Origin of the sequence: Anaeromyxobacter oryzisoli, from assembly GCF_022690765.1 — a bacterium.
Taxonomy (GTDB): Bacteria; Myxococcota; Myxococcia; order Myxococcales; family Anaeromyxobacteraceae; genus Anaeromyxobacter; species Anaeromyxobacter oryzisoli.
In genome coordinates, this window is sequence record NZ_JALCZA010000032.1 from 1 (window position 1) to 54,027 (window position 54,027).

The 54,027-nt window shown below is 73.8% G+C and carries 41 protein-coding genes and 1 pseudogene; 22 read left to right on the plus strand and 20 right to left on the minus strand.

Annotated features, from left to right (window positions below; genetic code table 11):
- A pseudogene (locus tag MNZ27_RS11820) lies at window positions 1–244 on the minus strand (DNA-binding response regulator); the annotation flags it as partial.
- A 209-nt stretch (window positions 245–453) separates the two neighbouring features.
- On the opposite strand from MNZ27_RS11820, the gene MNZ27_RS11825 reads away from it, so the two are divergent.
- Both MNZ27_RS11825 and MNZ27_RS11830 read left to right on the plus strand, forming a co-directional pair.
- Window positions 454–1,362: a S1C family serine protease gene (locus tag MNZ27_RS11825; protein ID WP_242394278.1), complete on the plus strand. Its 909-nt coding sequence runs from the start codon at window positions 454–456 to the stop codon at window positions 1,360–1,362.
- Window positions 1,359–2,261 carry a S1C family serine protease gene (locus MNZ27_RS11830; protein ID WP_242394279.1) on the plus strand — a complete coding sequence of 301 codons (903 nt, stop codon included), beginning with the start codon at window positions 1,359–1,361 and terminating at the stop codon, window positions 2,259–2,261. The genes MNZ27_RS11825 and MNZ27_RS11830 overlap by 4 nt, the downstream gene beginning before the upstream one ends.
- A gap of 120 nt (window positions 2,262–2,381) precedes the next feature.
- Here the strand turns inward: MNZ27_RS11830 and MNZ27_RS11835 are convergent, their stop codons facing one another.
- On the minus strand, window positions 2,382–3,056 hold the full coding sequence (locus MNZ27_RS11835) for a DUF4142 domain-containing protein (protein ID WP_242394280.1): 675 nt from the start codon (window positions 3,054–3,056) through the stop codon (window positions 2,382–2,384).
- A gap of 307 nt (window positions 3,057–3,363) precedes the next feature.
- Here MNZ27_RS11835 and MNZ27_RS11840 point away from each other — a divergent pair, with 307 nt between their 5' ends.
- Window positions 3,364–3,756, plus strand: coding sequence for an FHA domain-containing protein (locus tag MNZ27_RS11840; protein ID WP_242394281.1), 393 nt, complete (start codon window positions 3,364–3,366; stop codon window positions 3,754–3,756).
- On the opposite strand, the gene sufT is transcribed toward MNZ27_RS11840, so the two are convergent.
- From sufT to MNZ27_RS11880, 8 genes are all read right to left on the minus strand, one after another.
- Entirely contained in the window at window positions 3,753–4,310 is a 558-nt protein-coding gene (gene sufT / locus MNZ27_RS11845) for a putative Fe-S cluster assembly protein SufT (RefSeq protein WP_242394282.1), read from the minus strand. The two genes, MNZ27_RS11840 and sufT, sit on opposite strands and share 4 nt — an antisense overlap.
- 7 nt (window positions 4,311–4,317) lie before the next feature.
- Window positions 4,318–4,770: a Fe-S cluster assembly sulfur transfer protein SufU gene (gene sufU, locus MNZ27_RS11850; RefSeq protein ID WP_242394283.1), complete on the minus strand. Its 453-nt coding sequence runs from the start codon at window positions 4,768–4,770 to the stop codon at window positions 4,318–4,320.
- A 57-nt stretch (window positions 4,771–4,827) separates the two neighbouring features.
- Window positions 4,828–6,123, minus strand: coding sequence for a cysteine desulfurase (locus MNZ27_RS11855; RefSeq protein WP_242394284.1), 1,296 nt, complete (start codon window positions 6,121–6,123; stop codon window positions 4,828–4,830).
- Window positions 6,120–7,424, minus strand: coding sequence for a Fe-S cluster assembly protein SufD (gene sufD, locus MNZ27_RS11860; protein WP_242394285.1), 1,305 nt, complete (start codon window positions 7,422–7,424; stop codon window positions 6,120–6,122). Before sufD ends, MNZ27_RS11855 begins: the two co-directional genes overlap by 4 nt.
- Window positions 7,421–8,230, minus strand: a complete 810-nt coding sequence (sufC, locus tag MNZ27_RS11865) for a Fe-S cluster assembly ATPase SufC (RefSeq protein WP_242394286.1) — start codon at window positions 8,228–8,230, stop codon at window positions 7,421–7,423. Before sufC ends, sufD begins: the two co-directional genes overlap by 4 nt.
- Window positions 8,227–9,672, minus strand: coding sequence for a Fe-S cluster assembly protein SufB (gene sufB / locus MNZ27_RS11870; protein ID WP_242394287.1), 1,446 nt, complete (start codon window positions 9,670–9,672; stop codon window positions 8,227–8,229). The genes sufC and sufB overlap by 4 nt, the downstream gene beginning before the upstream one ends.
- Window positions 9,669–10,127, minus strand: a complete 459-nt coding sequence (locus MNZ27_RS11875) for an SUF system Fe-S cluster assembly regulator (protein WP_242394288.1) — start codon at window positions 10,125–10,127, stop codon at window positions 9,669–9,671. The genes sufB and MNZ27_RS11875 overlap by 4 nt, the downstream gene beginning before the upstream one ends.
- Window positions 10,128–10,284: 157 nt before the next feature.
- Window positions 10,285–10,848 carry a YaeQ family protein gene (locus MNZ27_RS11880; protein ID WP_242394289.1) on the minus strand — a complete coding sequence of 188 codons (564 nt, stop codon included), beginning with the start codon at window positions 10,846–10,848 and terminating at the stop codon, window positions 10,285–10,287.
- Window positions 10,849–11,021: 173 nt separating this feature from the next.
- Here MNZ27_RS11880 and MNZ27_RS11885 point away from each other — a divergent pair, with 173 nt between their 5' ends.
- Entirely contained in the window at window positions 11,022–11,615 is a 594-nt protein-coding gene (locus MNZ27_RS11885) for a hypothetical protein (protein WP_242394290.1), read from the plus strand.
- Between the two features lie 11 nt (window positions 11,616–11,626).
- Window positions 11,627–12,208 (plus strand): lipoprotein, encoded by a 582-nt coding sequence (locus tag MNZ27_RS11890; protein WP_242394291.1) that lies wholly within the window; start codon window positions 11,627–11,629, stop codon window positions 12,206–12,208.
- Window positions 12,209–12,283: 75 nt separating this feature from the next.
- Here the strand turns inward: MNZ27_RS11890 and MNZ27_RS11895 are convergent, their stop codons facing one another.
- From MNZ27_RS11895 to MNZ27_RS11910, 4 genes are all read right to left on the minus strand, one after another.
- Window positions 12,284–14,044, minus strand: coding sequence for a RecQ family ATP-dependent DNA helicase (locus MNZ27_RS11895; RefSeq protein WP_242394292.1), 1,761 nt, complete (start codon window positions 14,042–14,044; stop codon window positions 12,284–12,286).
- A 134-nt stretch (window positions 14,045–14,178) separates the two neighbouring features.
- A complete protein-coding gene (locus MNZ27_RS11900) occupies window positions 14,179–14,946 on the minus strand; it encodes an OB-fold nucleic acid binding domain-containing protein (RefSeq protein WP_242394293.1) in 768 nt (255 codons plus the stop codon).
- A 190-nt stretch (window positions 14,947–15,136) separates the two neighbouring features.
- On the minus strand, window positions 15,137–15,898 hold the full coding sequence (locus MNZ27_RS11905; RefSeq protein ID WP_242394294.1) for an ABC transporter permease: 762 nt from the start codon (window positions 15,896–15,898) through the stop codon (window positions 15,137–15,139).
- Window positions 15,895–16,875: an ABC transporter ATP-binding protein gene (locus MNZ27_RS11910; RefSeq protein ID WP_242394295.1), complete on the minus strand. Its 981-nt coding sequence runs from the start codon at window positions 16,873–16,875 to the stop codon at window positions 15,895–15,897. The genes MNZ27_RS11905 and MNZ27_RS11910 overlap by 4 nt, the downstream gene beginning before the upstream one ends.
- A gap of 244 nt (window positions 16,876–17,119) precedes the next feature.
- Between MNZ27_RS11910 and MNZ27_RS11915 the strand changes: the two genes are divergently transcribed.
- From MNZ27_RS11915 to MNZ27_RS11940, 6 genes are all read left to right on the plus strand, one after another.
- Complete coding sequence (locus MNZ27_RS11915; RefSeq protein WP_242394296.1) at window positions 17,120–18,424, plus strand: TolC family protein; 1,305 nt, start codon at window positions 17,120–17,122, stop codon at window positions 18,422–18,424.
- A 59-nt stretch (window positions 18,425–18,483) separates the two neighbouring features.
- Complete coding sequence (locus MNZ27_RS11920) at window positions 18,484–19,809, plus strand: sensor histidine kinase (RefSeq protein ID WP_242394297.1); 1,326 nt, start codon at window positions 18,484–18,486, stop codon at window positions 19,807–19,809.
- Window positions 19,809–21,182, plus strand: coding sequence for a sigma-54-dependent transcriptional regulator (locus MNZ27_RS11925; protein ID WP_242394298.1), 1,374 nt, complete (start codon window positions 19,809–19,811; stop codon window positions 21,180–21,182). The genes MNZ27_RS11920 and MNZ27_RS11925 overlap by 1 nt, the downstream gene beginning before the upstream one ends.
- Window positions 21,183–21,278: 96 nt before the next feature.
- Complete coding sequence (locus MNZ27_RS11930; protein WP_242394299.1) at window positions 21,279–21,884, plus strand: hypothetical protein; 606 nt, start codon at window positions 21,279–21,281, stop codon at window positions 21,882–21,884.
- 176 nt (window positions 21,885–22,060) lie between these two features.
- Window positions 22,061–22,627: an outer membrane beta-barrel protein gene (locus MNZ27_RS11935; protein ID WP_242394300.1), complete on the plus strand. Its 567-nt coding sequence runs from the start codon at window positions 22,061–22,063 to the stop codon at window positions 22,625–22,627.
- 208 nt (window positions 22,628–22,835) lie between these two features.
- A complete protein-coding gene (locus MNZ27_RS11940) occupies window positions 22,836–24,860 on the plus strand; it encodes an ABC-F family ATP-binding cassette domain-containing protein (protein WP_242394301.1) in 2,025 nt (674 codons plus the stop codon).
- Between the two features lie 330 nt (window positions 24,861–25,190).
- Here MNZ27_RS11940 and MNZ27_RS11945 read toward each other — a convergent pair whose 3' ends face one another.
- The 4 genes from MNZ27_RS11945 to MNZ27_RS11960 all read right to left on the minus strand — a co-directional run bounded on the left by MNZ27_RS11945 (window position 25,191) and on the right by MNZ27_RS11960 (window position 30,858).
- Window positions 25,191–26,294 carry an HNH endonuclease gene (locus MNZ27_RS11945; RefSeq protein WP_242394302.1) on the minus strand — a complete coding sequence of 368 codons (1,104 nt, stop codon included), beginning with the start codon at window positions 26,292–26,294 and terminating at the stop codon, window positions 25,191–25,193.
- A 767-nt stretch (window positions 26,295–27,061) separates the two neighbouring features.
- Complete coding sequence (locus MNZ27_RS11950) at window positions 27,062–27,670, minus strand: hypothetical protein (RefSeq protein ID WP_242394303.1); 609 nt, start codon at window positions 27,668–27,670, stop codon at window positions 27,062–27,064.
- Window positions 27,671–27,837: 167 nt separating this feature from the next.
- Entirely contained in the window at window positions 27,838–28,338 is a 501-nt protein-coding gene (tpx, locus tag MNZ27_RS11955) for a thiol peroxidase (protein ID WP_242394304.1), read from the minus strand.
- Between the two features lie 402 nt (window positions 28,339–28,740).
- Window positions 28,741–30,858 carry an ATP-binding domain-containing protein gene (locus MNZ27_RS11960; protein WP_242394305.1) on the minus strand — a complete coding sequence of 706 codons (2,118 nt, stop codon included), beginning with the start codon at window positions 30,856–30,858 and terminating at the stop codon, window positions 28,741–28,743.
- A gap of 173 nt (window positions 30,859–31,031) precedes the next feature.
- Between MNZ27_RS11960 and fdhD the strand changes: the two genes are divergently transcribed.
- From fdhD to MNZ27_RS11990, 6 genes are all read left to right on the plus strand, one after another.
- On the plus strand, window positions 31,032–31,910 hold the full coding sequence (gene fdhD / locus MNZ27_RS11965; protein ID WP_242394306.1) for a formate dehydrogenase accessory sulfurtransferase FdhD: 879 nt from the start codon (window positions 31,032–31,034) through the stop codon (window positions 31,908–31,910).
- A 212-nt stretch (window positions 31,911–32,122) separates the two neighbouring features.
- The gene (gene fdh, locus MNZ27_RS11970) at window positions 32,123–35,404 is read left to right on the plus strand and encodes a formate dehydrogenase (RefSeq protein ID WP_242394307.1); all 3,282 of its coding nucleotides are present in this window, start codon (window positions 32,123–32,125) and stop codon (window positions 35,402–35,404) included.
- Window positions 35,405–35,407: 3 nt separating this feature from the next.
- On the plus strand, window positions 35,408–36,337 hold the full coding sequence (locus MNZ27_RS11975; protein WP_242394308.1) for a 4Fe-4S dicluster domain-containing protein: 930 nt from the start codon (window positions 35,408–35,410) through the stop codon (window positions 36,335–36,337).
- 2 nt (window positions 36,338–36,339) lie between these two features.
- The gene (nrfD, locus tag MNZ27_RS11980; RefSeq protein ID WP_242394309.1) at window positions 36,340–37,530 is read left to right on the plus strand and encodes an NrfD/PsrC family molybdoenzyme membrane anchor subunit; all 1,191 of its coding nucleotides are present in this window, start codon (window positions 36,340–36,342) and stop codon (window positions 37,528–37,530) included.
- Window positions 37,514–38,530, plus strand: coding sequence for a GTP 3',8-cyclase MoaA (moaA, locus tag MNZ27_RS11985; protein ID WP_242394310.1), 1,017 nt, complete (start codon window positions 37,514–37,516; stop codon window positions 38,528–38,530). Before nrfD ends, moaA begins: the two co-directional genes overlap by 17 nt.
- Window positions 38,531–38,563: 33 nt before the next feature.
- A complete protein-coding gene (locus MNZ27_RS11990) occupies window positions 38,564–39,901 on the plus strand; it encodes an OFA family MFS transporter (protein ID WP_242394311.1) in 1,338 nt (445 codons plus the stop codon).
- 60 nt (window positions 39,902–39,961) lie between these two features.
- Here MNZ27_RS11990 and MNZ27_RS11995 read toward each other — a convergent pair whose 3' ends face one another.
- Both MNZ27_RS11995 and gltB read right to left on the minus strand, forming a co-directional pair.
- Window positions 39,962–41,449 carry a glutamate synthase subunit beta gene (locus MNZ27_RS11995; protein ID WP_242394312.1) on the minus strand — a complete coding sequence of 496 codons (1,488 nt, stop codon included), beginning with the start codon at window positions 41,447–41,449 and terminating at the stop codon, window positions 39,962–39,964.
- 51 nt (window positions 41,450–41,500) lie between these two features.
- Window positions 41,501–46,111 carry a glutamate synthase large subunit gene (gene gltB, locus MNZ27_RS12000; protein WP_242394313.1) on the minus strand — a complete coding sequence of 1,537 codons (4,611 nt, stop codon included), beginning with the start codon at window positions 46,109–46,111 and terminating at the stop codon, window positions 41,501–41,503.
- Window positions 46,112–46,432: 321 nt separating this feature from the next.
- On the opposite strand from gltB, the gene MNZ27_RS12005 reads away from it, so the two are divergent.
- The 5 genes from MNZ27_RS12005 (at window position 46,433) to MNZ27_RS24025 (ending at window position 53,827) form a co-directional block, all read left to right on the plus strand.
- A complete protein-coding gene (locus MNZ27_RS12005) occupies window positions 46,433–47,482 on the plus strand; it encodes an ATP-dependent DNA ligase (protein WP_242394314.1) in 1,050 nt (349 codons plus the stop codon).
- A 476-nt stretch (window positions 47,483–47,958) separates the two neighbouring features.
- On the plus strand, window positions 47,959–49,263 hold the full coding sequence (locus MNZ27_RS12010) for a cytochrome c biogenesis protein ResB (protein WP_242394315.1): 1,305 nt from the start codon (window positions 47,959–47,961) through the stop codon (window positions 49,261–49,263).
- A 12-nt stretch (window positions 49,264–49,275) separates the two neighbouring features.
- Window positions 49,276–50,136: a c-type cytochrome biogenesis protein CcsB gene (gene ccsB, locus MNZ27_RS12015; RefSeq protein ID WP_242394316.1), complete on the plus strand. Its 861-nt coding sequence runs from the start codon at window positions 49,276–49,278 to the stop codon at window positions 50,134–50,136.
- A gap of 401 nt (window positions 50,137–50,537) precedes the next feature.
- Complete coding sequence (locus MNZ27_RS12020; protein ID WP_242394317.1) at window positions 50,538–52,214, plus strand: methyl-accepting chemotaxis protein; 1,677 nt, start codon at window positions 50,538–50,540, stop codon at window positions 52,212–52,214.
- A gap of 242 nt (window positions 52,215–52,456) precedes the next feature.
- Window positions 52,457–53,827 (plus strand): response regulator, encoded by a 1,371-nt coding sequence (locus MNZ27_RS24025; protein WP_242394318.1) that lies wholly within the window; start codon window positions 52,457–52,459, stop codon window positions 53,825–53,827.
- Window positions 53,828–54,027 lie beyond the last annotated feature (200 nt).

The window sequence follows — 54,027 nt, forward strand, 5'->3', positions numbered from 1 at the left end:
GCGCCTCGTCGGCGGCGAGGGCCAGCCCCGGCGCGGCGACGACGGTGGCGAGCCCCGCCGCGCCACCCGGCCCGCCGAGGTCCCAGAGCACCACCGCGGCCGCCGTCTCCGCCACGCGCCGCCCCGCGTCGCGGGGCTCCGCCTCGCCCGCGAGCGCGAGCTCCTCGCGCGAGGCGACGCGCGCCGCGAGGCCGTCGCGGGCGAGCGGATCGGCGGACACGACGAGGACCCGCGGCGGCTCCATGGGAAGTGCATCTAACCGCCCGGCCGCGGGTCGGCCCGGGCCGCGATCGCCGCCCGCCTGCGCGCCCGGCTCGGGGCTCCGCCGCCCCCCCCCCCGCCCTCCCCGTCCGACCAGGTCCCCTGCTGGCCCTCCAGCCGATGTCCGCGCCGCGCGTCCTTCGTAGGCTTCCTCCCGTGCGGCGCCCCGCCGCCGGAAGGAAGCCTGGAGCCATGGAAGCCGACGTCCTCACGCAGCTCTCCACCCGGCTCGCCGACCTCGCCGCGCGGGGGGCCGCCCACGTCGTCCGCGTCGGCGGTCGGCGCGCCCCCTCCTCCGGCGTCGTCTGGTCGGCCGACGGCATCGTCGTCACTACCCACCACACGCTCGATCGCGCCGAAGGGGTCGTCCTCGGGCTCCCCTCCGGCGCGGAGGTGGAGGCGGAGCTGGTCGGGCGCGATCCCACCACCGATCTCGCCGTCCTTCGCGCCGCCGCGGGCGGGCTCGAGCCCGCCGCCTGGGCGGACGAGGCGGCGCTCCGGCCCGGCCAGCTCGTCCTCGGGATCTCGCGCCCCGGCCGCACCCCGCGCGCCGAGCTCGCCACCCTCGTCCGCGCCGGCGGGCCGTTCCGCGCCCCGGGCGGCGGGAAGATCGGCCGCTTCCTCGAGACCACCGTGGAGCGCCACCCGGGCGTCTCCGGCGCGCTCGTCCTCGGGGCCGACGGCGCCGGGATCGGCCTCGCCACCGCGGGGCTCCACCGCGGCGCGGTGCTCGCGGTCCCGCCCTCGACGCTCTCGCGCGTGGTGAAGGCCCTCCTCACCCACGGCGAGATCCGCCGCGGGTACCTCGGCATCGCCACCACCCCGGTGGCGCTCCCCGACGAGGTCCGCGCCGCGACCGGCGAGGAGCTCGGGCTCCTCGTCTCGCGCGTCGAGCCGGAGAGCCCGGCGGCGCGGGCGGGACTCCTCCTCGGCGACGCGATCCTCTCGGTCGGCGGCGAGCGGCTCCAGGATCCCTCCGAGCTCCTCGCGCTCCTCGCCGAGGACCGGATCGGCGACACCGTGACGGTGAAGGTGCTCCGGGCCGGCGAGGTGCGCGACGTGGCGATCACCGTCGGCGCCCGCGGTGGGGGGACGTCGTGACCGCGCTCCAGGGCTTCTCGCGCGACGTCGCGGACCTCGTCGCGCGGGCGGCGCCGGCGGTCGTCGGCGTCGAGCACGGCGGCGGACAGGGCTCGGGGGTGGTCCTCGCCGGCGACGGATACGTGCTCACCAACGCCCACGTCGCGCGGGGCGGCGGACCGCTCCGCGTCCGGATCTCCGGCTCCAGGGTGGTGACCGGGGCGCGAATCGGCATGGACGAGCGGACGGATCTGGCGGTCGTCCGGGCCGAGGCCCGGGACCTGCCGGTCCTGGCGCTCTCGGAGCGCCGGCTCGACGTCGGCGAGCTCGTCGTCGCGATCGGGAACCCGCTCGGGTTCGAGCGGTCGGTGACGGTGGGCGTGGTCTCCGCGCTCCACCGGAACCTGCCCGCCCCGCAGGGCGGGATCCTCGAGGGGCTCGTGCAGACCGACGCGTCGATCAACCCCGGCAACTCCGGCGGCCCGCTCCTCGACGCGCAGGGCGCGGTGGTCGGGATCGCCACCGCGACGCTGCCCTGGGCGCGCGGCATCGGCTTCGCGGTCCCGGCCCACACCGCGAGCTGGGTCGCGGCGGTGCTGATCCGGGAGGGCGAGGTGCGACGACCGCTCCTCGGCATCGCCGCGCGCGGCGAGGATCTCGAGCCGGCGGTGGCGGCGGAGGCCGGCGGTCTCCGCGCGATCCGCGTCCTCGAGGTCGTCGAGGGCTCCCCCGCCCAGGCGGCCGGGCTGCGCCCGGACGACCTGCTCTTGTCGGCGAGCGGGAACACCGTCCGCACGCTCGACGATCTGCAGCGGGTGCTGGTGCTCTCGCAGCGGCCGGCGATCCCGCTCGAGGTGCTCCGCGGCGGCCGTCGTCGGGCGCTCACGATCCGGCCTCGGCCGGCGCTGCGCGCCGCGTGAGCACGGGGGGTAGGTGCCGCGCCAACGCGCGGATCCTGACCGCGCCCCTGCGCAGCCCGAAACGGCGCGCGGGACGGCCAGCGCCGCCCCGCGCAGATCCTCGCACCCGGTCGAGGGGCGCTATTTGCCCATCTCGTGTCCCGCGCCGGTCCCGGTCTCCGGGGCGCCCGACGGCGTGCGCCCCTGCCGCTGCATGCTCTTCTTCTCGGCCTTCGCGATCTTCTCCACGCGCTTCGCCTCCTGGAGGTGCGTCTGCATCCCGGCGTGCGTCTGCTCCAGGAAGGCGGCGAGGTCGGCCTGCTTCTCCTTGCGCGCCTCCTTCGCGAGCTTGTTCACGTCCTTCACGTCCTTCTCGTGGTCCTTCACCATCTGGTTCATGTACGCCTTGTCGAACTCGGCGCCGGTCTTGGTGTGGACCTTCTGCATCGTCTTCTGCGAGTCCTTCTGCGCGTCCTGGAAGGCCTTGCCGTTCAGGTCCACGCCGAGGCCCTGCGCGAGCTCGGTGAGCTTGGCGTCGTTCTTCTGGTGATCGTCCACCATCCGCTGCGCGAACGACTTCACCTGCTCGTCGGTCGCCGAGCTCTGGCCCGCCTGGCCCATCTGGATCTCGGCCTGGTTCGCGGCGTGCAGCCGCTCGAGGCCGTCGCTCAGGGTCTTCTTCACCGCTCCGCCGGCCTTCGCGGCGGTCGGCGCACCGGAGGTGCCGCCCGTGCTGTCCTGCGCGCGGGCGTTCCCGGCGAACGAGATGGCGGCAGCGAGCGCCGCCGCGAGACCCCAACATTGGCTCCTGATCATCTCTCTCCCTCCCTGTCCGAGTGCCGTCCGGCCCTCCGGCGGTAAAGGTGGGGAGGGGACGGACCCACGGCACGTGGCGCGCGGGCGATCGCCCCGCATCGGCGCGGCCCGCCGAGGGGACGCCCGGCGAGCGGCTGGCCGCCGGCTGGCCGGCGCGGATCGCCCACCGCCCGGCGCCCTCGGCGCGGCCTCGATCCGGGCGAGCGCCGGGCGTCGAGCATCCCGCCGGGCGCGGAGACGCGGCGGCGGTCCCGGTCGGCCACGCCGCCCCCTTCACTCACCGGTTGGGGCGTGCTAACGCCATGGCATGGCGAACCTCGACGAGACGCGGGTGAGCGGCGCCCCGCAGGACACCGGCCGGACCGCGACGCCGCCGGCCTCGCTCGTGACGGTGCACTCCGCGGACGCCCACGAGGAGGGCCGTCGCCTGCCGCTCGGCGACGCGGACGTGACGCTCGGGCGCGAGGCGGACAACACGGTGGTGATCGGCTCGGACCAGGCGTCCCGCCGCCACGCGCGGATCTTCGTGTCCGGCGGCGCGCACGTGCTCGTCGATCTCGACTCGACGAACGGGACCTACCTGAACTCGAAGCTCGTGAAGGAGCAGACGCTCCGCGACGGCGACGTGATCCGGATCGCCACGACGGTGCTGAAGTACGCTTGCCCGGACCGGGCGAAGACCTCTCCCGGCCGAGGCTAGAACCCGAGCTGCAGCCTGGCCGCCTCGCTCATCCGCGACGGATCCCACGGCGGGTCGAACACGAGCTCCACCGCGACGTCCTCGACGCCGGGCACGCCGAGCACCTTCTGCCGGACGTCCTCGACGAGGATTGGTCCTATCCCGCAGCCGGGGGCGGTGAGCGTCATGTTCACGAGGACCCGGTGCCCGCCGCCCTCCATCGGCTCCGAGGCGACGAGGTACACGAGCCCGAGCTCGACGATGCTCGCGGGGATCTCCGGGTCGTAGACCGTCCCGAGGGCATCCCAGACCTTCTGCTCGTCGAACGGCCCCTCGGCCGCGGCGGCCCGGGCGGCGGCGGCCCGGGCGACCTCGGCGACGATCTCCGGCCCGAGCGCGTCCGCGTCCTTCCCGTCCACGCGCACCAGCCCGCCGCGCGCGGTCATGGCGGTGATCTGGCCGCCGAGCGTCTGCTGCACCACGAGCCGCGTCCCGGCGGGCAGCGTCATCCGGTTGCCCAGCGGGATCTGCAGCGCCTCGACGTCGCGAACGGTGGTCACGGGGGTGTGTGGCATGGGATCCCTACTCCGTGGAGACCGGCGCCGCGGCGCCCTTGAGCGCCTGGCGAAGCGCGTGCCAGGCGAGGCTCGCGCACTTCACCCGGGTCGGGTAGTCGTGCACGCCGCCGAAGACGGCGAGCTTCCCGAGCGCGTCGTCGTCGCCCAGGCGCGGCCCCTCGGTGACGAGCGCGTGGAAGCGCTCGAACAGCGCGTCGATCTCCGCGGGCGTCTTCCCCTTCACGACCCCGGTCATCACCGAGGCGGACGCCTTCGAGATCGCGCAGCCGCTCCCCTCGAACCGGGCCGCGGCGACGCGGCCGCCGTCCAGTCGCACGTGCACGGTGATCCGGTCGCCGCAGAGCGGGTTCAGCCCCTCGGCGTGGTGGGTCTCGCCCTCCAGCGGCCCGAAGTTGCGCGGCCGCTTGCTGTGGTCGAGGACGACCTCCTGGTACAGGTCGGCGAGCTCATCGGACATGGCAGGCCGCCCCGCGGCAGGTGCGCGCCGCGGCGCGTCCACTGTAAGGAAATGGGTTCACGCGAAGATCTCCCGGACCGCGTGCAGCGCGCGCACGAGCTGCTCGATCTCGCGGGGCGTGCTGTAGGCGGCGAAGGACGCGCGCAGCGTCGCCGAGAGCCCGAGGCGGGCGAGGAGCGGCTGCGCGCAGTGATGACCGGCGCGGACGGCGACGCCGTGCCGGTCGAGGATCGTCCCCGCGTCGTGCGGGTGGACGTCCCCGAGCAGGAAGGAGATCGCGCCCGCCCGCTCGCGCGGCGCCCCGATGATCCGGAGCTCCGGCACCTCGGCGAGCGCGGCGGCGGCGGTGTCGAGGATCGCCCGCTCGTGCGCCGCGATCGCCTCGAGCCCCACCTCCCCCACCCAGTCGAGCGCGGCGCCGAGGCCGACGGCGCCGGCGATGTGTGGCGTCCCCGCCTCGAACTTGTACGGGAGGGCGTTGAAGGTGGTCTTCTCGAAGGAGACCGACAGGATCATGTCGCCGCCGCCCTGCCAGGGCGGCATCTCCTCGAGCAGCGCCCGGCGGCCCCAGAGGACCCCGATGCCGGTCGGTCCGTAGATCTTGTGGCCGCTGAACGCGTAGAAGTCCGCTCCCGCCCGGCCGACGTCGAAGCCGAGGTGCGGCGCCCCCTGCGCGCCGTCCACGAGCACCGGGACGCCCCTCGCGTGGGCGCGCTCGATGATCTCCGCGATGGGCGTCACCGTGCCGAGCGCGTTCGAGACCTGCGTGACCGCGAGGAGGCGGGTGCGGGGCCCGAGCAGCCGGTCGAGGGCGTCGAGCTCGAGGTCGCCCGCGTCGCTGATGGGGACGACCTTCAGCGCCGCGCCCTTCTCCTGGCACAGGAGCTGCCAGGGGACGATGTTCGAGTGGTGCTCGAGGCACGTGACGAGGATCTCGTCGCCGGGCCCGACGCGCTGGCGCCCGAAGGTCTGCGCGACGAGGTTCACCGCCTCGGTGGTCCCCCGCACGAAGATCACCTCGTGCGGATCGTCGGTCCCGAGGAAGCGCGCCACCTTCACGCGCGCCGCCTCCTGGGCGCGCGTCGCGCGCTCGGAGAGGAGGTGGACGCCGCGGTGGACGTTCGCGTTGTCCTCCTCGTAGTACCGCCGGATCGCGTCGATCACCGCCCGCGGCTTCTGCGACGTCGCGGCGTTGTCGAGGTAGGCGAGGGGCTTGCCGCGCACCGGCCGCGCGAGGATCGGGAACTGGGCCCGGATCGCCTCCACGTCGTAGCCGGCCCGGGCCGGCGCCGTGTCGCGCCGCGCGATCGGCCGCGCCGCCGTCTCGCGCTCGTCGAGGGCTCGCGAGGTCATGCCGCCTCCACGATCCGCCCCGCCGCGGGGAGCCGGGCCATCACGAGCGCCTTCCCCCGCGCCCGCAGCGCGGCGGGGCCGATCCGGTCCACCATCTCCGCCGCGAACGCCCAGATGAGGAGGCTGCGCGCCTCCGCCTCCGGGACGCCGCGCGAGCGCAGGTAGAAGAGCGCCGCCTCGTCGAGCTGACCGACCGTCCCGCCGTGGCCGCACTTCACGTCGTCGGCGAAGATCTCGAGCTGCGGCTTCGTGTCCACGACCGCGTCCCGGGAGAGGAGGAGGTTCGAGCTCGTCTGACGCGCGTTGGTCTTCTGCGCGCCGGGGAGGACGCGGATCCGGCCGGCGAACACGCCGCGCGATCGGCCGTCCAGGATCCCCTTGTAGGTCTCGGTGGTGGTGCACCTCGGGACCGCGTGCTCGACCCACGAGAACGCGTCCTGGACCCGCGCGCCGTCGGCCATGAACAGGCCGGAGACCGCGAGCTCCCCGCCCTCGCCCGCGAGGCGGACTCGCACCTCGGTGCGGCCGATCTGCCCGCCGAGGGAGAGGCCGTGCGCGACGAGGCGCGAGGCGGCCGCTTGCTCGGCGAACAGCGTGCTCACGTGGAAGGCGCGCGGGCCGTCGTCCTGGAGCTTCACGTGCTCGACCTGCGCGCCCTCGCCGAGGACGAGCTCGGTCACCGCGTTCACGAGGTAGACGTCCCCGGTGCCGAGGTAGATCTCGGCGAGCGTCGCGCGCGCCCCGGCCCCGGCGACCACCAGCACCCGCGGGCTCGCCGCCACCGGGTGCTCCGCCCCGCCCGCGAAGACGAGCTCGATCGGCGCCTCGACCTCGGCGCCGGGCGGCAGCAGGAGGAACGCGCCGTCCTCGAGCAGCGCGGCGTTCGCGGCGACGAAGGGGAGCGCGGCGGGGGCGGCGAGCCGGCCGAGGTGCGGGCGGATCGCCTCGGGGGCGTGGTGGAGCACGTCGGCGAGGCTCGCGAGGACCGCCCCGGCGGGGAGCCGCGCGCCGGTGGAGAGGTCGCGCCGGAAGCGGCCGTTCTCGAAGACGAGCCGGGCCCCGGCCGGCGCCGGAGCGCCGGCGAGGAGCCGCGCGGCGGGGCCCTCCGCCTCCGGCGGGGCGGTGAAGGTCACCTCCGCGAGCGCGGCGAGGTTGGTGAAGCGCCAGTCCTCGTCCCGGGTGGTGGGCAGCCCCGCGGACCGGAAGCGCGCGACGGCGGCCTGCCGGGCCTCGGCGAGCCAGGCGGGCTCGGCGTGCGCGCGGTGCAGCGCCGAGAGGCTCCGGGCGGCGGCGGAGGTCACGAGACCGCCTCCGCGGCGCGCGCCACCTCCGGTCCCATCCCGTCCGCCCACGCGTAGCCGGTCCGCTCGAGCTCGTCAGCGAGCTCCGGCCCGCCCGAGCGCACGATCCGACCGCCGGCCATGACGTGCACCCGGTCCGGCCGGACGTACTCGAGGAGCCGCTTGTAGTGCGTGACGAGGACGACCGCGCGATCCGGCCGGCGGAGCGCGTTCACGCCGCCCGCGACGACCCGCAGGGCGTCGATGTCCAGCCCGGAGTCGATCTCGTCGAGGACCGCGAGCCGCGGCTCGAGGACCGCCATCTGGAAGATCTCGTTCCGCTTCCGCTCGCCGCCGGAGAAGCCCTCGTTCACCGAGCGGCTCCCGAACGAGGGATCGAGCGCGACGAGCTTCATCTTCTCCTTCGCGAAGGAGAGGAAGTCCATCGCGTCGAGCTCCTCCTCGCCGCGCGCGCGCCGGATCGCGTTCAGGGCGGTGCGGAGGAAGTAGAGGTTGGCCACCCCGGGGATCTCCACCGGGTACTGGAACCCGAGGAACACGCCGGCCGCGGCGCGCGCCTCCGGCACGAGCGCGAGGAGGTCCTGTCCGAGGTAGGTGACCTGACCGCCGGTCACCTCGTAGGCGTCGCGCCCGGCCAGCACGCCGGCGAAGGTGGACTTCCCGGAGCCGTTCGGCCCCATGATCGCGTGCACCTCGCCGGCCCCGATCCGCAGATCGACGCCCTTGAGGATCTCGCGATCCGCGACCTTCGCGCGGAGCCCCGCGACGTCCAGGATGGTCTCCGCGTCCGCCTTCACCTCGGTCATCCCACGCTCCCTTCGAGGCTCATGCCGAGCAGCTTCTGGGCCTCCACCGCGAACTCCATCGGCAGCTCCTTCAAGACCTGCTTCGCGAACCCGTTCACGATCATCGAGACCGCGTCCTCCGGCGAGATGCCGCGCTGCCGGCAGTAGAAGAGCTGCTCCTCGTCGATCTTCGAGGTGGTCGCCTCGTGCTCCACCGTCGCGCTCGGGTTCCGCACCTCGATGTACGGGAACGTGTGGGCGCCGCACCGGTCGCCGATGAGGAGCGAGTCGCACTGCGAGTAGTTGCGAGCGCCCTCGGCCCCCTTCAACACCTTCACCAGGCCGCGGTAGGTGTTCTGCCCCTTCCCCGCGCTGATCCCCTTCGAGATGATCGTCGAGCGGGTGTTCCGGCCGACGTGGATCATCTTCGTGCCGGTGTCCGCCTGCTGGAGGTGGTTCGTGAGGGCGACGGAGTAGAACTCGCCCACCGCGTCGTCGCCCTGGAGGATGCAGGACGGGTACTTCCAGGTGATCGCGGACCCCGTCTCGACCTGGGTCCAGCTGATCTTCGCGCGGCTCATCGCCTTTCCGCGCTTGGTGACGAAGTTGTAGATGCCGCCCTTCCCCTCGGCGTCGCCGGGGTACCAGTTCTGGACGGTGGAGTACTTGACGTGGGCGCCGTCGAGGGCGACGAGCTCGACCACCGCGGCGTGGAGCTGGTTCTCGTCGCGCATCGGCGCGGTGCAGCCCTCGAGGTACGAGACGGACGCGCCCTCGTCGGCGACGATCAGCGTCCGCTCGAACTGGCCGGTGTCCTTCGCGTTGATCCGGAAGTAGGTCGAGAGCTCCATCGGGCAGCGGACGCCCTTCGGGACGTACACGAAGCTGCCGTCGGAGAAGACCGCGCTGTTGAGCGCCGCGAAGAAGTTGTCGGTCGCCGGGACCACCGAGCCGAGGTACCGCTCGACCAGGGCCGGGTGCTGGCGGACCGCCTCGGAGAAAGAGCAGAAGACGATCCCGAGCTCGGCGAGCTTCTTCTTGTAGGTCGTCGCCACCGAGACCGAGTCGAAGACCGCGTCCACCGCGACCCCCGCGAGCCGCATCTGCTCCTCGAGCGGGATGCCGAGCTTCTGGAACGCGCGCTTGACCTCGGGGTCCACCTCGTCCATCGACCCGGGCGCCTTCCTCGGCCGCGGGGCGGAGTAATAGACGATGTCCTGGTAGTCGATCCGCGGGTAGCGGACGTTCGCCCAGGTCGGCTCCTCCATCTCGATCCAGCGCCGGTAGGCCTGGAGCCGCCACTCGAGCATGAAGCGCGGCTCGTCCTTCTTCGCGGAGATGAGGCGAATGACGTCCTCGGACAGGCCCTTCGGGACCTTGTCCTCGTCGACGTCCGTGACGAAGCCGTACCGGTACTTCTGCTCGGTCAGCTCCTTCAGCTGCAGCCGCTCCGCCGTGCTCATGACGCGTGGACTCCGATCGTGATGGGGGCGCTCCCTGCGGCCTCGGCCGGCCCCGCCGGCACCCGGTCCGGCGCGATCGCCGAGAGCGGGAGGTTCTGCAGCGCGCCGTGGATGGCCCGGGACACGGGATCCCAGCTCGACTTCGCGAGGCACGTCGCCTCGATGTCACAGCTCTGGAGCCCGGGCTGCACGCACTGGGTGAGCGCGATCGGACCCTCGAGCGCCTCGACGATCTGCGCGACCGAGATCTGCTCCGCCGGGCGGGCGAGCCCGTACCCTCCGCGCCGCCCGCGGTGCGAGACCACGATCCCCGCCTTCGAGAGCTCCTTGCAGAGCTTCGAGACGGTCGGGAGGGGGACCTTCGAGCGCGCGGCGAGCTCCTGCGCCGTCAGCGTGTGACCGGTCCGCGCGAGGTGCGCGAGGAGCACGATCGCGTAGTCGGTCAGCTTCGACATCCTGATCATCGGCCACCTCCGAGCCCTGCGGCCTCGGCGAGCTCACGCACGCGGCGGCGCCCTGGCGGGGGCGGCGCGAAGCGTCTTGGACTCAACCGGTCCAGTTATAACCAGGCTTGCGCGCTTGTCATGCCGAAGCGCACCCGGTGAGAGCACTTCAGGGTGCAGACGCTTCGTACTCTCGGCGGTGGAGCGGCCCCTCGATAGTACTCCCGTCACGCTCGATGTAGAGATGATCCGCCACCAGCGTCACGGTGGCGCGAATTCTCCTGTCATCACGCGCCGCGAGCGAAGCGAGGAGCGCCGGGTCCGGCGCGGCCAGCTCCACGCTTTCCAGGCGATCCAGCGAGGCCTCCCTCGCCTCCTCGAGGAAGCCGTCCATCTTCCGCGGCGACTCGAAGAGGACCGCCACCCGGGCGCCCGCGTTCCGGGCGACGTCCCGGGCGACGCGCGCCGGCTCCGGCCTCCCGACCCGGACGAGGAGCGACGGGGTGCCGTCGAGCCGGGCGGCCACCACGTCGGCGGCGTCCGGCACGCAGAGCCCAGGGCCGAACTCGATGTGCTCCTCCCACTGCCACAGCAGGGCGAGCACCCGGAGCCAGAGCCGCTCCATCGTCTCGGACGGGTGGCGGGCCACCTTGAGGGTGAGCGCCCGATCGATCCCGCGATCGACGTGCGAGAGCTGGAGGTCGAGGTGGTACAGCGTCGAGGGCAGCGCCATGGCGCAGAGATCGCCGAAATCCCGGGACAAAGCCAGCGCCGCCCCGTCGTCCGCCTGCCGCTCGCGCACTTCTCTCGGTCGGGCCCGAGTGCGCTGCCGCGTCACACGGCCCCCCGATGGCACTCCCTCCGGGCGAGCGGGTATCCTCCTTGTCGCACCCTGTTGGAGGTTCGATGCGCCCGCTGGTCCTCGTCGTCCTGCTCGCCGCCTCGCCGCTCGCCCGTGCCGAGGAGCCGACCGCCGCTGCACCCGCCCCGTCATCCTCGACCGGCTCGCGCTTCGGGCTCCAGCTCGAGGGGGGCCTCCCGGAGGGGCTCGCGGTGGCGCTCACCTTCCGCCCCGTCACCGCGGTGCGGCTCTTCGCGGGGCCGGCGTGGAACTACGTGTCCTTCGGCGGGCAGATCGGCGCGACGGTCGTGCCGTTTCGCTGGGCGATCACCCCCACCCTCTCCGCGGAGGTCGGGCACTACTTCCACGCCGACCTCGCCCGGTTCGTGAACGCGGGATCGGGAGCGCCGGCGGAGGTCGAGCCGCTCCTGAAGGACGTCTCGTACGACTACGCGGCGGCGCACCTCGGGCTCGAGGTCGGCTCGCAGCGCGGCCTCGCCTTCTTCGCCCGCGCCGGGCTCGCCTACGTCCGCATGGTCGCCCACGGCCGGACCGATCCCACCAGCGCCGGCGGCTCGGGCGCCCAGGTCACCTTCGCCGATCCCCGCCTGACCGCGACGATCCCGTCCGTGAAGCTCGGGCTGCAGTACGCGTTCTAGGGGCCGTCGCCATGCGCAAGCACCTCCTCGCCGCGGTCCTCCTCGCCCTGCTCGCCGGCTGCGGCGGCCCGCTCCTGTTCGCCGACCTGACCATCCCGGAGCTCGCGGTCACGCTCCCGCAGCAGGCCTTCCCCGGCATGGCCGCGGACCCGAGCCGGTGGTGCGCGGGCCAGCCGGACTGCGTCACGACGGACCTCACCTACGACCTCGGCGAGCAGGTGAGCGTCCTCACGCGCCCCGACGTGCAGTACGAGCTCCGGCTCACCACCCTCGCCATCGCGCTCGACGCGGCGAGCGCCGGCACCGATCTGCGCGGGGTGAAGTCCGCGTCCGTCGAGGTGTTCCCGCCCGACGGGTCGGCGCCGGTCGTGGTGGCGAGCTACACCCGCGCCGCGTCGGACACGGCGACGCCGACGTCGCTCGCGGTCTCGGGCGACTCGACCCTCGACCTCTCGCCCTTCGTCCAGGCGGGCCAGCTCCACGCCCGCGTCTCGGTGAGCTACGACGCGCCCACGCCCCCCTTCACCGCGGACGTCCGCGCCACCTTCTACCTGAAGGTGAAGCTCGACTACGGGAAGACGCTCGGGCTGTAGGCGCGGCTCCGCCCCCCGGCGCCCGGTCGCGACGCCGATCGCCCGCGGCGCGGCCCTCGCGGGGATCGCGCTCGTTCACGCTGCGTCGCGCACCAGCTTGAGCAGCTCGGCGCCGTACGCGTCCGCCTTCTTCGGGCCGACGCCCTTCACCTCGAGCAGCGCGTCCTCGCTCGCCGGCCGAACGCGCGCGATCTCGGCGAGGGTCGCGTCGGAGAACACCACGTACGCCGGGACGCCGCGCGACCGCGCCTCGCCCGCGCGCCAGGCGCGGAGCGCCTCGAAGAGCGCCAGATCGGCCTCCGCCGCCTCGGACCCGCCGTCGTCGCCGCGGCGGTCCGGCCGGGCGCGCCGCCGCCGCCCGCCCCCCGCCGCGCGCGCGGCCGCCAGCGCCGTCGCGAGCACGTCCTCCCCCGTGCAGAGATCGCAGGCGTCGCCGCACGGGTCCACCACCTCGCCGAAGTGGCCGACCAGCCGCTCGTGGCGGCACCCGCCGTCGTCGGCGAACCGGTACATCGCCCGGACCTGCCGGCGCTGCGCCTCCGCCACGGCGGCGTCGGCGTCGTCGAGCATCCGCTCCCAGCTCATCACGTCCGCCCACGAGTACAGGAGCACGCAGGTGCTCGGATTGCCGTCGCGGCCGGCGCGGCCGATCTCCTGGTAGTAGGCCTCGACCGAGCGCGGCAGGTCGCGGTGGATCACGAACCGGATGTCCGGCTTGTCGATGCCCATCCCGAAGGCGACCGTCGCCACGACCACGTCGATCGTCCCGGCCTGGAACGCGTCCTGGACCCGCGCGCGGACCTCGGGCTCGAGCCCGGCGTGGTACGCCTCCGCGCGGATCCCGTGCGACGCGAGCAGCTCCGCGGTCTCCTCCACCGACTTCCGGGAGAGGGCGTACACGATGCCCGCCTGGCCCTGGCGCGCGCGGACGAGCCCGAGCAGCGCGTCGCGGGTCCGCACCCCCTCGCCCTTCTTCACCGCGTGGATGTGGAGGTTCTTGCGGAGGAACGAGCCGCGGACGACCAGGGGATCGGCCATCCCGAGCTGCCGGGCGATGTCGCGGGTCACCTCGGGCGTCGCGGTCGCCGTGAGCGCGAGCACCGGCGCGTGGAAGCGGGCCTTGAGCCCGGCGAGGTTCCGGTAGGCGGGGCGGAAGTCGTGGCCCCAGTGGCTGATGCAGTGGGCCTCGTCCACCGCGATGAGGGAGAGCCGGATCCCCTCGAGCGCCTCCCCGACGGAGGCCTCGAGCCCCTCGGGCGCGGCGTAGAGCAGCTCGATCTCCCCGCGGCGCAGCGCGCGGACCCGCTCCCGGCGCTCCTCGGGGGAGACGCTCGAGTTGAGGAACGTCGCGCGGAGCCCCACCCGCGCCATCGCGTCCACCTGGTCCTTCATGAGCGCGATGAGCGGGGAGACGACGAGCGTCGTCCCGCCCAGGACCCGGGCCGGGATCTGGTAGGTGAGCGACTTGCCCGCGCCGGTGGGCATCACCCCGAGGCAGTCGCGGCCGGAGAGGACCGCCGAGACGATCTCCCCCTGCCCTGGCCGGAACCCAGCGTGGCCGAAGACCTCGCGGAGGACGCGCCGGGCCTCGCCGATGGCGGGCGGCGCCGGCCGGGAGAGCGCGTCGGCGACGACGCGGAGCCGCTCGACCACCGCCGGTCCGAAGAGGCTCGGCGCCTCGCGCCAGCGCGCCCGGAGCGCGTCGAGCCGCGCGAGGCAGGTGGTGCGGAGCGCGGCGTCCGCGGGATCGCCGGCGCGCCACGCGGCGGCGAGGTCCTGCACCTCGGCCTCGACGGCGCGCGACGCGGGATCCAGGGTGGCGGGGCGGGGCGGCACGGCGCGGCGCACTGTAGCACCGCCGGCCGTCGCCGAGACGCGCGGCCCCGCGCCCCCGCGACGACGAAAAAAGAAAGGCGGGGCGACCGTCTCCGGCCGCCCCGCCTCCGAGACCTACGCTCGACGGGACCGCGTCACTTCTTCGAGAGCTTCGCGTCCTCGACGATGACCGGGTACTTGTAGCCCGCGCCGAAGTCCTTCTCCGTGCGGACGGTGCCCTTGGCGACCACCACGTCACCGACCGCGACGGTGTCCGAGGTCGTGATCGTGAGGTCGTTGTCCTTCGCGTCGGCGTTGCCGCTGCCGTCGCGCAGGTGCACCCAGTTCTTGCCCATGATCTCGGCGTTGAACTTCACGACCTTGCCGCGGATCGTGACCGGCTTCTCCTTGAGCGCGCCGGCCTGGGCGTAGACCTCGGCGACGGTGCGGGCGTCCGCGCCGCTCGCCTTGTCCACCTTCACGTCGCCCACCTCGGCGGGACCGGCGGCGGCGGCGGCGTGCTGCGCGGCCATGTTCACGGGCGCGCCGTTCCCGGCGCCCATCATCCCCATCCCCGCGGCCTCGGCGGCGCCGCCGAGCGTGCCGAAGTAGACGAGGTCGAACTTGCGGTTCAGGGTCTTCGACTCGAAGTTGGGCATCGGGGTCGGGCCCTTGACGGCGACCTCCGCCCCGTTGGCGACGTCGGTCTTCTCGACGGCGGCCCAGACTTCACCCTTGTCGGTGCTGAGCTTCAGGTAGCTGTAGGGCGGCGCATCGATCCGCTCGAGCACCTTCCCCTTGATGGCGGGCGAGGCCGCCGGGGACCCCGTATCCTGCTGCGCCGGCTGCTGCGGAGCGGACTCGGGCTTCTTGCAGCCCGCCACGGCCAGCGAAACGAGCAGGACGACGGACAGACGACGCATGTGGACTGACCTCCGTGGAGCGCGGGTATCGCGTGACCCTCTGACCCGAGGGTGACGCAGCATAAACCGTTGCCGGACCGATTTCGATGCCGAAAAACACGCGGGTCGAGCGGTGCCGCGCCGCGGCATCGGGCGCTCGCCCGGACGGCCACCGCGCCGACGCGGTGGGTCGCGGGCGCGCCGGGGCCCGTCAACCGCGCAGCCGGTACCCGGACCGGAGCATCGCGTAGGCGGATCCGACCGCGATCGCGGCCAGCCCCGCCACGAGGGTGGGGCCCGCCCACGGCGACGCGTCCGAGATCCCGAGCAGCCCGAAGCGCACACCGTCCACCATGTAGAAGACGGGGTTCAGCAGCGTGAGCCGCCGCAGGGCCGGGGGCAGCATCGAGATCGAGTAGAAGACGCCGCCCAGGAACGTGAGCGGCGTGATGAAGAATGTGGGGAAAAAGTTCACCTGCTCGAAGCTCGACGCCCAGATCGCGGTCATGAGCCCGAGCGCCGCGAAGGCCACGGCCACCAGGGCGAGCAGCGCGACGGCGAGCAGCGGGTGCGCCAGGGTGAACCCGCCGAACGCCCCGGCGACGAGCCACATGATCGAGCCGACCAGGAGGCCGCGGAGCGCCGCCGCGCCGAGGAAGCCCGCCAGGATCTCGCCGTAGGACAGCGGCGACACGAGCAGGTCCACCACCGTACCCTGGAGCTTCATCACGAACAGCGAGGAGGCGCTGTTGAGGTAGGAGTTCGTCACGACCCCGAGCGTCACGAGCCCCGGGACGATGAACTTCGCGTACGGGATCCCCTCGATCTCGCGCAGGCGCGCGCCGAGCGAGTACCCGAAGACCACGAAGTAGAGCGTGGTCGTGACGAGCGGGGAGAGCAGCGTCTGCCCCGGCACGCGCAGGAAGCGCCGGACCTCCTTCGAGAGGAGCGTGCGCAGCCCGAGGCTGATCACGGCCGCCCCCCGGCGCCCGGGCCGCCGGCCGCCGCCCGCGCGGCCGCCCCGGCGCCCGCCGGCGCGTGCCCCTCGGCGAGGAGTTGCACGAACACGTCCTCGAGCGTCGTCCGCCGGGTCTCCACGTCCTTCGGCGGGAGCCCCGCGGCGGCGGCCGCGGCGAGGACCGCGCCGAAGGTCGCGTCCCCGGTCGCCTCGACCACGATCGCGCCGCCCCCCTCGTCGAGGCGCGCGCCGAGCCGCACCAGCTCCGGGGGGAGCGCCGCGACGGGGCCGGACAGGACCAGGCGGAGCAGCTTGGCCCCGTGCCGCCGCAGGAGCGCCTCCTTCTCCTCGACGACGAGGAGCCGCCCGCGGTCGATCACGCCGATCCGGTCGGCCAGCTCCTCCGCCTCCTCGAGGTAGTGCGTGGTGAGGACGATGGTCGTGCCGCGATCCCGGAGCGTCCGAACGTAGCTCCACAGCGAGCGGCGGAGCTCGACGTCCACCCCGGCGGTCGGCTCGTCGAGGAACAGGACCTTGGGCTCGTGCACCAGGGCCTTGCCGATGAGGAGGCGCCGCTTCATCCCGCCCGAGAGGGCGCGGCTGCCGGTGTGGCGCTTGTCGAGGAGATCGAGCGCGGTGAGGAGCTCGAGGAGCCGCTCCTCCGCGAGGCGCACCCCGAAGTACCCGGCCTGGAACCGCAGCGCCTCCTCCACCGAGAAGAAGGGGTCGAAGTTGATCTCCTGCGGCACGAGGCCGATGGCGCGCCGGGTGTCCCGGTAGTCGCGCACCACGTCCTTGCCGAGCACGCGCACGGTGCCGGTGGTGGCCCGGAGGAGCCCGGCCACGATCGAGATGAGCGTGGTCTTCCCGGCGCCGTTCGGGCCGAGCAGCGCGAAGATCTCCCCGGCGCGGATCTCGAGATCGACCGGGCCGAGCGCGGCGAAGGTGCCGAAGGTCTTGGAGACCCGGTGGATCTCGACGACGGAGGCCATGGGCCCCCGGAATCTACCCCGTAACCGCGCCGCGCGCGCCTGGCGCGCGGCGTCCTGGCCGTCTCCCGGCCGGGGTCCGCCGGCGAGACGCCCGTAAGGAGATCCGACGGGTGCGCCGAGCGTCCGAACGCGCCGCGCGAGCGCCCCAAGGCCGATCGCGAGGTTCCGGCGAAGATCCGCTTCGGCACCGCTCTTGCTCCCGGGAGCCCCGCGCGGCGTGCGTCCGCGCGGAGGAGTACGGATCGTGAATGCCCTGCTCGGCGCCGCCCTCGCACTCGCCCTCGGCCAGGCCGCGCCTCCGCCCCCGGCGCCGCCCTCCGCGCCGCCGGAGCTCACCCTCGACGCGGCGCTCGCCGAGCTCGATCGGCAGAGCCTCACCCTCGCCCAGGCGCGCAGCCGGGCGGACGAGGCGCGCGGGGTCGCCCGGCAGGCGTCGTCCGCCCTCCTGCCGACGCTCACCGCCCAGGGCTCCTACGTCCTGAACAACGCCGCGGCGGAGGTCTCCCCGCCGGGGATGGGCCCGATCGTCATCCAGCCGAAGCACGCCCTCACCGCGACGGGCACCGCCCGCGTCCCGCTCGTCGTGCCGAACGCCTGGTACGACGTCGCGCAGGCGCGCGACTCGGCCCGCGCGGCCGAGGCGAGCGTGGCGGCGACGCGGCTCGCGGTCCGGACGGGGTTCACCCAGTCGGCCCACGGCGCGGCGGCCGCCGAGGAGGTGGTGGCCGCGTCCGAGCGGGCGGTCGAGAGCGCGGCGGAGCTCGCGCGGAGCGCCGAGCGGCGCGTCGCCGCGGGCACGGCGGCGCCGCTCGACGTGCTGAGGGCGCGGACCGAGCTCGTGCGGCGCCAGAGCGACCTCGCCCGCGCCCGCGCCGATCTCGACGGCGCGCGGCTCGCCCTCGGCGTCCTCCTCGGCCGCGAGGGGCCGGTGCGGGTGCGCGTCCCCGAGGTCGGGCCGGAGCCGATCCCGGAGCAGGCAGCCCCGCGCGGCGCCCTCGCCGCCCAGGCCCTCGAGCGCCGGCCCGAGCTCTCGGCCGAGCGCGCCCGGGCGGAGGCGGCGGAGCAGGGCGTGCGGTCGGCGTGGGCGCGCCTCGCGCCGCAGCTCTCCGCCTCCGGGTCGGCCTTCGCGTCCGACGCGCCCTACCCGACCGGCGAGAAGCAGGGCTGGCGCGCCACCCTGGACCTCACCTGGACGCTGTACGACGGCGGCTATCGCTACGGGAAGCGCGACCAGGCCGAGGCGCAGGCCGCCGGCGCGCGCGCGGCGGAGGAGGCGCAGCGGCTCGCCATCCTGCAGGAGGTCCAGGACGGGCTCCGCGAGGTGGAGGTCTCCGGGGAGCGGCTCCGGCTGGCGACGGCCCAGCGGCAGCTCGCGGCGGACGCGGCCGCCTCCGCGCGCCGGAGCTTCGAGGCGGGGGTCGCCTCCAGCCTCGACGTCATCGACGCGAATGACCGCCTCTACGCGGCGGACACCGGGCTCGCCGACGCGCGGGCCCGCCTCGCGCAGGCCCGCCTCGCCCTCGAGCGTGCCGTGGGGGTCGAGCGGTAGGCGTGCTGCGCGCGCGGGGGAACCGGCGTATGTTCTCGGATCGGACGGACCACCACGGCATGCGGGCTCTCCCCGGTCACCGCGAGATCGAGCGCGAGGAGCTCTCCCGGCTGTTCGGGCGCCTCGTCTGGGCCAGGCTCTTCGTGATCCCCGTGTTCGCGGGGATCGCGATCTGGCTCGCGCTCCAGGAGCCGGCGCCGTGGCGGCGCGCGCTGCTCCTCGGGCTCGTCCCGCTCCTCGCCGCGTTCTTCGTCTTCGAGTGGGTGCGCTACCGGCGTCGGGGCTTCACCGACCGCGCGCTGCCGATGAACCTCGGCCTCGCCACCCTCGGGCACCTCGTCGTCTGCTTCGCGACCGGCGGCCTCGACAGCCCGCTCGTCTACGTGGTCCTGCCCATCGCCGTCCTGTCGGCGGTGTTCGTCCGCGCCCCGTGGCACCTCGCGAGCATCGGCGCCCAGGCCGCGGCGGTGTGGGGGTTCGCCGCGATGGGCGCCGCGGGGGCGGTGCCGCTCGTCCCGGCCGCGCTCGGCGGCGGCGCCCGGCTCGGCCCCTCGAGCGCCTACCTCTGGGTCCACGCGCTGGTGCTGAGCTGCACGCTCGCGATGGTCGGCGTGGCGGGGCGGGGCATGCGCCGGGCGTTCGAGGCGACCGTCCACCGCGCCCTCGACGCGCAGCACGAGTCGCTCCGCGCCCACGCGGAGCGGGCGGAGGAGCTGACCGCCCTCTCCGGCGAGATCGCGCACGAGCTCAAGAACCCGCTCGCCAGCGTGAAGGGGCTCGCGGGGCTCCTCGCCGCGGGCGGGCTCGACGGGAAGGCGATCGAGCGGCTCGGGGTGCTCCGCCGCGAGGTCGACCGGATGCAGACGATCCTCGAGGAGTTCCTGAACTTCTCGAGGCCGGTCGTGCCGCTCGCGCTCGGGGAGAGCGACGTGGGCGCGCTCTGCGCCGAGGTGGCGGCGATGCACGAGGGGATGGCCCGCGAGCGCGGGATCGAGATCGCGGTCCGGGCCGCGGCGCTCCCGGTCCGCTGCGATCCGCGCAAGGTGCGGCAGGTGCTCATCAACGTCGTGCAGAACGCCCTCGACGCGAGCCCGCGCGGCGGCGTCGTGGAGCTCGAGGCGGCCCAGGAGACCGGGGAGGCCGGGGGCGCGCGGGTCCGGGTCCTCGACCGCGGCCCCGGGGTGGACCCCACCCTCGGCGAGGCGGTCTTCACGCCCGGCGTCACGACGAAGCCGAGCGGCTCCGGGCTCGGCCTCACCATCGCCCGGTCGCTCGCGCGCCAGCACGGCGGCGATCTCGCCCTCCGGCCGCGCGCCGGCGGCGGCACCGCCGCCGAGCTCACCCTCCCCGGCGGCCCCGCCGAGACGGGCGGGAGGGCCGCGTGATGTCCCCGACCCGCGTCCTCGTCGCGGACGACGATCCGGGCGTGCGTTACACGCTGCGCGAGATCCTCGAGAGCGAGGGGCTCGAGGTGGTCGAGGCGGCGGACGGCGCGGCGGCCCTCGCCGCGTTCGACGCAGCCCCGGTGCCGCTCGTCGTGACGGACCTGCGGATGCCGCGCCTCGACGGGATGGCGCTCCTGCGCGCGCTGCTCTCTCGCACGCCGGCGCCGCGGGTGGTCCTCATCACCGCGCACGGCTCGGAGCGCCAGGCGGTGGAGGCGATGAAGGCGGGGGCCTTCGACTACTTCAAGAAGCCCTTCGACACCGACGAGCTCCTCGCCGGCGTGCGCCGCGCGGTGGAGGCGGTCCGGCTCGCCCACGAGAACGAGGCGCTCCAGGGCGAGCTCGCCCTCGCGCGCACCCTGGTCTTCGCCTCCGAGCCGATGCGCCGGCTCGCGGTGCTCGTCGCGCGCGTCGCGCCGAAGGACGTGACCGTGCTCCTCACCGGCGAGAGCGGGACGGGCAAGGAGCGGGTGGCCGAGGCGATCGTCCGCGCCTCCCGGCGGAGCGCCGGCCCCTTCGTCCGGTTCAACTGCGCCGCCCTCTCCCCCGAGCTCGCCGAGGCCGAGCTGTTCGGCCACGCGCGGGGCGCCTTCACCGGCGCGATCCGCGCGCGCCCGGGGCTGTTCGGCGAGGCCGACGGCGGGACCATCCTGCTCGACGAGATCGGCGAGCTCGCCGCCGGCGCGCAGGCGAAGCTGCTCCGGGTGCTGCAGGAGGGCGAGATCCGGCCCGTGGGCGAGGACCTCCCGCGCCGGGTCGACGTCCGGGTGATCGCCGCGACGCACCGCGATCTCGAGGAGCGGGTCCGGGCCGGCGCGTTCCGCGAGGACCTCTTCTACCGGCTGAACGTCGTCCACCTGCGGATCCCGCCCCTGCGCGAGCGCCCCGAGGACGTCCCGGTGCTCGCGCGCCACTTCCTCGAGCGCTACGCGGAGCGGTTCGGGGTGTCGCCCCTCGTCGTCCCGCCGGCGCTCCTCGACCGGCTCGCGGCGCACTCCTGGCCCGGCAACGTGCGCGAGCTCGAGAACGCGCTCGAGGGGCTCGTGGCGCTCTCGCCGCCGGACGGCCTGGATCTGTCGCTCCTGCCGGGCGGCGTCGCCGGGGGCGCCGCCGCCGAGTCGCCCCCGGGGCCGCTGCCGCTCAGGCAGCGCGTCGAGGCGTACGAGCGCGGCCTCATCGTCGAGGCGCTCCGCGCCGCGCGAGGGAACCGGAGCGAGGCGGCGCGCCGCCTCGGGATGTCCCGCGTGACCCTGCACGACAAGCTCCGGAAGTACGGGCTCGCCGGGGGGGAGGACGAGCCCGAGCGCGGCTGAGCCCAAGCCGCCCCGGCGCCTGATCGAGGGCTCGCCCCAAGTTCCCTCCCGCGCGGAGGCGCCCGGGCGCCCGGCGCTTGCGCATCGTCTCGGCGGATGACGCCCGCCGCCGTCCTCGCCGCCGCGCTCCTGGCGCAGGCCCCCGCGCCCCCGGACCTGTCGCTCCACCCCGGGGAGCGGTTCGGCCCCGGCCGCGCGCTCGAGCAGGGGCCGTTCACGGACGGTGAGCTGATCGGGGCGAGCGTCGGCGTCCTCGCGGGGGACGCGGCGGTGTTCGGCGTCGCGTACGGGATGTTCCACCTGTTCACCAGCGGCACGGTCTCGCCGACCGCCACCCACTTCCGGAACGCCGCCGTCGTCCTCGCCGCGACCGCGCTGATCCTGCCGCCGCTCGGCGCCACGGTGGGCGGGAGCGTCGCCCGGGTCGGCCCGGCGCGGGGCGCGCCGTGGAAGGCCTTCCTGCTCTCGCTGGTCGGGCACGCCATCGCGCTCGGCGTCGGCTACGGCGTCGCGCCGAGCTACTGGGCGATCCTGCCGGTGCAGGTCGCGACGATGAGCGCCGCGACCTCCTTCGGCCTGCACTGGGGGCGCGCGCCGCAGGAGCGCCCGGTCGCCCGGCCGGAGGCGGCGCCGACGAGGCGCAGGGCCACCGGCGCGGAGGTGGCCGCCTACCTCCCGCCGCTCTGTCTCGACGAAGGGTGAACGTCACGGGCGCCGGGGCGTGCCTCCCGGCCTGGCCCGGGGGCGCTCGCACAGGAGCGCTGCGCGCCCACCTTCGCCCACCCCGTTTGTGTACCTCCAGGGCCCCGGATGGGCTAGATTGCCCCGGCCAGCGTGCCCCCGGCCGCTCGGCTGCAATCCAACCATCGGAGGATTCGATGAAGAAGCTCGTCGTCGCACTCGCCGCGCTCGCGCTGGCGGCCCCCGCGTTCGCGCAGCAGGATCCGGCTTCCGCCGGCAACTCGGGCAACCGCTCCACCATCGGCCTCGGCGTCGCGATCACGCCGCTCGAGCCGAACACGGTGGCCGCGGGCTCGTTCGCCCGCACGATCGAGGTCTACGTCCCGATCCAGATCGCCCCCGTGCTCCGGCTCGAGCCCTCGGTCGGCATCCACACGAACGACCAGCCGAACGGCGGCATCGACACGCGTGACGTCACCATCGGCGCGGGCCTGTTCGTCCAGCAGCGCGTCGCCCCGGCGGTCGATCTGTACGCCGGCGGCCGCCTCAAGCTGAACTTCGCGCACGTGGACACGCCCGTGGGCGACGACTCCGGCACCGACTTCCTGATCGCGGCGGCCGCGGGCGGCGAGTACTACCTCGTCCCGAAGTTCTCGGTCGGCCTCGAGGCGCAGCTCGGGTACTACTCGAACTCGTCCGTCTCCGGTGACGACTCGGGCCTGTTCACGAACGGCCTCGCGTTCCTCCGGGTCTACTTCCTGTAGATTCCGCAGGTCGCTCGACCGCGCACCGGGCCCGTCGCTCCTCGCGAGCGTCGGGCCCGGTCCTTTCGAGGCTCCCGCCTGCCCGCGCCGTCCGCCTGGATCCGGCAGGCTCGCGCCCGCGCACCTGCCGGCCGGCGGCTCGAGGCTTGTGGCCGAGCCCCGGACACGTTAATGGTCGGCCGCCCCGCCCGTCGAGGGGCGCCCTCCCGTGAGCCTCGTCGCCGCCACCGAGCTGTCCCTCGCCTACGGTCCGAAGATCCTCCTCGACCGCGCCGCGTTCGCGATCGGGCCGCACGACCGGATCGGCCTGGTCGGCGCGAACGGCACGGGCAAGTCCACGCTGATGCGGATCCTCGCCGGGCAGCTCGCCCCCGACGCGGGCGAGCTCACCTTCCGCCGCGGCGCCCGGGTCGGCTACCTCCCGCAGGACGTGGCGGCGCTGCCGGACCTGCCGCTCGTCGAGGCGGTGCTCGCGAGCGTACCCGGGCGGTCCGCGCTCGAGGACCGGCTCGCGCACGCCGAGGCGGCCCTCGCGGCGGCGCGCGCCGAGGCGGAGCAGCTCGAGCTGGCCGGCGCGCTCGCGGAGCTGCACGACGAGCTCGAGCACTTCGAGGAGCACTACGGGCGGCGGCGCGCCGAGCGGATCCTCGCCGGCCTCGGCTTCGGGCCGGAGGACGGGGACCGCCCGGCCCGCACGCTGTCCGGCGGCTGGAAGATGCGGGCGGCGATGGCGGGGCTCCTCCTCCAGGACCCCGACCTGCTCCTCCTCGACGAGCCCACCAACCACCTCGACGTCCCCACCCTCACCTGGTTCGACGCCTTCCTCCGCGCCTCGCGCAAGGCGCTCCTCCTCGTCAGCCACGACCGCGACTTCCTGAACCGGCAGATCGACCGGGTGCTCTCGCTCGAGCTCGAGGGGCTGCGGAGCTACGCCGGGGACTACGACGACTACCGCCGGCTGCGCGCCGAGGAGGAGGAGCGGCTCCTCGCGCAGGCGGAGCGGCAGGAGGCGAAGCGCGCCCAGCTCGAGCGGTTCATCGAGCGGTTCGGCGCGAAGGCGACCAAGGCGCGCCAGGCGCGGTCGAAGGAGAAGCTCCTCGAGAAGATGGACGAGGTGCAGGTCCTCGACCACCGCGACACGCTCCGCTTCCACTTCGCCGAGGCGCCGCGCTCCGGGAAGGAGGTCCTCCGGCTCCAGGGCGTGCGGAAGGCGTTCGGGCCGCGCGTCGTGTACCGATCCCTCGACCTCGCGATCCCGCGCGGCGAGCGGATCGGCGTCATCGGCGCGAACGGCGCCGGGAAGACCACGCTCCTCAAGCTCGCCGCGGGCGAGGCCCGCCCCGACGCCGGCGAGGTGCGGCTCGGGCACTCGGTGATCCTCGGCTACTACGCCCAGCACCACTTCGAGAAGCCGGAGCACGAGGCGGACGGCCTCTCCCGCACCGGGACCCTGGACCCGGACCGGACCATCCTCGACACGCTCTGGGATCTCGTCCCGGACCGCGGCGAGGCGTACGTCCGCTCCATCGCGGGGTCGTTCCTCTTCTCCGGCGAGGACGTCGAGAAGAAGGTCGGCGTCCTCTCCGGCGGCGAGCGCGCCCGGGTGGCGCTCGCGAAGCTCCTCCTCGTGCCGGCGAACCTGCTCGTCATGGACGAGCCGACGAACCACCTCGATCTCGACTCGTCCGAGGCGCTCATCGAGGCGCTCCGCGGCTACGACGGGACGATCCTCTTCGTGTCGCACAACCGGAGCTTCCTCAACCAGCTCGCCACGGCGATCTGGGAGGTGAAGGACGGCGGCGTCGTCCCCTCGCCGGGGAACCTCGACGACTGGCTCTACCACCAGCGCCAGCTCGAGGCCGCCGCGGCGCTGGAGGGACCCGCCGCGACCGGCGACCGCGGCGCCCCGGGCCGGAGCGCCGGCGCGGAGGCTGCGCCCCGGAGCGAGCGGGAGCGACGGCGGGCCGAGGCCGAGGCGCGGAACGCGCGCGGACGCCGGGAGAAGCCGCTCCGCGACGAGATCGCGAAGCTCGAGGCCGAGATCGCCCGGCTCGAGGCGGAGGGGAAGGAGACGACCGCCGCCCTCGCCGACCCCGCGCTGTACCAGGACTTCGCCCGGGCGAAGCCGCTCATCGAGCGGCAGGCCGCGACCCAGGCCGCCCTCGAGCAGGCGTACGCCGCGTGGGAGGACGCCCAACTCCGGCTGGAGGCGCTGGGCCGGGAGGCGGGGTGAGGCGGCGCCCTGATGATCATTCATCACATCGCCCCAGCCCCGCATCCGCTCCGCGAGGGGTTTCGTGCTGGGGGGCCGCAAGTACGAGCGTGCCTGCACGGCAAGCGTGGGCTGGCTCGGGAAGGAGGTGGAGGCCGGGGCGCCATCCGCGGGCGGCGACCGGAGTGACGAGATCGGCCCCGAAGAAGCCTGTGCTTCACCGGCATGCTGAGGCGCTCGCCACGGTCTCGATCGGCCACCGTCGCGACGGCGGCGGGAGAGCTGAAGCAGGTCCAGTGGCCGCTCGTCGGCCCGGTCAGCGTCGCCCGAAGAGCCGGGCCGGCCATCCGCTCACCCCGATCGCTTCTTTTTCACCGCGCACCGCGGCGCCGTTCCCGTTCGCGCGGCAGGTGCGGAGTCGAAGAGCTCACCGTTCGACCGTCGCCTGAATCGGTCCATCAAGGCCTCCCCGAAGACCTTCCGAGCGGCGAGCTGGTTATGAAAGAAACAGAGAAGGTGAATGTTCTCGACCGTGGGCGGGCCGCCCAGGGCCTCGGCTTCGCGGTGATCGAACTCGAGCAGGTAGGTCGAGCCGCAGATGCCGCCGGAGTCGAGGGGGTACTGGCAGCGACCGCCGTCGCGGATCCAGACGGCGCGCTTCACCTCGGCGGAGAGGTGCTCCGGCTTCGAGGGGCGGCGCTTCGCGAGCGGCTTCTGCACGAGCCCCTTCCGCTTGGCGCTTCGGGCGAGGAGGAGGTCGAGGCCGACCTCGAGGATCTCCTCCGTGGTGGCGCCGAAATGCGAATGGGAGAGCGCATCCCGCGCGGCGGCGAGCTTCGCGAGGAAGCGGCGGGAGACGTTGAAGTGGAGCCGCCGGAGGTCGGCGCTGAGCGGCTCGATCGATTCGGCGCGGGCCTCGCGGGAAGATGGGGCGTGCGCCGCAGCGCGCGGAGAGTTGGCATCGACAGGGTTTTCCGGCGAACCTCTCGCCTCGAGCAGCTCGAGCGGTGCCGCCGTGACGATGTTCGGAGCCGCGACCGGGCTCGCCGCAGCCGCGACCTCGAGACGCGGAACGGCCTCCTCCGTGGCCGGGGCGCGCACCGCCGTCACGACCTCGCGACGCGGCGCCTTCTCGACCGGCTTGATCTCGGCCGCAACCTCCGCCGCCTCGTGCTTCGAGCGGTGGAAGAACCGCGGCAGCACCTCGACCCGGTTCTCGGGCGAGATCACCTTCGCGAGCTCAGCGATGCTCGAGATGCAAAGCCTCCCGTCGCGCAACGGCTCGATGACCTCAGGGAACCGCTGCACCAGCTCGGCGGCGGTCTTCCGGTAGAACGCGGCCCCCTTCGAGAGCCCGAGCTCGCGATGGAGGAACCAGAACAGGCTCGAGTAGCCGAGCTCGACCCAGAGCCGCCGGCGATCGAAGTCGGCGAGGGCGACCAGGAAGTCGGCCATGCAGTCGTGCTCGCGGCGGAGGAGCTGTGATGGCGACACCCACTCGCATTGAGCTGCTGCGGCGCACGCTGCCTGCCTGCGCGGGGCAGACTCCTCCCTGCGCTGCTCGACGTGCCAACAGGCACGCCTGCGCCGCTCGGTCGTCGTGTGCCCCCGCTCGGCGACGGCATCGTGTGCCTCGCGACGCTCAACGCAAGCGGGTGGCGCCATGGAGGCGGGCGGAGAGATCGCGTGCGTGCATGAACCAATGGTCTCACGGGATTTCACGACCTCCCCAGGCGCACGCATTCGCGCCTGGACGCGAGAACGGGAACGGTCCCTCGCGCCTCGGCTCCGCGCAGACTCGCGGCGCACGGCGCCCCCGCGACGCTGCGAGAAAGGCCTATTCGAACGACCTGGGCTCGCGAAGCGTCACCCACCGGAAAATCCGTCAACAGCCGATTGGTGAAATCGGGGTTCCCGCGAAAGGGCTGCGGCCCACGCTCACCGTGAAGCCACCGGCCGCCTCGCGAACGGGCGGCAACGCGACGGGCGACTCAGGCCATGGTGCCGGCGGAAGCTCGTAGCGCTATCGGTGAAACGCGGGCCTCTTCGGGGCCGATCTTGCGCAGACGATCCCCACGCACTGCGGCGCCTCGGCCTCTCCATCTTCCCGAGCCCAGACCACTCGTCCTTCAGGGCCGTTCGCCTGCACGGTCCCTCCTCGAAGGGCCTGCTCTCCGCCCGAGATGGTGTTGAACCCAGAGGGCGGCGCCTGCGGCGCGGTCCTAGATCTGAAGGCCGAGCCGCAGCGTAGCCCCGATGGTCGTGCCGCCCAGATCGTAGGAGCCCGCGCTCCGCGCGCTCCCGACCGTCACCGGCAGGCCCTTCGAGTTCACGTCCCAGCGAACGAACCCCCAGACGCCGGCGAAGAACGGTCCGTCGCCGAGCTGGATCCGGATCCCGGGGCGCAGGCCGACGTAGAAGAACCACTGGTCCGTCGAGCTCGCCGTGACGATCCGCGGGTCGCTGACGAAGTCCCCGTAGCGGTGCCCGCCCGCCTCGACCAGCAGGTCGATCTGGACGGGCGCCAGCGCCAGGGCGACCCCGCCCAGCCCCCCGATCGCGGTCTGCGACGCGGTGTGGCGCCCGAACGTCGTGTCGGCGATGGCGCCCAGCTCGAGCCCGCCGAGGTTCAGCAGGACGTCGCCGCCGGCGAGCTGCAGCGAGCTGTCGAAGAGGTTCGGCGCGCTCTCGGCGCCGCTCACCGCCGCGTGGAAGCTGGTCGAGGGTGGCCGCTCGACGCCGTAGAAGCCCTCGATCGAGAGCTGCGCGAGCGCCGCCCCCGGAGTGAACAGCGCGACGGCTGCGACCAGCCACGCCTTGCGGGTTGCCATGTCCTCGTCCTCCTCGTGACGAGCCGACCATCGCGCGGACGTCTTCCGTCACGCCGGTGCGTCCTCGGGCCGGCTCGCCCGGACGGATCTACCAGCGACGATCGCGGGCGCCGCACCACGCCGGGTCCATCGGCGGTCCAGCGAGCGCCGCCCGCGAGCGCGCCGCGCTACTTCACCGCCCGGATCGCCGCGTCGTAGTCCGGCTCCTGGCCGATCTCCGGGACGAGCTGGCGGTAGACGACCTGGTCGCGCTCGTCGAGCACGATCACCGCGCGGGCGGTGAGGCCGGCGAGGGGCCCGTCCTGGAGGAGGACGCCGTAGTCCTTCGCGAAGTGCTTCCCGCGGATGAGCGAGAGCGGGACGACGTTCTTCAGCCCCTCGGTGGCGCAGAAGCGCTTCTGGGCGAAGGGGAGGTCCGCCGAGACGACGAGGACCACGGTGTTCGGCAGCGCGCCCGCCCGCTCGTTGAACTTCCGGGTCGAGGTGGCGCACACGGCGGTGTCGAGGCTCGGGACGATGTTCAGGATCTTCTTCTTGCCCTCGAACTTCGCGAGCGTCACGTCCTCGAGGTCGCCGGTGGTGAGGGTGAAGTCCGGCGCCTTCGCGCCGACCGCCGGCAGCTCGCCGTTGGTGTGGATCGGGTTCCCCTTGAACGTCACCTGGGCCATCGCTGATCGTCCTCCTGCGGCGCGCCCGAGCGGCGGCCGCGCTGATATCCACGTTCCGTGCACGCGGCGACGGGCTCGCGCCGGGCAGGTCCAGTCCGGGCATCGAGTGTAACCAGGGGGGCCGGCGGGCGCTCGCGGGAACACGCGACGCCCCAAGGGGCACGCATCCGTGAACCCTGCCCGTCACCGTCACCGGCTTCCCCGTCACCCGTGAACCGGATTCCGTGGCCCGTGGCCCCATCCCGTGGTCCGACCACACCGTCGGATCACGGACCACGGTTCACGGGCCACGGGAAGCGGGAGGCGGGCACGGAGGACCGGTCACGGTGCACGGTCACGGTCACGGACATCGGGTCGGCGTCCGGGTGCTGGGCGTGCGGGCGGGACCGGCGTGGTCGCGGGTCACCCCGTCCTCACCCCGCGCAGGAGCGGCGACGGCGTGCCGGGCACCACCAGCCAGAGCTGGTGCGCAGCGCGGGTGACCGCGACGTGGAGCCGGCGCCGGGCCTCGTCGGCGTCGGGGTAGGCGCGGGCGGTGACGTCCGGGACGACGACGTAGTCGAACTCGAGCCCCTTCACGCTCGCGACGTCGGTCACGTCCACGCCCGGCCGGAACGTGAGCTTTCCGTCGAGCGCGAGGCGCGCCTCGGGGAGATCGGCGAGGAGCCGGTGGATCCCGCGCGCCACCTCCGGCGCGTGGCAGATGACCGCCGCCGAGGCCCGCGGCTCGCGCTCGAGCAGGTCGCGGAGCGCGCCGGCCAGGAACAGGTGCGCGTGCGCCTCGGTGGGGAAGTCGAGCCGCGACACCGGGGCGCCGTCGCGGCCCGCGCGCGGCGGCGCGGCCGGCGCGAGCGGCCCCAGGATCGCCCGGGCGACCTCCGCGATCGGGCGCGGGCAGCGGTACGTGGTCTCGAGGCGGACGGTCGCCGCGCCCTCGGCGCCGAGCGCGGCGAGCGCCTGCGGCCAGCCCGCGTACGACGAGAACGTCTGCTGGCTCTCGTCGCCCGCGAGCGTCGCGCTCCGGCCGGCGAGGTGCCGCCCGAGCACGTACAGCTCGAACAGCGAGACGTCCTCCGCCTCGTCCACGACGAGGTGCGCGGTCCGCTTCCCGGAGACCCCGGCGCGGAGCGCCGAGAGGAAGAGCAGGAGCGGCAGGTCCTCCGGGTCGAGCGTGCCGGAGACCGCCGCGGGCGTGTCCTCGTCGATGGGCTTGCCGTCGAGCGTCTCGCGGCGGTCCGGGTCCACGCCGGCGAGGAGGTCGTCCGAGGGCGGCGCGAGCTGGAGCCGCGTGTGGCGGATGGTCTCCTCGATGGCGGTCGTGGGGAGATCGCCGGCCGCCGCGCGGACCACGCCCTCGAGGAACGCCCGGTCCACCAGGAGATCGCCGAGCTCCCGGCGGAGCCGGAGCAGGGGCGGCTTCTCCCGGGCGAGGTGCGGGCGGCGCCGCAGGAGCTCGAACAGCGCCGGGTGGCGCTTCAGCCGCGCGACGAGCGGCGGGGTGTCCGGGTAGAGGCGCGGCGGCGGCGCGCCGAACGCGCTCTGGAAGGCGCCGCGCGACCACGCGTCGAGCGTCCGCACCGGCGCCTTCTCGAGCCCGAGCGGCTCGAGGAGCCGCGCCGCGAGGCGGGCGAGGCCGACCTCCGGGACCACCACCTGGAGCCGGCCCGGCGGGAAGCGCCGCGGGTCCTCGAACGCGATCCGGGCGAGCCGGTGCAGCGCGACGGTCGTCTTGCCGCTCCCGGCGGAGCCGAGGACGAGCAGCGGCCGGTCGGCGGGCGAGGCGATCGCCTCGAACTGCTCCGGGTCGAGCAGCGCGGTGAGCTCGGGCGCCGCGGCGCGGCCGTGGACGCCGGCGCCCGTCCCGAGCGCCCCCGCCCGGGCCGCGGTCCCCTCCCCGCCCGCCAGGGCGGCGATCTCGGCGGCGGCGCTCCGCCAGCGACCGTCGGCGCGCCGCGAGAGGGCCCGGGCGCCGGCCGAGATCCGGACGAGGACGCCGCGCTCGACGACCACCACGCGGCGGGCCTCGACCACGCCCGCGGAGATCCGGCCCGGGAACGCCTCCTCGAACTCCTCGCCCTCCCGGTAGCGGTAGAAGATCCCGGCCACCGGGGCGAAGCGCCAGTCCACCACCCGCACCCCGGCGGCGCGATCGACGAACGTGTGCCGGCCGAGGCAGTAGTCGCGGACCTCGCCGCCCTCGCGCACGCGGAGGTGGGCGAAGTACGGCGCGGCGGGATCCGGGAGCGCGCCGCCGCGCGTCCGCTCCATCACCGCCCGCACGAGCCCCATCTCCTGGAAGACGGTGGGCAGGTCCTTGGGCATCGACTCGAGCGCCTCGTCCCGGAGCTCCCGGAGGCGCGACACCAGATCGCCCTCGCCGCGCAGCGCCGCCCGGCGCTCCGCGAGGGCACGCTGGACGGCGGCGAGGACCGCCTCCTCCTCGGCGACGAGGGCTCGCTCCGCCGCGGAGAGGTCCGCGACCTCCGGCGCGACCGCGCGCTCTGTCCGGTTCGGGCTCAAGATCGATAAGCTGTAAGCCGATCCGCCGGGCGGCGCACGGGCACGCGCGCGGAGCGCGCATCCTACCCTCGCCCGCGAGGGCGGCCAGCGGAATCGCCGGCGCCCGGCTCCGCCGGCCCGCGCGCGAGAGGTCCCTTTCTTCCCGGCCGCCGTCCGGTTAGGTTCTGCCCCGCATGGAACGTCCCGAGCCACGGGTGGCCGGCGTCCCCGCCGGCGCGGTGGCGATGCGCCACGTGCTCCGGGACGGCGCCGAGGCCCTCGACGCCGTCGCGGTGGAGGAGCCGCTCGAGATCCGCGTGGACGGCGACCGGATCGCCACGACCATGCGGACCCCGGGCGCCGACCACGACCTGGCGCTCGGCTTCCTCCACGCGGAGGGGATCATCGCCGGGGCCGAGGACGTCGGCTCGATCTTCCACTGCGGCCGGCTCGGCGACGAGGGCTACGGCAACGTGCTCGACGTCACCTCGGCCGGCGGGCACCGGATCGACCCGGAGCGGATCCTCGACAGCCGCCGGTTCATCCCGGTGAGCAGCGCCTGCGGCGTGTGCGGCCGCGAGGCGATCGACCGCCTCCTCGCCCGCGTGCCGGAGGTCGTGGCGGAGCGCCGGATCGATCGCGCCCTGGTCGCCGGCGCGATGGACGCGCTCCGGACGCGCCAGCCGGTCTTCCAGCGGACCGGCGGCCTTCACGCGGCGGTGCTGGTGGACGCCGCCGGCGCCGTGCTCGCCGCGGCCGAGGACGTCGGCCGCCACAACGCGGTGGACAAGGTCGTCGGCGCGCTGCTGCGCGAGGGGCGCCTCGGCGCGCGGGCGCCCGAGGACGGCCGCCCCGCGCTCCTGGCGGTGAGCGGGCGGGCGGGGTTCGAGATCGTCCAGAAGGCCGCGGTGGCGGGCGTCCCGGTCGTCGCGAGCGTCTCCGCGCCGTCGTCGCTGGCGGTGGACCTCGCCGTGCGGGCCGGCGTGGCGCTGCTCGGGTTCGTGCGCGGGGATCGCATGAACGTCTACGCGCACGCCTGGCGGCTCGATCCTGCCGCGCCGCGTCGCCGCTGAGAGCTCGTCGAAGAATTCGACGAGCTCTCAGGCCGACCCGCGTGAGCGGGGCGGCGGGTGGGGTGAAGCGCCCGAATTCACTTCGGGCGCGAGGGGCGGGCGACGGCCCGCCCCTCCGGATGGTCAAGGCCCGTCGATTGTTCGACGGGCCTCGAGCCCGCGTTGCCTCTTGGCGTGCGCCCCCCCAGCTTCTCCGCCGGGGGGAATTTTCCATGGCCAAGGTCCCGATCCTGAGCGAGTGGCCCGTGCTGCGCCAGCTGCGGGCGGGCGACGCGTCGGGCCTCGGCGCCACGGCGGCGAGCGAGCGGACGCGCACCCTCGCCCCGCGCACCGCGTCCGCGGACCGCGTCGCGCGCTCGGTCTGCCCGTACTGCGCCGTGGGCTGCGGCCAGCTCGTGTACGTGAAGGACGGGAAGATCATCGACCTCGAGGGCGATCCCGACTCCCCCGTGTCCCAGGGCTGCCTCTGCCCCAAGGGCGCCGCGACCTTCCAGCTCGTCACCGGCGCGCACCGGATGGAGCACGTGCTCTACCGCCGGCCGGGCGGCACGGCGTGGGAGCGGATCCCCCTCGACCGAGCCCTCGACATGGTCGCCGAGCGGGTGAAGCGGACGCGCGACGAGACCTGGCAGGAGCGGATCGAGGAGCCCGGCGCGGAGCACGAGGGCGCCCTCGTCCGGCGCACGCTCGGCATCGCCCACCTCGGCGGCGCGACGCTGGACAACGAGGAGAACTACCTCATCAAGAAGCTCTTCAGCGCCCTCGGCGTGGTGCAGGTGGAGAACCAGGCGAGGATCTGACACAGCTCGACGGTCCCCGGTCTGGGGATCTCGTTCGGCCGCGGCGGCGCGACCACCTTCCCGGCGGATCTGCAGAACTCCGACTGGATCGTCGTGCAGGGCTCGAACATGGCGGAGTGCCACCCGGTGGCGTTCCGCTGGGTGATGGAGGCGAAGAACCGCGGCGCGACCATCATCCACGTCGATCCGCGCTTCACCCGGACGAGCGCGGTCGCCGACCTGCACGTGCCCATCCGCCCCGGCTCGGACATCGCGTTCCTCGGCGGGATCATCCACCACGTGCTCGAGCACGACCTCTGGTTCAAGGAGTACGTCGAGCACTACACGAACGCGGCGACGATCGTGGACGAGGGGTTCCGGGACACCGAGGACCTCGAGGGGTTCTTCAGCGGGTTCGACCCGAAGACGAACAAGTACTCCTGGGAGACCTGGACCTACGAGGGCGTGGACGGCGTCGTCCCGGCCGCCGGGCACAAGGAGGTGTACGGCGAGAAGGGCGCCGGCCGGCACGACCTCCGCGGCACGAAGATGCTGCAGCGGAAGACCGATCCGACGCTCCAGCACCCGCGCTGCGTGTTCCAGCTCCTCAGGAAGCACTACGCCCGGTACACGCCGGAGCTGGTCGAGGCGACCTGCGGCATCCCGCGGGCGACGTTCCTCCGGGTCGCCGAGACGCTCGGCCGGAACTCGGGGCGGGACCGGACCGGCGCGTTCTGCTACGCCGTGGGGTGGACCCAGCACACGGTCGGGGTGCAGTACATCCGCACCGCGGCCATCCTGCAGCTCCTGCTCGGCAACATCGGCCGGCCCGGCGGCGGGATCATGGCGCTCCGCGGCCACACGTCGATCCAGGGCTCGACCGACATCCCCACCCTCTTCGACCTGCTCCCCGGATACCTGCCCATGCCGCACGCGGTGCTGCCGGACCGGGGCCTCGACCAGTACGTGAACAACAACGCGGCGGGCGTGGGCTGGTGGAGCGAGCTCCGCAAGTACGTCGTCTCGCTCTGCAAGGCCTGGTTCGGCGCCGCCGCCACCGCGGAGGACGACTGGCTCTTCGACGCGCTCCCGCGGCTCTCCGGCAACCACTCGCACATGACGACCGTCGCCGAGATGGCCGACGGGAAGGTGAAGGGCTACTTCGTCATGGGCGAGAACCCCACCGCCGGCTCGATGAACGGCGCCCTCCACCGCGAAGGGCTCCGGAAGCTCGACTGGCTGGTGGTCCGCGACTTCGCGCTCATCGAGACGGCCGAGTTCTGGCGCATCGCGCCCGAGATCGAGCGCGGCGAGGTTCGGACGGAGGACATCCGGACGGAGGTCTTCTTCTTCCCCGCCGCCGCCCACACCGAGAAGGATGGCTCCTTCACCAACACGCAGCGGATGCTGCAGTGGCACGAGCGGGCGATCGAGCCGCCCGGCGACTGCCGGAGCGACCTCCACTTCGTGTTCCACCTCGGCCGCCGGCTCAAGGCGCTCTACGCGGGCTCGCACGCCGAGCGCGACCGCGCCATCCAGGCGCTCACCTGGGACTACCCGACCCGCGGCGCGATCGAGGACCCGAGCGCCGAGGCGGTGCTCCGGGAGATCAACGGCTACACGGTCGCGGACGGCGAGCCGGTGCCGGGCTTCGCCGAGCTGGAGGCGGACGGCTCGACCGCGTGCGGCTGCTGGATCTACTCCGGGTGCTACAAGGACGGCGTGAACCAGCCGGCGCGGCGCAAGCCGCAGTCCGAGCAGCACTGGGTCGCGCCGGAGTGGGGGTGGGCCTGGCCGGCGAACCGCCGCATCCTCTACAACCGCGCCTCCGCGGACCCGGAGGGGCGCCCCTGGTCGGAGCGCAAGCGCTACGTCTGGTGGGACGAGGAGAAGAAGCTCTGGACCGGCTACGACGTCCCCGACTTCGTGAAGGACCGGCCGCCGTCGTACCGCCCGCCGCCGGAGGCCACCGGGATCGCGGCGCTCTCGGGGATCGATCCCTTCATCATGCAGGCGGACGGGAAGGGCTGGATCTTCGCGCCGTCCGGGCTGATCGACGGGCCGTTCCCGACGCACTACGAGCCCGAGGAGTCGGTCGTCGAGAACCCGCTCTACCCGCAGCAGTGCAACCCGACGCGGCTGGAGTGGAACCGGCGCGACAACCCCTACCACTCGGCGCACCACGATCCGCGCTTCCCGTACGTGCTCACGACCTACCGGCTCACCGAGCACCACACCGCGGGCGGGATGAGCCGCTGGCTGGGCTGGCTCTCCGAGCTGCAGCCCGAGATGTTCTGCGAGGTGTCGCGCGCCCTCGCCGCGGAGAAGGGGCTGCGGAACGGCGGCTGGGCCACGATCACCACCGCGCGCGGGGAGATCGAGTGCCGGGTCCTCGTGACCGACCGGCTCCGCCCCCTCCGCCTGAAGGGCCGGGTCGTCCACACCATCGGCCTGCCGTACCACTGGAGCTACGTCGGGCGCGTGCGCGGCGACCCCGCGAACGAGCTCATCCCGTTCGTCGCGGACCCGAACGTCTCGATCCAGGAGTCGAAGGCGCTCACCGGCGACATCCGGGCCGGGCGCCACTCGCGAGGGAGGCGCGCCGCGACCGACGGCGTGGAGCTCCGCAGCCCCGAGCCCCGCGTCGCGCCCCCGCGCGACCTGCCCGGCCGCCGCACCGTCCTGCGCGCGCCGCCCGTCGAGCCGAAGAGGTGACCCATGCCCGAGGTGGGGTTCTTCACCGACACGACGCTCTGCATCGGCTGCAAGGCCTGCGAGGTCGCCTGCAAGCAGTGGAACCAGCTCCCCGACGACGGCTTCGAGTTCACCGGGATGAGCTACGACAACACCGGCCAGCTCGGCGCCTCCACCTGGCGGCACGTGGCGTTCGTCGAGCGCCCGGCCGAGCTGCCGGGCCAGGGGAGCCCGCGGGACGGCGTCGAGGCGGGCCACCGCGCCTTCGCCGAGCTCGCCCCGCTCGGCCAGGCCGCGCCGACGAGCCTCCTCCACGACATCGCGCCGACGCAGCTCCGGACGCCGGTGTCCCTCGGCCCCACCCAGGAGGCGCTCGCGGGCTTCTCCTGGCTGTTCCTCTCCGACGTCTGCAAGCACTGCGAGCGCGCCGGGTGCCTCGAGGCGTGCCCCACCGGCGCGATCCTCCGCACCGAGTTCGGCTCGGTGTACGTCCAGCCCGACGTCTGCAACGGCTGCGGCTACTGCGTCTCGGCGTGCCCCTTCGGCGTCGTCGAGCGGCGCGCGGACGACGGCCGCGCCTGGAAGTGCACGCTCTGCTACGACCGGCTCGAGGGCGGCCTCGTCCCGGCCTGCGCCAAGGCGTGCCCCACCGCCTCCATCCAGTTCGGCCCGCTCGACGCGCTCCGCGCGCGCGCCGCGGAGCGGGTGGATCAGCTCCGGGCGCGCGGCGTCGAGCAGGCGTACCTCTACGGCGAGGACGCGGCGAGCCAGCCCGGCACGCAGGGGCTGCACGCGTTCTTCCTGCTCTGCGACGAGCCCGAGGTGTACGGCCTGCCGCCGGATCCCGTGGTGCCCACCGCGAAGATCGTCCGGAGCTGGCGGGCGATGGCGACGGGCGTGCTCTCGCTCGCGGCGCTCGCGCTGGGCGCCGTCTTCACGGCGAGGAGGGTGTGACGATGCTGGATCCGCTCCAGGAGGCGCAGGCGAGCCGGGACCGCCGGGACATCGACCCGCGGGTGGGCGCGCTCCTCGGCGAGGCCGCCGCGCAGCGGGTCCGCGCGCGCGCGCCGGCGCCGCGCCGCGAGCCGGAGCGGCCCACGCCGGCGCAGGAGGCGGCGCCGTGGATCGAGGAGGGGCCCTCGTACCACGGCCTGCCGGTGCTGAAGGAGCCGGTGTGGGGGTGGGAGATCCCGACGTACTTCTTCACCGGCGGCCTCGCCGGCGCGACGGCGGTGCTCGGCGCCGCCGCCACCCTCGCGGGCGGGCGCGGCACCGGGACGCTCGTGCGCCGCTGCCGCCTCGTCGCGGCCGGCGGCGCGGCGCTCTCCGCCGCGCTCCTCGTCAAGGACCTGGGGCGCCCGGGCCGGTTCCTCGGCATGCTCCGGGTGTTCCGGCCGACCTCGCCCATGAACATGGGCACCTGGATCCTCTCTGCCTTCGGCGCCTGCGCCGGCCTCGCGGCGCTGCCCGCGCTCGCGCCCGGCGCCGCCGCGCTCGCCCCTGCGGCGGACGTGGCGGCCTACGGCGCGGCCGCCCTCGGCCTGCCGCTCGTCGGGTACACCGGGGTCCTCATCGCGAACACCGCCGTCCCGGTGTGGCAGCAGACCCGCAACACGCTGCCGATCCTGTTCGCCTTCTCCGGCGCGGTGAGCGCCGGGGGGCTCCTCGACCTCTGGGGGACGCCGGGCGCCGGCGGGGAGATGGCGCACCGCTTCGGCCTCGTGGCGAAGGGCGGCGAGCTCGCCCTCTCGAGGGCGCTGCACCGCGAGGCGCGGATCGTACCGCGCGTCGAGCGGGCGCTGCGGACGGGCCGCGGCGGCGCGCTCCTCGCCGCGGCGCGCACCCTGCTCGCCGCCTCGGCGCTCCTGGACCTGCTGCCGGGGCGCGGATCGAGGCTCCGCCGGGCCGCCTCCGGCGGGCTCGCGCTCGCCGGCACGCTGGCGATCCGCCTCGGCGTCGTCGCCGCGGGCCGGGCCTCCGCGCGCGATCCGCACGCCACCTTCGAGATGCAGCGGGCCGGGCGCGGCGCGGCCGAGCTCGCTAGGAAGGAGGAGGCCGCCCCCGGGGAGGCCGCCCCCGCGATGCCGTCGATCCCCGGCGTCGACGCGACCGGGAAGGAGTCGTCGCAGCATGGAGCCGCTCCCTGACGCCTCCGCGGCCCCCGCCCGCGGGGCCGACGACGCGCTGGCCGACGCCCAGGGCCGGCTGATCCGCTACCTGCGGATCTCGCTCACGGATCGGTGCAACTTCCGCTGCACGTACTGCTCGCCGGCGGAGCACGAGGCCGCCGACGGCCTGCTCTCCCGCGCCGAGCTCGCGCACCTCGTCCGGCTCTTCGCCGGCCTCGGGGTCCGCCGGATCCGGCTCACCGGCGGCGAGCCCACCCTCCGCAAGGACGTGGTGGAGATCGTCGCGGACGCGGCCGCCACGCCTGGCGTCGAGGACGTCGCCCTCACCACCAACGGCCACCGCCTGGACGAGCTGGTCGGCCCCCTCGTGCGGGCGGGGCTCGGCGCGCTCAACGTGTCGCTCGACACCCTGCGGCCCGAGCGGCTGCACGGGGTCTCGGGGAGGGGCGCGCGGCTCGAGCGGATCCTCGCGGGCCTCGACGCGGCGGCCGGCCGCTTCCGCTCGCTCAAGCTCAACACGGTGGTCATGCGCGGGGTGAACGAGGACGAGCTCGCAGCGCTGGTCCGCTACGCCTGGGATCGCGGGGCGCTGCCGCGCTTCATCGAGCAGATGCCCTTCGGCGGCGGCGCGCCGGTGCCGCTCGCCGAGGTCCGCGGGCGGCTCGGGGCGGAGGGCTTCGCGCTCACCCCCGACCCCTGGCGCGGCTGGGGCCCGGCGCGGCACATGCGGGCGCGCGACCGGGACGGCCGCGAGGGGCTCGTCGGGTTCATCGGGGCGATGACGGAGAACTTCTGCGAGGGCTGCAACCGCGCGCGCGTGACCGCCGACGGCGGGTTCCAGGCCTGCCTGGGCGGGCACGACCGGCCAGATCTGAGAGCCCTGCTGCGCGCCGGGGCGGACGACGCCGCGGTCGTGGCCGCGGTGCGCGGCGCGCTCGCGCGGAAGGCGCCGCGGCATCACATGGAGGAGGCGGGCGCGGGGCTGGTGCTGCTGCCGATGCGCGGCATCGGCGGCTAGCCCGGGGGGCCCGCCTCGGGGAGGGGGATCGACATGACGTCGAATCGCTGGGTGATCGCGGTCGCGGGCACCATCGCGATGGTGTGCCTCGGGACCGTCTACTCGTGGAGCCTCTTCACCGAGCCGCTCGTCGCGGCCTTCCGGTGGTCCAACTCGACCACCACCTGGGCCTTCGCCCTGGCCATCTTCTTCCTCGGGGTCGGCGCGATCATCGGCGGGCGCTGGCAGGACCGGCGCGGCCCGCGGCGGGTGGCGATCACCGGCGTCGTCCTGTGGGGCGTCGGCAACATCCTGGCCGGCCTCGGCACGGCCCGGCTCGGCGCGCCCTGGATCTACGCGACCTACGGCGTCCTCGGCGGGCTGGGGCTCGGCCTGGGGTACGTCACGCCCGTCGCGGCGGTGACGAAGTGGTTCCCGGAGCGGCGCGGCTTCGGCAGCGGCATGGTGGTGATGGGCTTCGGGCTCGGCGCGTTCGTCTACAACAACGTCCTGAAGGCGATCCCCCCGTTCGCCGCGGTCTCGAGGGAGGCGGGCCAGGTGCTCGCGGCGCGCGCCGGCGGCTCCACGGCGACGCTCTCCGCCGGCTCGACCTCGACGCTCATGCGGACCTTCTTCTGGTCGGGCGTGATCTTCGCCGTCGTCGGCGGGCTCTGCGCCTCGCTGGTCCGGAACCCGGTCGCCGCGGGCGCCCCGGCGCAGGCGACCGCGCCGGCCGCCACCGTCGCGGCCGCCCGCGACTACCCGCCGTCGGAGGCGCTCCGCACGCCGCAGTTCTGGGCGCTCTGGGCGATGCTCTTCCTGAACGTCACCGCCGGGATCCTGTTCATCTCGAACGCCGTGCCCATCATGCGCGAGCTGACCGGGGTCGAGCCCGGGACGGCGCTCGCGGTGTACGGCTTCATCGCGCTCTTCAACGGGCTCGGCCGGTTCTTCTGGGGGGCGCTCTCCGACCTGCTCGGCCGGAACCTCGCCTACGTCCTCATCTACGGGACGCAGGTGGTGATCTTCTTCGTGGTGGGCGGGATCCACGCGCTCCCGGCGGTCGCGACGCTCTTCGCGATCGTGCTCCTCGACTACGGCGGGGGCTTCGGGACGATGCCGTCCTTCACCGCCGACTACTTCGGCACGAAGTACATGGGCGTGAACTACGGGTGGATCCTCCTCGCCTGGGGCGTGGGGGGGATCGTCGGGCCGATCTTCGTCGCGCGGGTGAAGGACGTGACGGGGACGTTCTCCGGCGCGCTCCCCGTCATCGCGATCATGCTGCTCGTCTCGATGGTGCTCCCCATCGTGACGCGGCGGCCGGGCGCCGCCCGCGATCGCGCGCACCGCTGGCAGCACCTCGTGCCCCCGCGGCGCGTGCACGCGTGAGGTGGCGGCGGGGTGGCGGCGAGGCCGGGCCGCTCGGGCCCGGCCGCGCCGCTCGCGGCGCTACGGCGGGAGGACGGTCTCGCCGTACGAGAGGTACCGGTCCACCGCCTGGGCCGCCTGGCGCCCCTCGCGGATCGCCCACACCACGAGCGACTGCCCCCGGGCCATGTCGCCGGCGGCGAAGATGCCGGGCACGCTCGTCATCTTGTGCTCGTCGGTCCACACGTTGCCGCGATCGTCGAGCTTCACCCCGAGCTGCTGGAGGAGCGGCTTCTCGGGGCCGACGAAGCCGAGGGCGAGCAGCACGAGGTCCGCGGCGATGATCCGGTCGGTGCCCGGGATCTCCTTCGGCCCGAAGCGGCCGTCCGGGCCCTTCGTCCACTCCACCTCGACGAGGTGCAGCTCCTTCACGCTCCCGCTGCCGCCGCCGAGGAAGCGCTTCGTGAGGGCGCAGAAGCGGCGCGGGTCGTGGCCGAAGACCGCCTTCGCCTCCTGCTGGCCGTAGTCGGTCTTCAGGACCTTCGGCCACTGCGGCCACGGGTTGTTCGGCGCGCGCTCATCGGGCGGCCGGGCGAGGATCTCGAGCTGGGTGACGCTCGTCGCGCCGTGGCGGATCGCGGTGCCCACGCAGTCCGTGCCGGTGTCGCCGCCGCCGATCACCACGACGTGCTTCCCCTTCGCGGAGATGTACTGCCCGTCGGCGTGGTTCGAGTCGAGGAGCGACTTCGTGTTCGCGCGGAGGAAGTCCATCGCGAGGTGGATGCCCTGCAGGCTCCGCCCCTCGATGGGCAGGTCGCGCGCCTGGGTGGCGCCGCCGCAGAGGACCACCGCGTCGTAGTCCCGCGGGAGCCGGTCGGCGGGGATGTGCTTGCCGATCTCGGTCTCGGTGACGAAGCGGACCCCCTCGTCCGCCATCAGCTTCACGCGGCGCTCGACCACCCGCTTGTCGAGCTTCATGTTCGGGATGCCGTACATGAGCAGCCCGCCGATCCGGTCCGCCCGCTCGAACACCGTCACGGCGTGGCCGGCCTTGTTGAGCTGCTGCGCGCAGGCGAGGCCCGACGGGCCGGAGCCGATCACCGCGACCCGCTTGCCGGTGCGGACCGACGGCGGCTGCGGCTTCACGTAGCCCTTCGCGAACGCGTGGTCGACGATCTCCTGCTCGATCATCTTGATCGTGACCGGCGGGTCGTTGATGCCGAGCGTGCAGCTCCCCTCGCACGGCGCGGGGCAGACGCGCCCGGTGAACTCGGGGAAGTTGTTCGTCTTGGCGAGGCGGATGTACGCCTCCTCCCACAGGCCGCGGTAGACGAGGTCGTTCCACTCGGGGATCAGGTTGTTCACCGGGCAGCCCGACGCCATGCCGGCGATGAGCTTGCCCGAGTGGCAGAACGGGATCCCGCAGTCCATGCAGCGGGCGCCCTGCTGGCGGAGGGTCTCCTCCGAGTACGGAGGGTGGTCCTCCTTCCAGTCCTTGATCCGCTCGAGGGGAGCCCGCTCGTGCTTCGGCTCCCGCGGGTACTCCATGAATCCGGTCGGCTTTCCCATATCGTTCCGAGTGCGCTGAGCGTCGGCGCGCGGGGCGCGCCGAGGTCGAAGTTAGTTGCCGCCCACGCGCGCCGCGGCGTGCGTGTTCTCCTCGAACGCCGCGAGCTCCGCCTCCTCCCGCGAGAGCCCCTTCTCGCGCATCCGCGCCTGCGCCTCGAGCACGCGGCGGTAGTCGTGCGGCATCACCCGCACGATCTTCGCCAGCGTGCCGCGCCAGTGGGAGAGCAGGCGGCGCGCGTAGGCGCTCCCGGTGAGCGCCACGTGCTGCTCCACGAGGGCCTTCACCTCGGCGATCTCCGCCGGGTCCTCGAGCGGCTCGAGGCCGACGAGCTGCGTGTTGCAGCGCGACGCGAACTGCCCGTCCACGTCGAGCACGTAGGCGACGCCGCCCGACATGCCCGCCGCGAAGTTCCGGCCCGTCGACCCGAGCACGACGACCTTGCCGCCGGTCATGTACTCGCAGCCGTGGTCCCCGACGCCCTCGACCACCGCCGAGACGCCGGAGTTCCGGACGGCGAACCGCTCGCCGGCGAGGCCGCGGATGAACGCCTGGCCGCCCGTGCCGCCGTAGAGGGCGACGTTCCCGACGATGATGTTCTCCTCGGGGACGAAGGTCGCCTCCGGCGGCGGGAACACCACGATGCGCCCGCCGGAGAGCCCCTTGCCGCAGTAGTCGTTCGAGTCGCCCTCGAGGACGAGGGTCATCCCGGTCGGGATGAACGCGCCGAAGGACTGGCCCGCCGAGCCCTTGAAGTGGAAGTGGATGGTGTCGTCCGGCAGGCCCGCCGCGCCGTAGCGGCGCGTGACCTCCGAGCCGGTCATCGTGCCCACCACGCGGTTCGTGTTCCGGATGGGCAGCGTCGCCCGGACCGGCTGCTTCGCGTCGAGCGCCGGCTTCGCGAGGTCGAGGAGCACCGTCGCGTCGAGCGTCTTGTCGATGCCGTGGTCCTGCGGGATCTGGCAGGTCCGCCCGTAGTGCTTCGGCACCGTCGGCTTGAAGAGGATCCGGCTGAAGTCGAGGTTCCGGGCCTTCCAGTGGTCGATCGCCCGGCGCATCTCGATCCGCTCGGACCGGCCCACCATCTCGTCGATGGTGCGGTACCCGAGCTCGGCCATGTACTCGCGGACCTCCTGCGCGATGAACCGCATGAAGTTCACGACGTGGGCCGGGTCCCCGGTGAACCGGGCGCGGAGCCGGGGATCCTGGGTCGCGACGCCCACCGGGCAGGTGTTGAGGTGGCAGGCGCGCATCATGATGCAGCCGAGCACGACGAGCGGCGCGGTGGCGAAGCCGAACTCCTCGGCGCCGAGGAGCGCGCCGATCACCACGTCGCGGCCGGTCTTGAGCTGCCCGTCCACCTCGACGACGATGCGCGAGCGCAGGTCGTTCATCACCAGCACCTGGTGCGTCTCGGCGAGGCCGAGCTCCCAGGGGATGCCCGCGTGCTTGATCGAGGTGAGCGGCGAGGCGCCCGTGCCGCCGTCGTGTCCCGAGATCAGCACCACGTCGGCGTGAGCCTTGGCGACGCCGGCGGCGATGGTGCCGACGCCGACCTCGGCCACGAGCTTCACGCTGATGCGCGCCCGGTGGTTCGCGTTCTTCAGGTCGTGGATGAGCTGCGCCAGGTCCTCGATCGAGTAGATGTCGTGGTGCGGGGGCGGCGAGATGAGCCCCACGCCCGGCGTGGAGTGCCGGACCTTGGCGATCGGGGGGTAGACCTTCCCGCCGGGGAGCTGGCCGCCCTCGCCGGGCTTCGCGCCCTGCGCCATCTTGATCTGCAGCTCGCGGGCGTGGACGAGGTAGTCGCTCGTCACCCCGAACCGGCCGGAGGCGACCTGCTTGATCGCGGAGTTCTTCGAGTCGCCGTTCGGCAGCGCCTCGTAGCGCGCCGGGTCCTCGCCGCCCTCGCCGGTGTTCGACTTGCCGCCGATGCGGTTCATCGCGACGGCGAGCGCCTCGTGCGCCTCCTTCGAGATCGACCCGTAGCTCATCGCGCCGGTCTTGAAGCGGCGCATGATCGACTCGACCGGCTCGACCTCGTCGATGGGCACCGGCCGCGTGCCGGGGAGGAGGTCCATGAGGCCGCGCAGCGTCGCCAGGGTCCGCGACTGGTTGTCTACGAGCGCGGTGTACTCCTTGAACAGCTTGTAGTCGCCGGAGCGGCACGCGTACTGGAGCTTGTGGATCGTCTCCGGGTTGAACAGGTGGTACTCGCCGCCCGCCCGGTACTTGTACTGGCCGCCGGCGGGGAGGCTCGTGTGGTAGATGGGCCGCTTCGGCGGGAAGCCGCGCTCGTTGCGGAGCCGCGCCTCCTTCGCCACGACGTCGATGCCCACGCCGCCGACGCGCGTCGCGGTCCAGGTGAAGTACTCGTCGATGAAGTCCTGGTTCAGGCCGATGGCCTCGAACACCTGCGCGCCGTGGTAGCTCTGGACCGTGCTGATCCCCATCTTGGAGATCACCTTCACGATCCCCTTGTTCACGGCCTTCACGTACTTCTTCTCGGCCTCCTGGGCCGGGCCGGGGATGAGCCCCTGCTGCACCTGGTCGTGGATGGTCTCGAACGCGAGGTACGGGTTCACCGCGGAGGCGCCGTAGCCCACGAGGAGCGCGAAGTGGTGCACCTCGCGCGGCTCGCCGGACTCGAGGATGAGGCCGATGCGGGTGCGGGTCCCCTCGCGGATGAGGTGGTGGTGCACCGCGGAGACCGCGAGGAGCGACGGGATGGGCGCGTCGTCGGCGTCGTGGCCGCGGTCGGAGAGGATGATGATGTTCGCCCCCTCGGAGATGCACTCCGAGGCCTTGGCGCGGACGTCCTCGATCGCCTTGCGGAGCGCGGCCCCGCCGCCGCTGGCGCGGAACAGGATCGGGAGCGTCACCGCCCGGAGCCCCTTCGAGGCGGCGCCGCCGTCGAGGGCGCGGATCTTCTCGAGCTCCTCGTTGCGGATCACCGGGGTGGGCAGCGCGAGCTGGCGCGCGGACTCCGCGGTCGGCTCGAGGAGGTTGCCCTCCGGGCCGACGGCGGTCTCCACCGCCATGATGATCTCCTCGCGGATCGCGTCCACCGGCGGGTTCGTGACCTGCGCGAAGAGCTGCTTGAAGTAGTTGAAGAGCGGCTGCGGCTTGTCCGACAGGACCGCGAGCGGCGTGTCGGTGCCCATCGAGCCGATCGGCTCCGCGCCGTCGGACGCCATGGGCGTGATGAGCATCTTCACGTCCTCGGCGGTGTAGCCGAAGACCTCCTGCCGCCGGAGCACCGTCTCGTGGTCCGGCTCGATGACGCGCGCCGGCTTCGGCAGCTCGTCGAGCCGCACGGTGTACTGCGAGAGCCACTCGGCGTACGGGTGCTCCTCGGCGATCCGCTCCTTCAGCTCGTCGTCCGAGACGATCCGCCCCGCCTGCGTGTCCACGAGGAAGAGGCGCCCGGGCTGGAGCCGGCCCTTGGTGAGGATCCGCTCGGGCGGGATGTCGAGGACGCCGACCTCGGACGCCATGACGACGAGGTCGTCCTTCGTCACGTAGTAGCGGCTGGGGCGCAGGCCGTTGCGGTCGAGCACCGCGCCGACCCGGATGCCGTCGGTGAACGCGATGGACGCCGGGCCGTCCCACGGCTCCATCAGGCAGGAGTGGAACTCGTAGAACGCCCGCTTGCTCGGGCTCATCGTCGCGTCGCGGCTCCACGGCTCCGGCACCATCATCATGATGGCGTGCGGCAGCTCGCGGCCCGAGAGCGTGAGCAGCTCGAGCACGTTGTCGAACATCGCCGAGTCGGAGCCCTCGGTGTCGACGACCGTGAGGATCTTCCCGAGATCGTCGCCGAAGAGCTTCGAGCGCATCATCGACTGGCGCGCGTGCATCCAGTTGACGTTGCCCCGCAGCGTGTTGATCTCGCCGTTGTGCGAGATGTAGCGGTACGGGTGCGCGCGCGACCACGACGGGAACGTGTTCGTCGAGAACCGCGAGTGCACCATCGCGAGGCCCGTCGCGATCGCGGGCTGGGCGAGGTCGAGGTAGAACTCGCGGAGCTGCCCGGCGTTCAGCATCCCCTTGTAGACCAGGGTCTTGTACGAGAGCGACGGGACGTAGAAGTGCGTCCGCCCCGGGATCGCCGAGCGGGAGATCCGCTTCTCGACGAGGCGGCGGACCGCGTAGAGCTTGCGCTCGAACGCGGCGGCATCGGGGACGTCCGGGCCGCGGCCGACGAAGATCTGACGGATGACGGGCTGGCTCGCGCGGGCGGTCGGGCCGAGGGAGGCGTTGTCGGTGGGGACGTCGCGCCAGCCGAGGACCCGCTGCCCCTCGCCGCGGACCACCTCCTCGAACGCCCGCACGCACGCGTCGCGCCCCGCCTCGTTCGGCGGCAGGAACACCATCCCGGCGGCGTACTCGCCCGGCCCCGGGAGCTTCACGCCGAGCTTCGCCGCCTCGGCGGCGAGGAACGCGTGCGGCGTCTGGACGAGCAGGCCCGCGCCGTCGCCGGTGTTCTTCTCGGCGCCGGCCGCGCCGCGGTGCTCGAGGTTCACGAGCACCTGGAGCGCCTGCTCCACGATCTGGTGGGAGGCGCGGCCCTTGATGTCGGCCACGAAGCCGAACCCGCAGGCGTCCTTCTCGTCGTGCGGATCGTAGAGGCCCTGCCGCGGGGGATATCCAGTCTCGATCATCTTCACCGTCGTCCTTCGTGGAAAGCGGGCCGCGACCGCGCGCGAGGTTCGCGCTCGGCCGATGCCATCGAGGGCTGTTCGGGATGGATCACCCTGCGTTCCACGGATCCGCCTCGCCGGACCCGCGGGCGCCGCGTCCACGCCACGGACGCGCGCACGACTCGTCTTCGAACATGGAAGGGTCAGTTTTGCCAACCTGCCCCTTCATCGTCAAGCCCCGGTCACTGCACGGTTTTTGGGCTTGCTGCCTCGTTTTTGGGCAACCCCTCGGCCGGTTGCGCGCGCGAGAGGCGGACTCCAACATCGATCCGGGGGCTCGCAGTGGAGTGGCCACAGCTCGATCTGCCGATCCGGCCGCCGTTCCCGCCGATGGAGGCGCGGCTCGCGGAGGCGCTGCCCGCCGCCGGCGACTGGCAGTTCGAGCCGAAGTGGGACGGCTTCCGGTGCCTCGTGTTCGTCCAGGGCGCCCGGGCGGCGCTCCAGTCGAAGGCCGGCCAGCCGCTCGGCCGCTACTTCCCGGAGCTGGTCGAGGCGGTCGAGGCGATCCCCTTCCACTCGCTCGTGCTCGACGGGGAGATCGTGATCCCGACGGAGGGCGGCTCGTCGTTCGAGGCGCTCCTCCAGCGGATCCACCCCGCCGCGTCCCGCGTCCGGCGCCTCGCCGCGGAGACGCCGGCCCGGTTCGTCGTGTTCGACCTGCTCGTCGGCCCCGACGGGAGGGACCTCACCGGCGAGCCGATCGAGGTCCGCCGGTCCGTCCTCGAGCGGATCATCGGGCGGCTCCCGACCGCCTTCGTGCTGTCGCCGGCGAGCCGGCTGCGCAGCGACGCCGAGGCCTGGCTCCACGGCGTCGCGGGGACGGACGGCGTCGTGGCGAAGCCGCTCGGCCATCCGTACCGGGCCGGCGCGCGCGACATGGTGAAGGTGAAGCGCGAGGAGACGCTCGACGCGGTGGTGGGCGGCTTCCGCCGCGGGCAGGAGGGCGGACCGCCCGCGTCCCTCCTCCTCGGCCTGCTCGACGAGGCGGGGCGGCTCCAGTACGTCGGCCATACCACCCTCGCCCATCGCGACCGGGAGGCGTTCGCGCGCCTCCTCGCGCCGCTCTCGGATCCCGCGAGCGACGCGGCGCGCCACGCGGGGCTCGGCTTCACCGGAGCGGCGCCGGGCGGCCCGTCGCGCTGGGCGCGCGACCGCTCGACCGAGTGGACGCCCGTCGCGCCGACGGTGGTCGTGGAGGTGTCGTACCGGCACGCATCCGAGGGGCGGCTCCGCCACGGCGCGCGGTTCGTGCGGCTCCGGCCCGACAAGTCGCCCGAGCTGTGCACCCTCGACGCGCTCGATCCGCGGATAGACCCGATCGTCCCACCGTGACGGCGACGCGGCACGCCCGCGGACCGTGATCCCCTCCGCCGCACGCCCGCGGACCGTGATCCCCTCCGCCCTGGGGGCGTGGCCGGCCACGGTCGGTGAGGTCGGTCGTCGGTCGGCCATGGTCCCTCATGGCTGGCCCTCCCTCCGGCTCACAGGGCCCCTGCGGGCACATGCCGCATGCCTTCGGGGAAGGGGATACCCGGGCGATCGGTTACCTTCGCGTCCGTGCCCGGGCCGGGACCTTCCGCCGCGCAGCGTTTGCGCCGCCCCTCCCCCGCTCTGCTTTTCCTGCGGGGTTCCGGGCGAGTGGAGCGTCGGGTTGTCATCGATCACATGAGCTTGGACGCCTTCCGCAGGGCACGCCGCTTGCTCGACGGGGCCGTCACGGAGGTCACAACTTGAACTCGAACGCATCATCTCCACCCCCGGCGGCCGGGGCACCCGCCGCGGGCTCGGCCACCGACCTCGAGGTCCGGGTGACCGCGATCCTGGTCACGGCGGCGGTCCTGCTCGGCATGGTGCTGCAGGTCTTCATCCCGCCGGGCCCCGTGACCCTCGTCGCCGCGAGCGTGCTCGCCGGCGCGGTGCTGATCGTCGTCTCGCTGCTGGCGCCGGGACGCCTGCGGGCCACGCTGTCCGGGTTCCGGTTCACCTCCACCCTGCTCGTGGTCCTCGCCGTGATGGCGATCGGCGGGACCCTCATCCTCCAGGGCAAGCCGCCCGAGGAGTACGCCACCCGCTACGGCGGGTTCGGAGCGATCATCGTCGCGCTCCGGCTCGACGACATCTTCCACGGCCTGCCCTTCGCGCTCGTCATGGCGCTCTTCGTCGCCGCGGTGATCTCGTCGGCGACGCTGCGCTGGCCGGTGAAGGCCCGCAACGCCGGGTTCTTCATCGCCCACGTCGGCCTCCTCACCTCGCTCGTCGGCGCGGGCGCGTCCACGCTGCTCGCGCGCCGCGGGATGATCTGGCTGCCGGAGGGCGGGGACTCCGCCAGCGCGGTGATGGTCGAGAAGGGGCCGACCGCGGGGCAGCCGGCGCCGCTCGGGTTCGACATCCGGCTCGACAAGTTCGACCTCGATCGGTACGCCTCCGAGTACCGGATCGGCTTCTACGTCGCCGAGCCGGGCCGCGACGAGCAGGGGCGCGAGGTGATGGCGACCCGGCTCAAGACCAGCTTCGACGCCTGCGCGGACGGCGCCCGCTGCCAGAAGCCCGACACCTCGAAGCACGTGCTCCCGGGGGGCGACACCTTCCGCGTGAAGGCCTGGTACCCGGACTACGCTCGCGTCGCGCGGCCGACGGGCATCGAGCACGGCACCCTGTCGAACCAGTGGCGGAACCCCGCGGCGCTGGTCGAGTGGACCGTGAACGGCCAGACGCGCGAGGAGCTGGTGCTCGCGTCGCGCCCGCAGTGGCTGCTGGTCCAGCCCCCGCGCTCGGCGCTGCTGTTCGAGAAGCGCGAGGAGGAGGCGAAGGCGTACACCTCGCACGTGACGGTGACGCGCAACGGCGAGACCCGCACCGGGATCGCCACGGTGAACGCCCCGCTCACCGTCTTCGGCTGGACCTTCTACCAGAACTCGTACCAGCCGGCCGGCGGGCCCGGCCACATGATGAGCGGCCTCGAGGCGGTGCACGACCCGGGCGTCCCGTGGGTCTTCACCGGCTTCTTCCTCATCAGCGTGGGCGTCGCCTACATGTTCTACGTCGAGCCGCGGCTCAAGGCCCGCAAGTCCGCCGCCGCCGCGGCCGCGTCCACCACCGCCCGGGCCGCGTAGGAGATCCCTGACATGCTCCAGTACGTCCTCGCCGAGCACCCGTTCTTCGTCGCCACCGGCGCGCTGTACGCCGCCGCGATGGCCTTCTACGCGGCCGCCTGGAGGTCCACGAAGGCGCTGGTGGGCCGCGTCGGCACCGCGCTGATGTGCGTGGCGCTCCTCGCCAACCTCGGCCTCATCGTCCAGCGCTGGATCGAGGCCGACCGCGCGCCGTTCAAGTCGCTGTTCGAGTCGCTGGTGTTCTTCGCGTTCACCACCGGCGTCGTGTACCTCGTGTGGGAGCGGCTCTACCGGACGCGCGTGTTCGGCGCGATGGCGATGCTCCTCTCCCTCGGGATCATCGGGTACGCGCTCTCGAAGTGGGACGCGGAGATCGTGAAGCTCCCGCCGGCGCTCCAGTCCGCCTGGTTCGTGCCGCACGTGGTCGTCTACTTCGTGGGCTACGCGGCGGTCGGCCTCGCGGCCGGGCTCGCGGCGATCCAGCTCCTCGCCCCGCGCGTCCCGCTCGTCCAGCGCATCGTCTCGATGAAGGCGGGCACGATCCTGAGCGGCGAGGCGCTCGACCTCGACAAGATGACGTACGAGCTCGTCCGGTTCGGGTTCGTGCTCCTCACCGTCGGCCTCCTGGTCGGCTCGGTCTGGGCGAAGAGCGCCTGGGGCGACTTCTGGGTGTGGGACCCGAAGGAGAACTGGTCACTCGTGACCTGGCTCGTCTACGGCGCCTACCTGCACCTGCGGCGCGTCCGGAACTGGCGCGGCGATCGCGCCGCCTGGCTCTGCCTCCTCGGCTTCTCGGTGGTGATGTTCACCTACCTCGGGATGAAGTTCCTCCCGACCGCCGACGCGAGCGCCCACGTGTACAGCGGCGAGTAGCGTCCTCGGTCGTTCGTCGTCTCCGCGCCGTCCGGTCACGCGACCGGGCGGCGCTTTCGTTTCGGGGCGCCCGCGGCCGCTGCCCGCGCGCTCGCAGCGCCGCCCACGCGCTGCCGCGCGCGGCGTCCGGTGACGACCCCGGGGCGGGCGGAACCCCCCGGGACGTGGCGCACCGGCCCGTCCCCGACGAGGAGCGGGATCTTCCGCCCACGCTCGCCAACCATTTGCAAGTGCAAGGATGTCGCACGCGATGATGACTCATCGTGCGTCCCGCGGCATCTCCCTGGCGCGCGTGGCATCGCCGGTGCAGCCGCCCATCGGCGCGAAGGCGCGTGGGGGCACGCCCGGTTCTCGATCTCGCCAGCCGCGCACGCGCGAGCCGAGCGGAAGGGAGACGCACCATGACCTGGCTGAACAACCTCAAGGTCCGGACGCGGCTGCTCGCGGTGTTCCTCTTCATGGCCGCCATCACCGCGGTGGTGGGCATCACCGGCATCGAGAACATGGCGACCATGAGCGGGCTGTCCGGCGACATGTACGAGCGCGAGGTCCTCGGCCTCTCGTACGTGAAGGAGGCCGACATCCAGATCTCGGCCCTGGTGCGGGCGGAGAAGAACCTGCTCCTCGCCTCGAGCGAGGCGCAGCGCCGCGAGTTCCTCGAGCGGCACGACGCGTGCGAGCGGAAGGTGCTCGCGGCCTTCGAGAGCGCGGCGCCCCTCATCCGGTCGCAGGAGGGGAAGGACGCACTGGCCCGGGCCCGCAGCGCCTGGGACGCCTACCTCCCCATCAGCAAGAAGGTGCGGGACCTGGCGCTCTCCGAAGGCCTCCAGCTCGATCGTCCCGCGGTCGAGCTCTCGATGGGGCCGGCGCACGAGGCCCTCGCGGCGGTCGACGCCGCCCTCGCCGACGTCGTGAACATCAAGGAGACGCACGCCAAGGCGTTCTACGAGGAGACCCTCGCGCTCTACCGGCAGAGCCGGTTCTACATGGTCCTCCTCATCGTCGGGAGCGTCCTCGCCGGCGTCGTGCTCGGGGTGGTGATCACGACCGGGCTCACCCGGCAGCTCGGCGGCGAGCCGGCCTACATCGCGGAGGTGGCGCGCCGGATCGCGGAGGGCGACCTCACCGTGAAGATGGAGTCCGGGCTCGCCCGGGACACCGGGGTGTTCGCGGCCATGAAGGCGATGGTCGAGAAGCTGACCGGCGTCATCGGCGAGGTGCGCGGCGGCGCGGACGCGCTGACCGCGGCGGCGGGCCAGGTGTCGGTGACCTCGCAGGCGCTGTCGCAGGGCACCGGCGAGCAGGCCGCCTCCGTCGAGGAGACCACCTCGTCGCTCGAGGAGATGAACGCCTCGATCGGGCAGAACGCCGAGAACGCGCGGCAGACCGAGCGGATGTCGAAGGAGGGCGCCGAGCAGGGCGCGGAGAGCGCCCGCGCCGTCGCCGAGACCGTCTCGGCCATGAAGGAGATCGCCGAGCGGACCTCGATCATCGAGGAGATCGCGTACCAGACGAACCTCCTCGCCCTCAACGCGGCGATCGAGGCGGCCCGCGCCGGCGAGCACGGCAAGGGGTTCGCGGTGGTGGCGGCCGAGGTCCGCAAGCTGGCGGAGCGGTCCCAGAAGGCGGCGAAGGAGATCGGCGAGCGGGCCGGGACCAGCGTGAAGGTGGCGGAGCGGAGCGGGCAGCTCATCGAGGCGCTGGTGCCGTCCATCCGCAAGACCGCCGACCTGGTCCAGGAGGTCGCGGCCGCCAGCCAGGAGCAGTCCGCCGGCATCGGCCAGGTCTCGAAGGCGATGGCCATCGTGGACGAGGTCACGCAGCGGAACGCGTCCGCGGCCGAGGAGCTGTCGTCCACCGCCGAGGAGATGTCCTCCCAGGCGGAGTCGCTCCAGCAGCTCATGGACTTCTTCCGGGTGGAGGAGACCCAGGTCGCGGCCGTCCACCGGATCCGCGTCCCGAAGGCCGTGGCGCCGGTGCACCCGGTCGCGCCGATGTCGCTGCCCCACCCGCTGACGTACCCGGCGCATGCCGACGCCGCGGCGGCGGACAGCGAGCGCGGGTTCCACCGGTTCTGACTGCGCGCGCTCGCCCGGAGCGCGTTTCACCCAGGGTCGTGACCTCCCACCCCGGCCGCCGCTCGGGATCGAGCCCCGCGGCCGCCGGGCGCGCCGGAGGCGTCCCGAGGGGACGGGACGCCCGTCGGCGCGCTCGTCCCGCTCGCGCGGGACGCGGGGCGCCACGCGAGGCGGCACGCGGGTTGCGATGGAGCTCCTCCGGGGACCCACGCTGGAGCCCGGGATCGGGCGGGAGGTGACCGGTGGACTCGGAGTGGCTCGTCGTGTTCGGCTCGGCGGAGGGAGATCGCCTCCGCCGCGTGGCGGAGCTCATCTGCTCCTTGCCGAGGCTGTGCGAGGGAGAGCTCGAGGAGTGCGACGCGGGGTACAGCCCTTCGGGCCACGTCCTGCTCGCGCTGCTCCGCTTCGGCCCGGGCGCGCCGGGCGACGCCATCCGGCAGCGGCTCGCGTTCTGGACCCAGCGCGAGCTCGGGCGCGCGGTCGAGCTCGAGCCCGGCGGCCTCGACGACGAGCGGCGGGACGCGCTGCTCGGACAGTGCGAGCGCACCGCCCGCGCGCTCTGGCCGGCGAGCGTCCCGATGGCGCTGGCGGAGCTCGTCGCCGGCGCGGTGCCCGCGCCGGAGCTCGTCGGCCGCCGTCACCCAGTGATGACGGTGGACCTCGACGCGAGCGGCGAGGTCGCCGCGAGCGAGGGGCAGGCCCGGGAGCTCTTCGTGCCGAGCGAGTGGCCGTTGCCGGTCGGCGACACGGTGGCGATGGCGTTCCGCGCGAGCGGTGCGATCCGCTCCTGCGAGGCGCGCGTGACGGCCGCGCCGGAGGGCGGCCCGGACGGCGCCTCGGCAGGGATCGTCCTCGAGCTGCTCACGCCGTCGGCCGACCTGCTCGCCCTCCTCGCCCTCCGCCTCGGCAGCGGGATGCGCCGCAGCCCGCGCTACGACGTGAACCTGGCGGTGCGCGTGACGGAGCCGGGGGACCGCGTCCGGCTCGAGTACGCGACGGAGGCGCAGTTCACCACCGACTACGTCGAGAACCTCTCCCAGGGCGGCGCGTTCGTCCGGACCGACCGGCCTCGGCCCGCGGGGGCCTCGGTGCAGCTCGAGCTGATCCTGCCTCGCGGGCGGGCGCTCGTGCTGCCGGCGGTCGTCGTGCACGCGCGCGCCGGCGGGATGGGCGTCCGGTTCGAGCTCGACCCCGCGCGCGAGGCCGCCCTCGGAGCGGAGATCTCCGAGCTCGCGCACGCGCAGCGCCGCGCCCTGATCGTGGACGACAGCGTTCTCGCGCGACGGCTCGTCGCCGACGCCCTCGGCGAGCGCGGCTTCTCGGTCACCGAGGCGTCCGACGGCCCCGCCGCGCTCCGCGCCCTCGAGGACCAGTTCGACGTCGTGGTCGCCGACCTGATCATGCCGGGGATGGGCGGGGAGGACCTGCTCGCGGAGATCCGGCGCCGCGCGCCCGACGAGGGGCCCGCGGTCGTGCTCGCCTCGGGCCGGCTCGACGACGAGACGCGCGAGCGGCTCGCGACGCTCGGCGCGGACCGGGTCGTGGACAAGAGCCTCGGGCCCGAGGGGATCGCGCGCGAGGCGGCGGAGGCGACGGAGAGCGGCCCCGGCTAAACGAGGGTTCGCGATTCGCGAACACCTTCGGTGTCGCGCCTCGCGCCCTCGTTTAGCCATGTTTACACGGGGGCTGCGCCCCCGCCCCGTCGAGCGAAGCTCGCCGGGGCCCCACCCCTGGCTCCGCGGGGCCCACGCGCGCTGGCGCGCGCTGTCCCGCGGGGAGGGGCGCTGCCCCTCCCCACCTGCGGTGGGGCCCC

Excerpts from the sequence above, each read along its gene's own strand:
- fdhD (WP_242394306.1), top strand. The coding sequence starts at position 31,032 with ATGGAACGTCCCGAGCCACGGGTGGCCGGCGTCCCCGCCGGCGCGGTG.
- MNZ27_RS11995 (WP_242394312.1), bottom strand. The coding sequence starts at position 41,449 with ATGGGAAAGCCGACCGGATTCATGGAGTACCCGCGGGAGCCGAAGCAC.
- MNZ27_RS11840 (WP_242394281.1), top strand. The coding sequence starts at position 3,364 with ATGGCGAACCTCGACGAGACGCGGGTGAGCGGCGCCCCGCAGGACACC.
- MNZ27_RS11925 (WP_242394298.1), top strand. The coding sequence starts at position 19,809 with ATGTCCCCGACCCGCGTCCTCGTCGCGGACGACGATCCGGGCGTGCGT.
- sufT (WP_242394282.1), bottom strand. The coding sequence starts at position 4,310 with ATGCCACACACCCCCGTGACCACCGTTCGCGACGTCGAGGCGCTGCAG.
- MNZ27_RS11920 (WP_242394297.1), top strand. The coding sequence starts at position 18,484 with ATGCGGGCTCTCCCCGGTCACCGCGAGATCGAGCGCGAGGAGCTCTCC.
- sufB (WP_242394287.1), bottom strand. The coding sequence starts at position 9,672 with ATGAGCACGGCGGAGCGGCTGCAGCTGAAGGAGCTGACCGAGCAGAAG.
- MNZ27_RS11880 (WP_242394289.1), bottom strand. The coding sequence starts at position 10,848 with ATGGCGCTGCCCTCGACGCTGTACCACCTCGACCTCCAGCTCTCGCAC.
- MNZ27_RS11950 (WP_242394303.1), bottom strand. The coding sequence starts at position 27,670 with ATGGCAACCCGCAAGGCGTGGCTGGTCGCAGCCGTCGCGCTGTTCACT.
- sufU (WP_242394283.1), bottom strand. The coding sequence starts at position 4,770 with ATGTCCGATGAGCTCGCCGACCTGTACCAGGAGGTCGTCCTCGACCAC.
- MNZ27_RS11935 (WP_242394300.1), top strand. The coding sequence starts at position 22,061 with ATGAAGAAGCTCGTCGTCGCACTCGCCGCGCTCGCGCTGGCGGCCCCC.
- MNZ27_RS11825 (WP_242394278.1), top strand. The coding sequence starts at position 454 with ATGGAAGCCGACGTCCTCACGCAGCTCTCCACCCGGCTCGCCGACCTC.
- MNZ27_RS11875 (WP_242394288.1), bottom strand. The coding sequence starts at position 10,127 with ATGTCGAAGCTGACCGACTACGCGATCGTGCTCCTCGCGCACCTCGCG.
- MNZ27_RS11990 (WP_242394311.1), top strand. The coding sequence starts at position 38,564 with ATGACGTCGAATCGCTGGGTGATCGCGGTCGCGGGCACCATCGCGATG.
- MNZ27_RS11975 (WP_242394308.1), top strand. The coding sequence starts at position 35,408 with ATGCCCGAGGTGGGGTTCTTCACCGACACGACGCTCTGCATCGGCTGC.
- ccsB (WP_242394316.1), top strand. The coding sequence starts at position 49,276 with ATGCTCCAGTACGTCCTCGCCGAGCACCCGTTCTTCGTCGCCACCGGC.
- sufC (WP_242394286.1), bottom strand. The coding sequence starts at position 8,230 with ATGACCGAGGTGAAGGCGGACGCGGAGACCATCCTGGACGTCGCGGGG.
- MNZ27_RS11835 (WP_242394280.1), bottom strand. The coding sequence starts at position 3,056 with ATGATCAGGAGCCAATGTTGGGGTCTCGCGGCGGCGCTCGCTGCCGCC.
- tpx (WP_242394304.1), bottom strand. The coding sequence starts at position 28,338 with ATGGCCCAGGTGACGTTCAAGGGGAACCCGATCCACACCAACGGCGAG.
- moaA (WP_242394310.1), top strand. The coding sequence starts at position 37,514 with ATGGAGCCGCTCCCTGACGCCTCCGCGGCCCCCGCCCGCGGGGCCGAC.
- MNZ27_RS11900 (WP_242394293.1), bottom strand. The coding sequence starts at position 14,946 with ATGCGTCGTCTGTCCGTCGTCCTGCTCGTTTCGCTGGCCGTGGCGGGC.
- nrfD (WP_242394309.1), top strand. The coding sequence starts at position 36,340 with ATGCTGGATCCGCTCCAGGAGGCGCAGGCGAGCCGGGACCGCCGGGAC.
- gltB (WP_242394313.1), bottom strand. The coding sequence starts at position 46,111 with ATGATCGAGACTGGATATCCCCCGCGGCAGGGCCTCTACGATCCGCAC.
- MNZ27_RS11890 (WP_242394291.1), top strand. The coding sequence starts at position 11,627 with ATGCGCAAGCACCTCCTCGCCGCGGTCCTCCTCGCCCTGCTCGCCGGC.
- MNZ27_RS11855 (WP_242394284.1), bottom strand. The coding sequence starts at position 6,123 with ATGACCTCGCGAGCCCTCGACGAGCGCGAGACGGCGGCGCGGCCGATC.
- MNZ27_RS11945 (WP_242394302.1), bottom strand. The coding sequence starts at position 26,294 with ATGGCCGACTTCCTGGTCGCCCTCGCCGACTTCGATCGCCGGCGGCTC.
- MNZ27_RS11885 (WP_242394290.1), top strand. The coding sequence starts at position 11,022 with ATGCGCCCGCTGGTCCTCGTCGTCCTGCTCGCCGCCTCGCCGCTCGCC.
- MNZ27_RS11910 (WP_242394295.1), bottom strand. The coding sequence starts at position 16,875 with ATGGCCTCCGTCGTCGAGATCCACCGGGTCTCCAAGACCTTCGGCACC.
- MNZ27_RS11930 (WP_242394299.1), top strand. The coding sequence starts at position 21,279 with ATGACGCCCGCCGCCGTCCTCGCCGCCGCGCTCCTGGCGCAGGCCCCC.
- MNZ27_RS12020 (WP_242394317.1), top strand. The coding sequence starts at position 50,538 with ATGACCTGGCTGAACAACCTCAAGGTCCGGACGCGGCTGCTCGCGGTG.